This window comes from Saccharopolyspora hirsuta (assembly GCF_008630535.1).
Classification (GTDB): Bacteria; Actinomycetota; Actinomycetes; order Mycobacteriales; family Pseudonocardiaceae; genus Saccharopolyspora; species Saccharopolyspora hirsuta.
Genome location: NZ_VWPH01000002.1, coordinates 515264 through 570578, shown reverse-complemented (window position 1 = coordinate 570578; position 55315 = coordinate 515264). Strand labels below are relative to the sequence as shown.

Here is a 55315-nt window from a genome sequence, read left to right as displayed (position 1 = left end):
CCGGTTCTTGGTGTCGCGCACCCCGACGCAGTCACGTCCGAAGCCGACCTCGACGCACTGACCCTGCCCCTGGGTCCGCGTGCTGGTGCGCCAGTCGGTGATATTCGCCATCTTCTACAACTCTCCTATGCGTTGTTGCATCAGTTCGATGGAACCGTCCGGATCTACCGCATGCGCCCGTAAATGGTCCATCATCATGACGTAGTTCGACAGCTCTATCTCCCGTTCGAGGTAGAGCCCGCCCACATGGGTTTCCAGGTAGACCACGTCGGGGTCGATGTGGTTCGAGTAGCGAAGGATGACGAACGGTCCGGCCTGCGCCGGATGGGCCCCCGCGTCCAGCGGCATCACCTGCAGCGTCACGTGCGGCAGCTGCACGAGTTTCAACAGGTGCTCCAGCTGTCGGCGCAGCACGCCGGGCCCGCCGACCTTCCTGCGCAGGGCGGCTTCCCCCACCACCGCCCACAACTCCAGCGGGTTGTCCCCCACCACCCGCTGCTGGCGCTGGATGCGCAGGTCGACCCGACGGCTGATCTCCGAATCGTCCGCCCTGATGAGGGTCGCCTTCGTGATCGCATAAGCGTATTCACGAGTTTGGAGCAATCCCGGGATGGCCTCGGCCTCGTAGGTGTGGATCGAAGACGCTTCCGCCTCCAACCCCACGTAGGTCTCGTACCACTCGGGCAGGACATCGCTGTAGGAGTGCCACCAACCGCGTTTGCGGGCGTCGCGCGCGAGATTGATCAGCTGATCCCGCTCGCACCCGTCGACCCCGTAGAAGTCCAGCAGCGCCGAAACGTCGCCGACCGACGGGGAGCGCTTCGCGGTCTCGAACCGCCCGATCTTCGCCTGCGTGCAACCGAGATGTCCGGCGGCCTGCTGCTGGGTGACCTCCGCTCGCGCCCGCAGTCGCCGCAGCTCGGCAGCAAGGCGGCGGCGACGCACCGTGGGACTGACTGTCATGTTTCCCATCCTGCCCGGATGTCCACACTGCGTCACCACCCCATCACCCTTACGACATCCGGTCCGGCAGCCCGTTCCAGCGGAACTGGAGGGCCGCGATGCACATCGGATGGTGTCCGGAGATGGTTACGCTTCTCCCCCCGATCGAGTAACCATCGCCAAGATGGAGTACACCTGCACGGGTGCGGGACTCCGGAAAGAGGAACCATTCGATGGTGACCGGAACGGCGCGGGCACTTGCGTCCGCCTATGGCGAAACCCCCGCTCCTGGTTTCACATCCTGGGAATCCGCGGCGGTGGAAGTGGCGGTCCGGCACGGTTCCCGGGCCGATGCGGAAGCACCGCTGCCCGTCTTCCCGGAAGCCCCGGCGGAAGCACTGCACACCTTGGGAATTCTCGAATTTGAGAATGCTGAGGATCTGCTGTGATCGAACGCCGCCACCCCGGAGACCGCCAAACTGTCCTGAATGCGGCGCTGGCCCCTGGCCTGCGCCGGACTTCGCGAGGAGGTCACCGCAGCCCTGGAGAAGCACGAGGGACAGGCGTTCTTCCTCGAATTCCTCCCCGTTCGGGGCGGCGCGGACGCAGGATCCGTCGTGACGGCAATGAATCGCGCTGCACGGCCAGGACGCCAGGCCCGAAATTCCTGAACCTGCTGCGGAATCCGCGCTGGGAGGCCAGCGGCACCGACACCGACTTCTGGGCCTGCGCGGGTTGCCAAGTCCTCGGGCTGCACCTGGCCGAGCTGCACGCGCACGTCCGCGCGGCCACCGAACCGGCCGACGCCCACCACCACACCGAGGTCGCCCACGTGCTGGAGTCCGAACTCAGGCTCCGCATGCACCACGAGCTGGAGCGCGACGAGCTGGAGCTGCGCGCCACCGACTCGCGCAGCACCTGATCCACCGGTCCGGAATTCCCCGGCAAATCAGCGGAAAACCGACATTCCGCACGCCGGGGTCACGGGCGCGGCACGTTGCGCAGGTTGCTGCGGGCCAGCTGGATCATCTTGCCCACCCCGCCGGACAGCACCGTCCGGCTCACCGCCAGCGCGAAGCCCTTCACCTGGTCGCCGGTGATCCGCGGCGGGATGGACAGCGCGTTCGGGTCGGTCACCACGTCCACCAGCGCGGGCCCCGGGCGGCGCAGCGCATCGGCCAGCGCCTCGCGCACCTCGCCCGGCTTCTCCACCCGCGCCGAGTAGATCCCGGCCGCCGCGGCGATCGCGGCGAAGTCGACGTGCTCGTGGTCGGTGCCGAAGTCGGGCAGCCCGTCCACCAGCATCTCCAGCTTCACCATGCCCAGCGAGGAGTTGTTGAACACCACGACCTTCACCGGCAGCCGGTGGGTGCGCAGGCTCAGCAGGTCGCCGAGCAGCATGGCCAGCCCGCCGTCGCCGGACATCGAGATGACCTGCCGGTGCGGTTCGGCGATCTGCGCGCCGATGGCCTGCGGCAGCGCGTTGGCCATCGAACCGTGCACGAAGGAGCCCAGCACCCGCCGCCGCCCGTTCGGCGTGATGTAGCGGGCCGCCCACACGTTGCACATCCCGGTGTCCACTGTGAACACCGCGTCCTCGGCGGCGAGGTCGTCGAGCACGTCGGCGACGAACTCTGGGTGGATCGGCACCTGGGTCTCGACGTTGCGCGTGTAGGCGTCGACCACCCGCTCCAGCTGCCCGGCGTGCTCGCGCAGCATCCGGTCCAGGTACGAGCGGTCGTGCTTCTGCCGGACGTGCGGCAGCACGGCGCGGATGGTCTCGGCGACGTCGCCGTGCACGGCCAGGTCCAGCACCGTGCGGCGCCCCAGGTGCGCCGGTTCGATGTCCACCTGCACGGTGTTGGCCTGCGGCAGGAAGTTGTCGTACGGGAAGTCGGTGCCCAGCAGCACGACCAGGTCGGCGCGGTGCATCGCGTCGTAGCAGGCGCCGTAGCCGAGCAGCCCGCTCATGCCCACGTCGAAGGGGTTGTCGTACTGGATCCACTCCTTGCCGCGCAGCGCGTGCCCGACCGGCGCGTTGACCCGCGCGGCCAGCTCCATGACCTCCGCGTGCGCGCCGCGAGTCCCGGCGCCGCAGAAGAACATCGGCCGCTCGGCCCGGTTCAGCTTGTCCGCCAGCGCGAGCACCTGGTCCTCCGGTGGCACGACCGTGGGCGGCTCGCACTCGACGATCCCGGTGCCGGTGGCCGAGGCGGCCGGTTTCTCCGCGACGTCACCCGGCAGCACCAGCACGGCCGCGCCGCGGCGGCCGGACGCGGTCTGGATGGCGGTGCGCAGCAGCCGCGGCATCTGCTCCGGCTGCGAGAGCAGCTCGCAGAAGTGGCTGCACTCGTTGAACAGCTCCTCGGGGTGGGTCTCCTGGAAGAACCCGGTGCCGATCTGCGCGGACGGGATGTGCGAGGCCAGCGCCAGCACCGGCGCCCCGCTGCGGTGCGCGTCGAACAGGCCGTTGATCAGGTGCAGGTTGCCGGGCCCGCAGCTGCCCGCGCAGACCGCGAGCCGCCCGGTGATCTGCGCTTCGGCCCCCGCGGCGAAGGCGGCGGCCTCCTCGTGGCGCATGTGCACCCACTCGATGCCCTCGGTGCGCCGCACGGCGTCTACCACGGGGTTCAGGCTGTCCCCGACGATGCCGTAGATGCGCCGGACTCCGGCCTGCACGAGGACTTCGATGAGCTGATCGGCGACAGTGGGCATGACGAGGTCCTCCGGAGGGGTTGTCGGCACGGGCCACCCACCCGTCTACGCCCGGCGCACCGGCCCCGCAACTCGAACTCCGATCACCCGTCCGGCGGAGATCGGTAACGATCCAGCCGCTCGGCCCGATCTTCCCGGTGTTCGAATCCACTTCTCCCGGAGGGAAATCGCGGTGTCCGTCCGCCTCTACACCACCTGCGCGCTGGCACTGACCGCTTCGGCGGTCGCCGGGCTACTGGTCGGCGGGTTCATCGTGGCGAGCGATCGGCCGTCGGCGCCGCCGGTCCCGGTCTCGCAGATCGTCCCGGCCGCCGGTGCTGGGCTGTCCGGGCCGGAGTGACGTCGCCCCACCTGGCGGGACCGCGCCGGGAGCATCGGCTAGCGTCGGGTGCATGACCGAACAGAACCGACTCCAGGTCGGCGACAAGGCACCTGAGTTCTCGCTGCCGGACGCCGACGGCAACACCGTCTCGCTGAGCGACTACCGCGGCCGGTCCGTGGTGGTGTACTTCTACCCGGCGGCCAGCACCCCGGGCTGCACCAAGGAGGCCTGCGACTTCCGGGACAGCCTCGCGGTGCTCAACGACGCCGGTTTCGACGTCCTCGGCATCTCCCCGGACAAGCCGGCCAAGCTGGTCGCCTTCCGGGACGCCGAGGGCCTGACCTTCCCGCTGCTGTCCGACGAGGACAAGTCGGTCATGACGGCGTGGGGCGCCTTCGGCGAGAAGCAGAACTACGGCAAGACCGTGCAGGGCGTGATCCGGTCGACGTTCGTGGTCGACGCGGAGGGCAAGATCGCCAAGGCCCTGTACAACGTCAAGGCCACCGGCCACGTCGACCGGCTCCGCAAGGACCTGGGCGTCTGACGGCGCGGGCACCGACCCGGCCGGTGCCCCCTGTTCCGACGGTCAGTCCAGCACCATGTAGACCGCGACGCCTGCGGCGATCACCACCACCAGGTAGCGCAGCAGGTTCGCCGGAAGCTTCTGGGCGACCTTGCCGCCCGCGTACCCGCCCAGCACCGTGGTGGGCACCAGCATCAGCACCGCCATCCAGTCGACCGGTGCGATCAGCGCGTACACGACCAGGGTCACCGCGCTGCCGATCATGCCGAGCCAGCTCTTGAGCGCGTTCAACCGCCGCATCGAGTCGGTCGCGGCCAGCACCAGGATCGCGATCAGGATGACGCTGCGCGCCCCGCCGAAGTAGCCGCCGTAGATCGAGGCGAGGAAGATCCCGACGGTCAGCAGCACCGTCCGGTCCGGGGCGTTCTCCTCGGGCGTGCCGAGCCACTTGCGGATGGTGTTCTGGAAGGCCATCAGCACCGCGGACAGCCCGATCAGCGCGGGCACCACCGCGTCGAAGACCTTACCCGGCAGGACCATCAGCAGCACGCAGCCCAGCGCCGACCCGACGGTCGCGGCCGCCGAGGTCAGCCAGAGCCGCCGCGGGGCGCCCCTGAGGTCCTCGCGCTGACCGATCGCGGCGCCGACGAAGCCGGGCCCCTGGGCCACCGAGTTGGTCACGTTGGCGACCAGCGGTGGCATCCCGGTGGCCAGCAGCGCCGGGAAGACCAGCAGTGAGCCGCCGCCGGCGACCGCGTTGATCGCGCCGGAGAGGAATCCGACCACGACGAGCAGCACCGGCTCGAACCATTCGGTGAACACGACCACCGAAGTTAGCTTCTGGAACGACTCAAGTTCCCGCCGGGGCGAGCGGCATCACATCGGGACGGACCGTTGCAGCCTGTTCGGTAACACCGTTATGGTTCTATAACGCTGTTACAAAACGCTGGAGGGAGCTCCCATGAGCAACCCGTTCACGCAGGGCAACTACGCGCCGGTCCAGCAGGAGCACACCTGCGCGGACCTCCCGGTGATCGGCAGCATCCCGGACCACCTCGACGGCCGCTACCTGCGCAACGGCCCGAACCCGAGCGCCGAGATCGACCCCGACGCCTACAGCTGGTTCATGGGCGACGGCATGGTGCACGGGATCCGCCTCCGCGACGGCCGCGCGGAGTGGTACCGCAACCGCTGGGTCCGCTCACCGCACGTCAGCCGCGCGCTCGGCGAACCGCTGCGCCCCCGCAACCCGCGCGCCGGTCTGGACCTGCTCGGCGCGAACACCAACGTCATCGGCCACGCCGGTCGCACGCTGGCCCTGGTCGAGGGCGGCGCGGCGAACTACGAGCTGACCGACGAGCTCGACACCGTCGGCCCGTGCGACTTCGACGGCACCCTGCCCGGCGGCTACACCGCGCACCCCAAGCGGGACCCGGAAACCGGTGAGCTGCACGCGGTCTCGTACTTCTTCGGCCGGGGCAACACCGTGCAGTACTCGGTCATCGGCGCGGACGGCCGGGCCCGCCGCACGGTGGACGTCGAGGTCGGCGGCAGCCCGATGATGCACGACTTCTCGCTGACCGAGAAGCACGTGGTGTTCTACGACCTCCCGGTCACCTTCGACGTGCGGCAGGCCACCGCGACCGTAGCGCCGAGCTGGATGCGCCGCCCCGCCCAGCTGGTGCTGTCCGCGCTGATCGGCCGGGTCCGGATCCCGGACCCGATCAGCGCACGGATGACCCGCTTCACCCGGGCGAACCGGGGTTACCCGTACCGCTGGAACCCCCGCTACCCGGCGCGGATCGGGGTCATGCCGCGCAGCGGCGGCCCGCGCGACGTCCGCTGGTTCGACGTCGGCCCCTGCTACGTCTTCCACCCGCTCAACGCCTACGACACCGAGGACGGCGTGGTGCTGGACGTGGTGCGGCACTCGAAGATCTTCGACGCGGACCTGAGCGGCCCGTCCGAGGGAGCCCCGACGCTGGACCGCTGGACGGTGGACTTCAAGCGCGGCCAGGTCCGCGAAGAGCGCCTGGACGACCGCGAGCAGGAGTTCCCCCGCGTCGACGAGCGCCTGCTCGGCAAGAAGCACCGCTACGGCTACTCGGTCGGCGCGGACACCCTGTACAAGCACGACCTGGCCTCCGGGCGCACCGAAACCCGCAGCTTCGGCGAGGGAAACCAGGTCGGCGAGTTCGTCTTCGAACCCAACGCCGCCGATTCAGCGGAGGACGACGGAATCCTGATGGGTCTCCGCTACTCCGCGGCCGAGCAGCGCAGCGACCTCCTGCTCCTGGACGCGGAAACCCTGGAAACGGTGGCGGTGGTCCAGCTCCCCGACCGGGTTCCCAACGGTTTCCACGGCAACTGGGTCCCGACCGGCGCCTGACCGATTTCGCGCGAAACCGGCGTTCCGCACGCGTGGCGGACGCCGATTTCGCGCGAGATCGCCACCCTGCTCGCTTGCCCACCAGCGACGAGTTCCGCCAAGATCCGCTCGAAGTCTGTCTGAGGGGGTCTCATGTCCCGGCCTGCGGCCGCAGGGACGAAATGGCTCCAGGCGGAAGGTTTCACATCCATCGACCTGGAGGCGATGACGCCGAGCAACATCAAGGACTTCGTCGGGCGCTGGCACGAGGCCCTGCTGCAGGCCGACGCGAACAGCCTGCCGTTCAGCCGAGCCGAGGTCGAGGAACGCCACCGCGGTCTGCTCGCCCAGCTGGACGCCCGCGCGCACCTGCGCAGCCTGGCGCGCAGTCCGCTGATGTGCGCCATGTTGTGCGCGCTCAACCTCGACCGCAGCGGCGACCTCCCCCGCGACCGCAAGAGCCTCTACTCCGCCGCACTGGAAATGCTCTTGGACCGGCGCGACGCGGTGCGCGGAATCGCGGCGGACGGCGAATTCACGTTGGGATCCCCGGAGAAGCTCCTGATCCTGCAGGACCTGGCGTTCTGGCTGAACATCAACGGCCGCTCCGAGCTGGACCGGTCGACGGCGGTCGACCACATCGAGCGCAAGGTCTCCGCGATGACCGCAGCCGACGTCGATGCGGACGCCTGCCTCAAGAACCTCGTGGAACGCAGTGGCGTCATCCGCGAACCGGCCGAAGGCCGCATCGACTTCGTCCACCGGACCTTCCATGAGTTTCTGGCCGCCCGCGAAGCCGCCGAGGACGGCCATGCCGGACTGCACCACCAGGCCGTCCTGATCCACCAGGCCTCCTTGGTGCCATACCTCCGCGAGCTGCGGAACCTCCAGCACGCGATGGCCAATTTCGAGGACGACAATATCGATGACCTGCAGTTCTCCGCAGGAGCGCCGAACCTCTGCTCACTCCGGGTCTACACGCACCGGGTTCTGTCAGCGCGCGGGATCGCGGGACACCCGGGGATCAGAAAACTCACGCTGGTGTGCAATCAGCTGCTCCACGAGGACGAGCTCCGCGAGCTGCCGAATCTCACGAACCTCTTCCTCAACCAACGGGCCGGGTTCTCCTCGGTCGAATTCCTGGCCAAGCTGGCAGGACTGGAGTTCCTGCGCATCGGGCTCCGCCCAGATTCCGGTACCAGCGCGTTCGAGAACCTTGCGAACCTCCGCGACCTGATGCTCGACGCCGACAATGCGATCGACGTGTTGGCGAAGCTGCCGCACCCGCAGCAGATGACCCAGCTCAGCATCCTGTCGTCCGCACGGCAACCGGTCGAGTTCATCGCGGCGCAGTTCCCGAACCTTCGAGGCCTGCACCTCAGCATGACGACGTCCCTCGACGAACTGGGTCTGGACCGGCTTCCCGAACTCAACACCCTCCAGGTTCGACCTGAGACAAGCAATTTCGGCTCGCTCAGCGCGCTTGCCGCGCTCCGGCTGCTCGACCTGCCCAGGACTCGAAAAGTGGATCTGTCCAGCCTGACCAACGAGAGACTGACCGTCTTGGTCGATGCCGATGCTGTGATCGAGGGTGCTGACCGGCTGCCGACGGGGACTCATGTAAAGCGCCGCCGTCCACATGTCGATCGCGAGGCGCGGTGGAAGGCAAGCCGCCGTAGCTACTACCGGGATGCACCGGTCACTCCACCAATTCGCACAACGCAAACTGCAAGAACCTGAATGCTCGGGCTCAGAAAGTCCTGGTCGGGGTGATGGGCCGGGCGCGGGGAGGGGCGACGCCCGGCCCACCGGGGAGGTCCGGTGCCCGCGAGGTCGGGGGCAATCGGGCACCGGACCAGTTCAGGGGTCCGACCGGAGGCGGTGGCGGCCGGTGGAGGCGGCTTCGCGTTGTCGTTCGGCCTCGACCTCGTCGATCAGCTGCCAGACGTTGAGCGCCCCATCACCAGCACCGCTGTGCTGCGCCCGAGGCGGGCGGATGAGCAGCATGCTCGCGATGAGGACGTTGACGAGCACGAGCGTGGTCACCTGAAGCCAGAACATCCGTTGTCTCCCCTTGTTCGCTGAAGGTTGTGTTTGTGCAGGTCAGAACTCGTGAGCGGCGATGGTCGTAAGTACGGCCATCACCGCTCACGACCACCGGGCACTGATCCGCCGCCAGCAGTCCATGCAGGTGTCCTCGCGGATCCACTCCGACTCCGGCGCAAGCCGCTGCACCTGCCACGCCTCCACCTCGACCCCGCAGAACGACGACACCGGGTCGTGCGGCTCAGCCCGCTTCGCGACGACGTCGAACGCATGCCGCCCGACACCTACCGGCCGCCAGAACCAGTCCACTGTGGTCCATTCAGACATCGCTTCCTCCTTATCCCCTGGGGATATATTCGGCTGGGATAATCCCCAGGGGATAGATCTCTATCGAGTGAAGGAGCTGGATCAGCGGGACATCCACCCGTAAGACTGACGGGCATGGAGCCCTCACCCGTGGTCCGGAGGCGACGCCTCGCGCAAGATCTGCGCAACCTTCGCAACGACGCCGGTCTCACAACACAGCAAGTCGCTGACGCGGTAGGGCGCGCGCAGTCGCTCGTTTCGCGTTGGGAGGCCGGGAAGCGGACTCCATCTCACGGCGATGTCATCGCGCTCGCGGAGCTTTTCGGAATCGACCGGGACAGACGAGACCGGTTGACCGGCCTTGCCCGGGACGCTCGCCGCAAGGGCTGGTGGGAGACATATGTTGACGTGCTCCCGGAGTGGCACGAGCGCTATCTGGGGCTGGAAGCCGAAGCCAGCGAGGTGAACACATTCGAGCCCGATGTCATTCCAGGCCTGCTCCAGACCCCTGACTACGCGCGGGCGCTGACGAAGGCGACCCTGCTGAGGTCGACTCCCGAAGAGATCGAGCGCCGGGTTGAGCTGCGACTCCAGCGCCAGCAACGCCTTAGCGACACGGCCCCGTTGAAGCTCTGGGCGATCGCAGGAGAAGCCTCGCTCTACAAGAAGGTCGGCGGCACCGGCGTGCTCAAGCAGCAGTTGGAGCACCTGCTCAAGACGGCCGAATGGCCGAACATCACGTTCCAGGTCATGCCGCTGGAAGCCGGGGCCCAGCCAGCGACCGGCGGACAGGTGACCATCCTCCGGTACAGCGACGCCGCGGATGCCGATGTCGTCTACCTCGAAAGCCAGCACGGCGGCGTCTATGTCGAAGACCTCGAAGCCGTATCCGACTATGCGTTGATGATGGAACATCTACGTGCGCACGCAGCAGATCCTGCGACGACGCTCGAGCTGATCCACAAACGCATAGGAGCGCTATGAGTCGACTTTTCACCAACTGGCGAAAGTCCAGCTACTCGCAGGGACAGGGCACTTGTGTCGAGGTCGGGTGGCGGAAGTCCAGCTACAGCCCGCACAACGACAACTGCGTCGAAGTCGGCTGGCGTAAGAGCAGCCGGAGCGGAGGCAACGGCGGCAACTGTGTTGAGGTCGGGCTTGGCTTTGACGCTGTTGGGATTCGGGACACCAAGGATCGCGATGGCGGACAGTTAGCCGTCGCTCCTGCTCAGTGGCAGGCGTTCCTGCGCGCGGTCAAGGGCGGCGCGCTCGACGGCTGAACCAGGTCCTGCGACGAGCGAAGGGCCCCTTCGACCAGCTCTGCCGGTTGAAGGGGCCCTTCCGCAGGTAGTTCGGGTGCTCAGCCCGCGAGCTTGCGGAGCTCCGGGAGGAGCAGGCGGAGGGCTCGGCCTCGGTGGGAGTCCGCGTCCTTCTCCTCGGGCGACAGCTCCGCGCTGGTTCGGGTCTCGCCCTCGGGGACGAAGATCGGGTCGTAGCCGAAGCCGTTGGTGCCGCGCTCTTCGCGGATCACCTTGCCTCGCCACTCCCCCCGGACCACCGTTTCCGCTCCGTCCGGGTGGACCAGGGCCGCCGCCGCGACGAAGGCCGCGCCGCGGCGCTCGTCGGGGACGTCCTTGATCTGGCCCAGCAGGAGGTCCAGGTTCGCCTGGTCGTCGCCGTGCTTGCCGGACCAGCGGGCGGACAGGACGCCCGGCATGCCGTTCAGCGCGTCCACCGCGATGCCCGAGTCGTCCGCGATCGCCGGGAGGCCGGTGGCCTTCGCCGCGTCCGCCGCCTTGGCCAGCGCGTTCTCCTCGAAGGTCGCGCCGGTCTCCGGGGCTTCCGGGAACTCCGGGACGTCGGCCAGGCCGACGACCTCCACGCCGGTCACGCCCTCGGCTTCGAGGATGCGGCGCAGCTCCACCAGCTTCTTCTGGTTGCGGGTGGCCAGCAGGACGCGGCTCATGCCTTGCCCCCCGGCAGTTCGCCCGGGTACGGGGCGGCGAGCGCTTCGGCCTGGATCCGGGCGAGCTCGGCGCAGCCGTCCAGCGCGAAGTCGATCATCTTGTCCATCGTGGACCGGGTGTAGGTGGCGCCCTCGCCGGTGCCCTGCACCTCCACCAGGGTGCCGTGGTCGGTGGCCACCACGTTCATGTCCACCTCGGCGCGCGAGTCCTCCTCGTAGGGCAGGTCCAGGCGCACCCGGCCGTCCACCACGCCCACGCTGACCGCGGCGATCGAGCAGGACAGCGGCTTCGGGTCGGACAGCCGACCGGCCGCGCCCAGCCAGGTCACCGCGTCCGCCAGCGCCACGTAGGCGCCGGTGATCGCGGCGGTGCGGGTCCCGCCGTCCGCCTGGATCACGTCGCAGTCCAGCGCGATGGTGTTCTCGCCCAGCGCGGCCATGTCGATGCAGGCGCGCAGCGAGCGGCCGATCAACCGGCTGATCTCGTGGGTGCGGCCGCCGATGCGGCCCTTCACCGACTCGCGGGGGCTGCGCGTGTTGGTCGACGACGGCAGCATCGCGTACTCCGCGGTCACCCAGCCCAGCCCGGAGCCGGTCCGCCAGCGCGGGACGCCCTCCTGGACGCTCGCCGCGCACAACACCCGCGTCCGGCCGAACTCCACCAGCACCGAACCGGCTGGCCAGTCCTGGTACCCGCGCGTGATCCGCACCTCTCGGAGCTGGTCGTCGCTCCGCCCATCAGCTCGTGCCACGCCCCAACCCTAAGCCCGCCCCGAGCAGCCCCTCGTCAAGGGGCTGGCGATTTCGCGCGGAACCGCCACCAGGCACGCGTGCGGCGCGCAGGTCTCGCGCGAGATCGGCGCCTACCCCGACGACCAGACATACCGGACGTCCGGCTCCCGCTCCTCGTTGTGCCGCCCGTCGGTGTGCTCGACGGCGACGAACCCGTGCCGCTCGTAGAACCTCCGCGCCGGGCCGTTGACCTGGAAGGTCCACAGCTCCAGGCCGTCCGGCGGCGGCGTTTGGCCAGGTCCACGAGCTGATCGCCCAGTCCTCGACCGCGCTGCGGCGGGTCGAGGTAGAGCTGGGTCAGCTCCGCGCCGTCGAGCACCAGGAGTCCGACCACCGAACCCCGCTCCTCGGCCACCCAGGACTCGGAGTTCGGCACGACGACGTGCGCGAACCAGCTCCGCACCTCGTCATCGGTGTGCGCCCGGCGCACCGTCGGCAGGGCGGCGGAGAAGGACCGCAACCACACCTCGGCCATGTCGAGCGCGTCGGCACCGGTGGCGCGGCGGAGCACTGCGTCAGATGTCATAGGTGCGGTCGGCCGCGACCAGTTCGGTGGGGCCGTCGAAGACCGCCTTGGCCTCGGCGAGGATCGCGCCGCCGTCCGCCCACGGCACGACGTGGGTGAGCAGCAGGCGGCGGGCTCCCGCCGTCTTCGCCACCTCCGCCGCCTGGCGGCCCGACAGGTGCACTCCGTCCGGGGCGTCCGGGAAGTCCGCCCAGGAGGCCTCGGACAGCAGCACGTCGGCGTCCGCGGCCAGATCGGCCAGCTGCGGGCACGGGCCGGTGTCGCCGGTGTAGGCCAGCACCTTGCCCTCCGCCGCCACGCGGAAGCCCCACGACTCGCACAGGTGCGCCACCGGCATCGCCCGCACCTCGAACGGGCCGATGCGCACCGGCTCCGCCGACACCGGGATGAACTCGAACACGTCCGACAGATCCGTCTCGGCCCGCTCCGCGGCGTTCGGCGCGTAGAGCGCGGCGAAGCGCTGCGGGGCGTCCTCCGGCGCGATCACCCGGAGCCGCGCGGAGCCGTAGCCGGGCGGGTTCGGGTGGTAGCGGCGCAGCACCGCCAGCGCGCCGAAGTCCGCGCAGTGGTCCGGGTGCAGGTGGCTGAAGAACAGCGCGTCCAGCGCGAACGGATCGATGAACCGCTGCATCGCGCCGAGCGTGCCGTTGCCCAGGTCGAGCGCGATGCGCGTGCCGCCGGACTCCAGCAGGTACCCGGATGAAGGCGAATCCGGGCCGGGAATGCTCCCGGAGCAGCCGAGGATCGTCAGCTTCATGCGGTCGAGCTTGACACGACCAGCGGCCGAACGGCATCGCTCGCGACCGCTGGACCGAGGAACCGCGCGGCCAACCGGGCGAACCGGTCGGGCGCGCCGGTCGCGCGGAACTCGTGCTCGGGGGCCCCGTCCGGCGCTGCGAGCAGGTCGTTCTCGGTCAGCACCCGCACCACGTCCTTGGCCGTCTCCTCCGCGCTGGAGACGAGCGTCACCTGGTCCCCCATCGCGAGCTGGAGCACACCGGTGAGCATCGGGTAGTGCGTGCAGCCGAGCACCAGGGTGTCCACGTCGGCCTGCTGCAGCGGGTCGAGGTAGCTCTGCGCCAGCCCGAGGATCTGCCGACCGGTGGTGATGCCGCGCTCGACGAAGTCCACGAACCGCGGGCAGGCGACCGTGGTCAGCTCGATGTCCGGCGCGGCGGTGAACGCGTCGTCGTAGGCGCGCGAGCGGATGGTGGCGCTGGTGCCGATCACGCCGATGCGGCGGTTGCGGGTGGTCGCCACCGCGCGCCGCGTCGCGGGCATGATCACCTCGACCACCGGGATCGAGTAGCGCTCGCGGGCGTCGCGCAGGCAGGCCGCGGACGCGGTGTTGCAGGCCAGCACCAGCGCCTTCACGCCCTCCTCGACGAGCGAGTCGGTGATGGCCAGGGTGCGGGCGCGGATCTCCGCCAGCGGCATCGGGCCGTAGGGCGCGTTGGCGGTGTCGCCGACGTAGTGCACGGATTCGGCGGGCAGCTGGTCCATGATCGCGCGGGTCACGGTCAGCCCGCCGACGCCGGAGTCGAAGATCCCGATCGGGGCGTCAGTCACCCGGCCAGTGTGCCAGGCTCACCGCTGGTCACCTGCCGCCGCGTGCTGCGCGCCACCAGCCAAGCGGCCAGCAGACCGCCGAGCGCGCCGAACAGGTGGCCCTCCCAGGAGATGCCGGGCTGGCCCGGCAGCACGCCCCACAACATGCCGCCCCAGTAGAAGAACAGCACCACCGCGACCAGGATCTGCGCGACGCTGCGCTGGAAGAAGCCGCGCACCAGCAGGAACACCATCCAGCCGAAGATCACCCCGGACATGCCGATGTGGAACCCGGGCGCGCCGACCAGCCAGGTGCCGAGGCCGCCGACGATCCAGACCGTCGCGGTGACCGCGATGAACTGGCCCAACCCGCCTGCCAGCACCAGCCAGCCGAGCACCAGGAACGGCAGCGTGTTGGCCCACAGGTGCGACCAGTCCCCGTGCAGCAGCGGGGCCCACAGGATCCCGTCGAGGCCGCTGACGTCCCGCGGCAGGATGCCGTTCTGGTCCAGCCTCGCGGCCGGGTTGACCTGGTCGTAGAACTCGATGCCGTACAGCGCCGCGGTGGCGATGAGCATTCCCACGGCAGCGCGCAGCGGGTTCGCGGGCAGCACTCGCGGGCGGGGGCGATCAGGCAGCCGGTTCACACTTCCGAGGCTACGCGGCGCACCCCGCCGCGGTCTCGGGGTTTACCCGGAGATTCGGACATCTTCCCCGACCCCAAGATCATCAGCCGGGCCGCGCGATAGGGTCCTGAGGCGTTGCGTTCCGGACGAGGGGTGGAAGTTGCAGGTCGACTCAGCAGTACCCGCGGCGGCGCGGTCCGGACGAGCACCGACGTGGGACGTCGGCACCGACACGCTGCTGTGGGCCGATCCGCCGACGCGCAGCGCGCACCGCTTCGTCCCCGGCCGCACCGATCACGCGATGGAACTGCCGCAGCAGGTCAGCGCGGCGAAACCGCGCAGCCTCGGCGGTCTGGCGCTGCACCTGACCGAGGGCATCGCGCTGTTCGACTCCACCGGGTCGCACCGCACGTGGCTGGTCTACTGGGCCCGCGAGGGCGTCCAGGCGGGCGCGACGGCGATCGACGCCAAGGGCCGGTTGTGGGCGACGACGCTGGGCGAGGGCGGTTGGCTGGCCCGGGTCACCGGCGACGGCAAGGCGAGCATCGCGCTGAAGGACCTGCCCGCGGGCAACGGCATCGCGTGGAGCCCGGACAACACCCGGCTGTACCTGGCCGACGGCGCGACCCGGCGCATCGACGTGCTGGACTTCGACCTGGACTCCGGCGCGCTCGGCGATCGCCGAGCGCTGTGCGAGGTCGACGGCGAACCCGGCGGGCTGTGCGTGGACGCCGAGGGCAGCATCTGGGTCGCGGTCCGCGACCGCGGCGAGATCCGCAGCTACACCGCCGAAGGTGCCCTGGACCGCACGATCCCGCTCCCGGCCCAGCGCCCGACCGACTGCTGCTTCGGCGGCCCGGACCTGACGCACCTCTACATCACCTCGGCCACCGACGAAGTCCCCGAACCCACCGAAACCGACGGCTCGGTCCTCATCATCAGGAACCTGGGTACCGGCCTCCGTCCCTGCTCCTTCGCCGGCTGACGGCGGAGCACTCACCAGGCTGCCAACGGGGCTGCCGGGAACGCACCGCCGGACGACCTTGCGCATTTCCCGCGCACTTCACTGCAACCGCGACAGTCAACCGGCACCGGACGGAAGGTGTCGCATGCGCCGCAGGCGCATAACCCACCCTCGCAACTCGCACCGCCGCGGGTTCTCAGAGGCTTTCTCGCGAGGACAGCCCGTTTGCCGTGTATTGGTCATACATAAAAACGGGATCCCGCAGCGAGAAAGCCTCTGAGGTTCCGCTACCCGCACCGCCACGCAAAGCGGGTCGAACTTTTGTTTCTAGGCCCAGAGCTGGCCTTCGAGGCGTTGGGCGGCTTCGTCGAGGGTGCCGCTGTAGGCGCCGGTGGAGAGGTACTTCCAGCCCGCGTCGGCCACCACGAACGCGATGTCCGCGGACTCTCCGTCGGCCGCGGCCTTCTCCGCGATCGTCAAGGCCGCGTGCAGCACGCCGCCCGTGGAGATGCCCGCGAAGATGCCCTCGGACTCCAGCAGCTGCCGCGTGCGGCGCAGCGCGTCGTAGGAGCCGACCGAGAAGCGTCGGGTCAGCACGTCCGGGTCGTACAGCTCCGGCACGAACCCCTCGTCGAGGTTGCGCAGGCCGTACACCAGCTCGCCGTAGCGGGGTTCGGCCGCGACGATCTGCACGTCCGGCTTCTGCTGCCGGAGGTAGCGGCCGACGCCGACCAGCGTCCCGGTGGTGCCCAGGCCCGCCACGAAGTGCGTGACGGTCGGCAGGTCGCGCAGGATCTCGGGGCCGGTGGTGGTGAAGTGCGCTTCGGCGTTGGCCGGGTTGCCGTACTGGTAGAGCATCACCCAGTCCGGGTTCTGCTCGGCCAGCTCCTTGGCCACCGCCACCGCCTGGTTCGAGCCACCGGCCGCGGGCGAGGAGATGATCCGCGCGCCGTAGGCCTGCAGCAGCTGCCGACGTTCCTCGGAGGTGTTCTCCGGCATCACGCAGACCAGGCCGTAACCCTTGAGCTTGGCCGCCATGGCCAGCGAGATCCCGGTGTTGCCCGAGGTGGGCTCCAGGATCGTGCAGCCGTGGGTGAGGCGGCCCTCCTTCTCGGCGGCCTCGATCATGGCCAGCGCCGCCCGGTCCTTGATCGAACCGGTCGGGTTCCGGTCCTCCAGCTTGGCCCACAACCGGACGTCCGGCGCAGGCGACAGGTGCGGCAACCCCACCAGCGGGGTGTCACCGAGCGCGTCCAGCAACGAGTCGTAACGAGCCACGGCGCATCTCCTACTCACCGCATCGACAAGGAAAATTGTCCGCCGCCACGGCAGAACCCACCACCGTCGGGCGAGCGGCGAAGCCGCTTTCGGCGGTGGACAGCGACTGCGAAGCCCCACCGCGCCCAGCTTCGGAAGTGGTCGCATGCGCCGCAGGCGCACAGCCCACCCTCGCAGCTCGCACCGCCGCGGGTTCTCAGAGGCCTTCTCGCGAGGACAGCCCGTTCGCCGTGTATTGGTCAACGGGATCCCGCAGCGAGAAGGCCTCTGAGGTTCCGCTACCGGCACCGCCACGCAAGGCGAGCCTGGAACACCGAAGACGTCACATGCCGCCGGCGACGGCGGGGAGGATGGTGACCGAGTCGCCGTCGGAGACCTTGGCCTCGAGGCCACCGGCGAAGCGGACGTCCTCGTCGTTGACGTAGACGTTCACGAAGCGGTGCAGGCTGCCCTCCTTGACCAGGCGGGACTTCAGACCGCTGTAGTTGGTGTCGAGGTCGTTGATGACCTCGGCGATGGTGCTGCCCTCGGCCTGCACCGACTTCTCGCCACCGGTGTGGGTGCGCAGGATGGTGGGGATCGAAACCTGGACTGCCATGGGAAACCTCCTGTCCACAGAGGACTTCGTTGGAACGGGGACGCGAACACCAGCGGGTGGGACCGCGGCTGCTCAGTCGCGGTCGGGGACCTCGTCGGCGCCGGTGTGGGCGAACATGTACGACTCGACGACCTCCACCGGCTCCTCGGTGACCTCGCCGTCGAGGATCCGGTAGGAACGCAGCTCATGGGTCTTCGGGTCCCTGGTGGACACGAGCACGTAGTGCGCGTTGGGCTCCGAGGCGTAGGAGACGTCGGTGCGCGACGGGTAGGCCTCCGTCGAGGTGTGCGAGTGGTAGATGACCACCGGCTCCTCGTCGTTGGCGTCCATCTCCCGCCACACCTTCAGCTGTTCACCGGAGTCGAACCGGTAGAAGGTGGGCGAGCGCTCGGCGTTGATCATCTCGACCAAGCGCTCCGGGCGGTCCGACCCTTCCGGACCGGCAATCACACCGCACGCCTCGTCCGGGTGGTCCCGTCGGGCATGCGCGACCATCGCATCCACGAGGTCGCGTCGGATCACCAGCACAGCAACCATCCTAGTAGGTGGAGCACCGGCCTCCCACGATGTGGAATCCCTGGTCAAGCCGGTGCGGTTCTCGTCGGGCGAAACGTAGGAACACCATGATTCATTCCCGCGCCGAGGGGTAGAGCCGCGTGTAGGAAGTCACCTCGTCGACCGGTTCAGCGGCGAGCAGCCCGCGCACGATCGCCCGCCCCACCACGTCGGCGGCCGCCGCGCTCACCGCGTCCAGCCGCTCCGACCAGCCCTGCTCCCCCGGCGCGGGCAGCGCGGCCCCGGTGCCGGTGGCCAGCGCGAACATGGTGTCCCCGTCGACCAGCAGGTGGGCGGGCCGCACCGCGCGGGCCAGCGCGTCCTGGGCGGCCACCGCGAGCCGCTGGCACTCGGCCTTGGACAGCCGCAGGTCGGTGGCGACCACGCCGATGGTGGTGTTGAGCGGGCGGTCGACGGGCCCGTGCCTGCCGGGGCGGGTGCCGAACAGCGGCTTGGCCGCGTCGATCTCCGCCTGGTCAGGGCGCCGCAGGCCGGGCGCGGGGAGCCACGGCAGGCCGGTGTCCGGGTCGATGGCCGAACCGGCGGCGTTGACCGCCACCAACGCGCCGATCGTGGTGCCGTCGTCCAGCACTGTGCTGGCCGTGCCGATGCCGCCCTTGACGCAGCCCACGACCGCACCGGTCCCGGCGCCGACGTTGCCCTCCCGGGTCTCGGTGCGCGTGGCGTTCTGGCACGCGCGGTGGCCGAACTCGGCGTCCGGCCGGTTGCCCCAGTCGTTCATCGGCAGGTCGAAGATCACCGCGCTGGGCACCACCGGGACCACGTGCGCCGGGTCGGCGCCGACGGGCACGCCGTGGCCGCGCTCGCCGAGCCAGCGCATCGCGCCGTCGGCGGCGGCCAGGCCGTAGGCGCTGCCGCCGGTCAGCACGATGCCGTGCACCTGCTGCACCAGGTGGCTCGGTTCGAGCACGTCCGTCTCGCGCGTGCCCGGCCCGCCGCCGCGGACGTCGACCGCCGCGCTCGCGCCGTCCGGCACCAGCACCGCCGTCACCCCGGTCGCCCAGTGCGCGTCGAGCCGCTGCTCGTGCCCGACCAGCACGCCGTCGACGTCGACGAGCGCGTCCCGCTGACCTGCTCCCATGCCGCCTCCTCCGCTGACCTGGCGCCGCGGCCCACGTTAGACCTGGTGCAGGTGTGTTCCAGCGGGTTTCACGAGATCCCGGCCCCGCGAGTTCCATGGAAATCGCGGGGGTGATTTCCATTGAAATCGCGTCCACCGGGCCGTGCGGGCGGCCACGGCATCACGTTAACCAGATGTAAAGGAAGGGTCCGCCACCTTGTTGCCGGGGCGCGCCGTCCGCACGGTGAGTCCGTTCACGACGAGGAGGACGGATGACTACTGAGGTCGGCAGCCGCGACGGTGCGGCGCGCTCCGGCGGCGAACGCCGGGTGGTCGCCAACGTGATCCGGGGATCGATCGGCAACCTGATCGAGTGGTACGACTGGTACGCCTACACCGCGTTCAGCGTGTACTTCGCCGCCACCTTCTTCCCCGAGGGCGACCTGACCGCTCAGCTGCTCAACACCGCCGGCGTGTTCGCCATCGGCTTCCTGATGCGCCCGCTGGGCGGCTGGCTGCTCGGCCGCTACGCGGACCGGTTCGGCCGCCGCGCCGCGCTGACGCTGTCGGTGACGCTGATGGCCTGCGGTTCGCTGGTGATCGCGCTGACCCCGGACTACCAGACCATCGGGCTGGGCGCGCCGCTGCTGCTGGTGGCGGCGCGGCTGGTGCAGGGCATCTCCGTCGGCGGCGAGTACTCCACCTCCGCCACCTACCTCTCCGAGGTGGCCACCCCGGGCAAGCGCGGCTTCTACTCCAGCTTCCAGTACGTGACGCTGGTCGCCGGGCAGCTCACCGCGCTGGGCGTGCAGATCCTGCTCCTGCTGGTGCTCAGCAACGAGCAGATGGAGTCCTGGGGCTGGCGGATCCCGTTCGTGATCGGGGCCGTCGGCGCGATCGTGGTGATGGTGCTGCGGCGCGGCATGGACGAGACCGAGAGCTACCAGAAGTCCAAGTCCGGCGGCGAGACCCGCGGCACGGTCCGGGCGCTGCTGCAGCACCCCAAGGAGTGCCTGCTGGTGGTCGGCCTCACCCTGGGCGGCACCGTGGCGTTCTACACGTACACGACCTACCTGCAGAAGTACATGGTCGCCACGGCGGGCATCGACAAGCCCACCGCGGCCTGGATCAACTTCTTCGCGCTGCTGGTGTTCCTGGTCCTGCAGCCGCTGGCCGGGGCCCTGTCGGACCGCATCGGGCGGCGCTGGCTGCTGCTGACCTTCGGCGTGTGCGGCACGGTGCTGACGGTGCCGATCATGACGCTGCTGGGCAGCACGCAGAACCCCTTCGCGGCCTTCGGGCTGATGCTGGGCGGGCTGGTGATCGTCACCGGCTACACCTCGATCAACGCGATCGTGAAGGCCGAGCTGTTCCCGACCAACATCCGCGCGCTCGGCGTCGGCCTGCCGTACGCGCTGACCGTGGCGATCTTCGGCGGCTCCTCGGAGTACGTGGCGCTGTGGCTGAAGCAGGCGGGCATGGAGAACGTGTTCTTCTGGTACGTCTCGGGCTGCGTGCTGATCTCGCTGCTGGTCTACCTCCGGATGCGCGAGACGTCGAAGGACTCCCGCATCGACGCCTGATCCGGCGGCTGGCGATACTCGCGGTGAGGATTGCTGGAGGTGGCCGGTGCGCGTGCTTCTCGTCGAGGACGACGACGGTGTGGCCGACGCTCTCGTCGACGTCCTCACCGCGCACGGCCACCGGCCCACCCGGGTCACCCGCGGCGCGGACGCGCTGACCAGGCACCGCGACCACGACCTGGTGCTGCTGGACCTGGGGCTGCCCGACGCCGACGGCCTCGACGTGCTGCGCAAGCTGCGCCGGATCGGGCCGGTCCCGGTGGTGGTGCTGACCGCGCGCGGCGAGGAGCGGACGGTCGTCCGCGGGCTGCGCTCCGGCGCGGACGACTACCTGGTCAAACCGGTGCGGATGGCGGAGCTGGTGGCGCGCATCGAGGCGGTGGCCCGGCGCGGGCGCCCGCAGGCGGCGGACGCCGAGGAGGTGCTGGTCGGCGACGTGCGGGTGGACCTGCGCACCCGCCGGGTGCGGGTGGCCGACCGCGACGTGGAGCTGACGCCGAAGGAGTTCGACGTGCTGGCGGTGCTCGCCCGCGAAGCGGGCAGCGCGGTCAGCAGGCAGCGCCTGATGGACGAAGTGTGGGGCGACGCCTACCTGGCCGTCTCGCGGTCGCTGGACGTGCACATCGCGCAGCTGCGGGCGAAGCTGGGCCGCCCGGACCTGCTGGTCACCATCCGCGGCTTCGGCTACCGCTTCGGCGAGTGAGCGGGGTGAGCGGTGCGCAGGCGGTTGTTGCTGGTGTTGCTGGGGTTCTCGATCGTCGCGGTGGCCGGGTTCGCCGCGCCGCTGCTGCGGGCCACCGCCGCCGAGCGGACGCAGCAGCTCGTGCTCGCCCGCTCCGCCGACCTGGACCGGTTCGCCGGGCTCGCCGACCACGCCTTCAGCACCGGCGACCGCTCGCAGCTGGTCGACGAGGCCGTCCGGTACACCGAGCTCTACGGCGAGCCGCTGGTCGTGGTGGACGCCGCGCGGGCCCCGGTGGTGGAGACCGGCGGGTTGCGCGCGGTCGACGTGGCCGACGCGACCGACAAGGCGCTGCGCAACGAGCTCGCCGGGCCGGTGCCGTGGCTGCGGCCGTGGTCCGACGGCGACCTGGTGCGCTACCGGCCGGTCGGCGACGGCACGCGCGTGACCGGCGCGGTGGTGCTGAAGGCGTCCGTGCAGCGCGCGACGCAGGACATCGGCGAGCGCTGGGCGCTGATCGCCGCCGGGGCGCTGACCGCGCTGCTGGCGTGCGGGCTGCTCGCGCTGGTGCTGGCCAGGTGGGTGCTGCGGCCGCTGGCCGAGCTGCGCTCAGGGATGCGGGCGGTCGGCGCCGGTTCGCGCCGGTCGCGGGTCCCGGTCGACGTCGGGCCCCCGGAGCTGCGGGAGCTGGCGATGTCCTTCAACCGGATGTCCGCGGCGGTCGCCGACGCCGAGGAGCAGCAGCGGCGGCTGGTCGCGGACGCCTCGCACCAGCTGCGCAACCCGATGGCCGCGCTGCGGCTGCGGGTGGACGCGCTGGAGCGGCGGATCACCCCCGAGGGGGCCAGCACCTACCGGTCCGCGCTGGCGGAGGTGGACCGGCTGGAATCGCTGCTGGACCGGCTGCTGGCGCTGGCCACCGCCGACCGGGGACCGGAACCGACGGGCACCGCCGAGGTGGCCGAGATCGCGGTGGGCCGGGTCGAGGCGTGGCGGTCGGCAGCCGAGGCGGCGGGCGTCGCGCTGTCCGCGCCCCGGCTGGACGAGGCGGTCGCGGACATCCCGCCCGACGAGCTGACCCAGGTCCTCGACGTCCTGCTGGACAACGCGATCAAGTACGCCGGGCGCGGTGCCTCCGTCGAGGTGCGCTGCGAGGGCTGCGCGCTGATCGTCCGGGACACCGGGCCGGGCCTGTCCGACGCGGAGATCCAGCAGGCGGCGCAACGGTTCTGGCGGGCCGACCGGCATCGCGGCAGCCGCGGCTCCGGGCTCGGCCTGGCCATCGTCGACCGGCTGGTGAGCGCGCGGGGCGGCGCGATGCACCTGGAGCACGTCGAGCCGCACGGGCTGTCGGTGCGCCTGGAACTGCCGGAGGCCCGCTGATGCGCCGCCGCGACTTCCTCGCCCTGGTCGGCGCCGGGTTCCTCAGCTCCTGCACGAGCGGTCCGCCCGCCCGCACCGTCCGCATCGCCGCCGGAGAGCCCGGGGGGTTCTACACCTCGTTCGCGCGGCTGCTGGCCGACGAGGTGTCGGCGGCGTCCGGCAACCGCGTGGAGGTGCTCAGCACGCAGGGCAGCGTGGCCAACGTCGAGCTGCTCCGGGACGGCGGGACCGACCTCGGCATGGTGCTGGCCGATACCGCGGCCGAGCTCGGCCCGGCGATCCCGCTGCGGGCGCTGGGCCGGGTCTACGAGAACTACGCGCAGCTGGTGGTCCGGGCGGACAGCCCGGTGCAGGTGCTGGACGAGCTGTCCGGTCGGACGGTCTCGATCGGCGCGCCGAAGTCCGGGACCGCGCTGTTCGGCCGCCGGATGCTCGCCCCGCGCCCCGGCGTCCGGACCACCGCGCTGCCGTTGGAGGACGCGATCGCGGCGCTGGAGGCCCGGCGCATCGACGCCCTGCTGTGGTCCGGCGGGATCCCGACACCGGCGCTGCGCGCGCTGGACGACCGGATCGGCATCCGCCTGCTACCGCTGGAGGAGGTGACGTCCGGGTGCGGCCCGGTCTGCGACCAGCTGCAGGTGCCGCCGGGCGCCTACCGCCGAACGGCCGGGGTGCCCACGGTCGGCGTCGCCAACGTCCTGGCCTGCACCCCGGATCTGCCCGACGACGTGGCCGAGGCGGTGGTCCGCGTCCTGGTGCGGCGCGCGCCGTTCCTGGTCCCGCAACCGACGGTCGGCACCCAGTTCCTCGACGTCGGCAACCTCATCGGCACCGGCCCGGTCCCCCTGCACCCGGGAGCCCAGCGCGCCTACCGGGACCTGCACGGCTGAGGCCTCGTGAGCGGCGATGGCGGTTCTTACGACCATCCCCGCGCACGACACCTCGTGAGCACCAAGGGTCGTTCTTGCGACCATCGCCGCTCACGAGCGGTCAGGCCATCAGGGCGGTGACCAGGCTGTCCTGGACCCAGGTGAGCCACTGGTAGACGCCCAGGTGCTCGCGGCGCAGGTCGTCCTCGGGGAGCTCGTCGGGCATGTCCTCGTCCACGTCCAGCGCGGTGCCCAGCGCCAGGCGGACGTCGTTGAGCGCCGCCAGCCAGCCGTCGGCCTGCTCCCCGGTCAGCTTCACCCGACCGCCCTGCGGCGGGCAGGTGTCCAGCACCAGCTGCGCCGCCCCGGTCTTGGCCTCCAGCAGGGTCGGCTCGTGCAGCGAGCGCATCGCACCGGCCGCGTCCGCCTGCTCCTCGTCGGTCTCCCCGGTGATCGGGTCGCGCCGGTAGAAGTCCGGCAGCAGCCGGGCCAGGACGCGGTCCTCCGGCGCCGTCGTCGGGCCGGTGCGGATCCCGGTCAGCTCGGCGAGCTCGTCGGTCGGCGCCTCCGCGGCCCGGGCGGTGAGCATGTCCTTGATCTGCCCCACCAGGCCGCGGATGACGGCCGCTTCCTGCTGCGCCAGCTCGGCCTGCACGTGCCCGTTCTTGCGGGTCCAGCCTTCCACTCAGGAATCCTTCTGCATCGTCGCCCACAGGCCGGCGGCGTGCAGCTTCGCCACGTCGCCCTCGACCTTCTCCTTGGAGCCCGAGGACACCACCGCCTTGCCCTTGTGGTGCACGTCCAACATCAGCTTCGTCGCGTGGTCCCGGGTGTAACCGAAGATCTTCTGCAGCACGTAGGTGACGTAGGACATGAGGTTGACCGGGTCGTTCCACACCACGGTCACCCACGGCTTGTCCTCGGTGCCGAGCACATCCGGTTCGAGTTGCGCGCGCTCGATTTCAGCGGGCGAGGTCATGCCCCCATCGTTGCACGCGACCGTCACAGCGGTGTCGACCGCCATCGCTCCGGTCCCGGCGGCCGGTCCGCGCACCGATGCTACGGCCGCGGGGAACGTTTCCGCAGGTCATGTCTCGTGAGTGCGATTCGGGGCTAGAGCACCGAACAGCACTCACGAGCCCCTACCAGGCCAAACGATGCGCCGGACGGTCCGCGAGGACGTGCGGGCGAACCGCCGCAACTGATCCGCGACCACGTAATCTCTGCTCCATGAGCACCAGCACTGCGCTGCTTACGGACCACTACGAGCTGACGATGCTCGCCAGCGCGCTGCGCGACGGCACCGCGCACCGACCGTGCACCTTCGAGGTGTTCACGCGGCGGCTGCCGGACGGGCGGCGCTACGGGGTCACCGGCGGCACCGGGCGGGTGCTCGACGCGATCGAGAACTTCACCTTCGGCGAGGCGGAGCTGGCGCAGCTCGCCGAGCACCGGGTGGTCGACGAGAAGACCTTGGAGTGGCTGCGCGACTACCGGTTCCAGGGGCAGGTCGACGGCTACCCGGAGGGCGAGCTGTTCTTCCCAGGCTCCCCGCTGCTGACCGTGCGCGGCACCTTCGCCGAAGCCGTGGTGCTGGAGACGCTGGTGCTGTCGATCCTCAACCACGACAGCGCGATCGCCGCGGCCGCGGCCCGGATGGTCTCGGCCGCCAACGGCCGCCGGATCATCGAGATGGGCTCGCGCCGCACCCACGAGGAGTCCGCGGTGGCCTCCGCCCGCGCGGCCTACCTCGCCGGTTTCACCGCCACCTCGAACCTGGAGGCCGGACGCCGCTACGGCATCCCCACCGCGGGCACCGCGGCGCACGCCTTCACGCTGCTGCACGACTCCGAGCGCTCGGCCTTCGCCTCGCAGGTCGCGGCGCTGGGCACCGGCACGACGCTGCTCGTGGACACCTACGACATCACCCGCGGCATCGAGCTGGCGGTGGAGGTCGCGGGCCCGGAGCTGGGCGCGGTGCGCATCGACTCCGGTGACGTCGGGGTGCTGGCCCGGCAGGCGCGCGAGCAGCTGGACTCGCTGGGCGCCAAGAACACCCGGATCGTCGTCTCCGGCGACCTCGACGAGTACGCGATCGCCGCGCTGCGCGCCGAACCGGTAGACGGCTACGGCGTGGGGACCGCGCTGGTCACCGGTTCCGGGGCGCCGACCGCGGAGATGGTCTACAAGCTGGTGGAGGTCGAGGGGCGCCCGGTCGCCAAGCGCAGCTCGCACAAGGAGTCCCGCGGTGGCCGCAAGGCGGCGGTGCGCCGCTACAAGGAGACCGGCACCGCGGTGGAGGAGGTCGTCTTCCAGGCCACGCCGGGGGCGGCCGAACCGGTGCTCGGCCCGCACGACCGGTTCCTGCAGATCCCGCTGATGCGCGACGGCAAGCGCGTCGAGGACCTGCCCGACCTGGAGGACAGCCGCCAGCGGCTCCGCCACGCGCTGGTCACGCTGCCCTGGGAGGGTTTGAAGCTCTCCCACGGCGAACCGGCGATCCCGACCACCTTCCACACCGCCTGACGACCGACCAGAATGACGAATGGGCTTAATCGCCTTGCGTAGCGGTGCAGGTGGCGGAACCTCAGCGCCCGCCCGGACTCCGGGTGCCCAACTTCATGTATGCCAGGCCGTCCTCGCCAGGCGAACGCTGAGAACCCGCGACGCTGCAAGCTGCGAGGGTGGGCTATGCGCCTGCGGCGCATGCGACCGCTGCCGCAGCTGGGCACGGCGACCTCCGCGGCCTCGGCTCACCGCTGAAAGCGGCTGCGCCGCTTGCCGGGAAGAACTGTCGGGCCCGACACGATCCGAGGAGCCGGGATGACCAAAGCACTGATCGTCGTGGACGTGCAGAACGACTTCTGCGAGGGCGGCGCGCTCGCGGTGGCGGGCGGCGCCGAGGTGGCCGCGGCGATCTCGCAGTACCTCGCCGGGTTCGACCACGACCACGTGGTGGCCACCCGCGACTACCACATCGACCCGGGCGCGCACTTCAGCGACGAGCCGGACTTCGTGCGCTCCTGGCCGCGGCACTGCGTCGCGGGCACCCCGGGCGCGGCGTTCCACCCGGCGCTGGACGTGGGCCCGGTGGAGGCGGTGTTCTCCAAGGGCCAGTACAGCGACGGCTACTCGGGCTTCGAGGGCATCGACCCGCGCGACCGCCCGCTGCACGACTGGTTGGTCGAACGCGGCGTGCAGCGGGTCGACGTGGTGGGCATCGCCACCGACCACTGCGTCCGCGCAACGGCCCTGGACGCGGCCCGGCAGGGCCTGGACACCACGGTCCTGCTGGAGCTGACGGCCGGGGTGTCGCGCGAGACCGTCGACGCGGCCCTCACCGAGCTCGACGCCGCGGGCGTGAACCTCATCGGCGAACCGATCGTCCGCTAGCCGCGCGAATTCGGTGGCTTCCGGGCCGCCGCGCGGGAAAGCTCACGCGCATGGTTTCGACACTGCAGAACGTCGCGATCGACTGCGCGGACGCCTACGGCCTCGCCCGGTTCTGGAGCGAGGTGACCGGACGCCCGCTGCACCCGGAGTCCAGGCCGGGCGATCCGGAAACGGAAGTGCTGCTGGCGGAAGGCCCGGTGCTGCACTTCAACCAGGTTCCCGAGCCCAAGACGGGCAAGAACCGGCTCCACCTGTGCCTGCGGCCCGAGATCTCGCGCGAGCAGGAGGTGGAGCGGCTGCTGGGCATCGGCGCCACCCTCGTCGCCGACCTGCGCAACGCCGACGGCTCGGGCTGGGCGGTCCTCGCCGACCCCGAGGGCAACGAGTTCTGCGTGCTGCGCAGCGAATCCGAACGGGCCGCTGAGGGGGCATCGGGGCTCGTGGACGGGGGTGGGCGGTAGTTTCTTCGACGTGCCCACCTCTGTCCCGCGATGGTCCGACCCGGTTGCGTTCGAGCCCGATGCAGACGACGTGCTCCCACCGGAGATCGCCGACGACCTCGCGCGGGCCGACAAGAGCGCCGAACCAGCGCTTCCGATCGCCGCCAAGGCCAAGCAGGACATCCCGGACCTGCCGACGCTGCTGAACATCGCGATCGAGGCCGTCGGCGGGGTGCCGCGGGAGGGCCAGGCGCGGATGGCCGAGGCCGTCGAGCACTCCATCACCTCCGGCGAGCACCTGGCCGTGCAGGCCGGGACCGGCACCGGGAAGTCGCTGGCCTACCTGGTCCCGGCGATCCGGCACGCCGTCGCCGAGCACACCACCGTCGTCGTGTCCACCGCGACCATCGCGCTGCAGCGCCAGCTGGTCGACCGCGACCTGCCGCGCCTGTCCGCCGCGCTGGCCGACGCGCTGGGGCGGCGCCCGACGTTCGCGATCCTCAAGGGCCGCCGCAACTACCTGTGCCTGAACCGGGTGCACGGCAACGCCCCGGCGGAGCCCGACGAGGGCGCGCTGTTCGACGCCTTCGCCGCCTCCGCGCTGGAGCGGCAGGTCAAGCGCGTCCAGGAGTGGGCCACCGAGACCGAGACCGGTGACCGCGACGAGCTGGTCCCCGGCGTCCCCGACCAGGCGTGGCGGCAGCTGTCGGTCACCGCCAAGGAGTGCCTCGGCGTGCACCGCTGCCCGGTCGGCGTGGACTGCTTCGCCGAGCGCGCCCGCGCCGAGGCCGGGCGCGCGGACATCGTGGTGACCAACCACGCGCTGCTGGCCATCGACGCGCTCGACGACCGGCCGGTGCTGCCCGAGCACGACGTGGTGCTGGTCGACGAGGCGCACGACCTGGTGGACCGGGTGACGTCGGCGGCGACCGGTGAGCTCACCGCGACCGCCGTCCGGCTCGCGGCGCGGCGCTGCGGGCGGGCCATCGACGAGGAGACCGCCGACCGGCTCGAAGAGGCCGCCGAGGGCTTGGACCTCGTGCTGCAGTCGGCGACCCCGGGACGGCTGGAGGAGCTCCCGCAGGACCTCGGCGGCGCGCTGACCGCGCTGCGGGACGCGGCCTGGGCCTGCATCAACGCGCTCGGCCCGGAGCGCAAGGAGGACACCGAGGGCAGCACCGCGCGCAAGCTCGCGCACGCCATCACCGAGGAGGTGCACGACACCGCGGTCCGGCTGCTGGAGGCGTTCGAGGACGAGAAGCAGCACGAGGTGGTGTGGATCTCGGCGGACCCGAACCGCCCGCCGACCGTGCGCATCGCGCCGATCGGCGTCGGCGGCCTGCTCCGCGAGCGGCTGTTCGGGCAGCGCACCACGGTCCTGACCTCGGCGACGCTGGCGCTCGGCGGCTCGTTCGACACGCTGGCCCGCCAGTGGGGCCTGCCCGCCCAGCAGCGGTCCCAGCCGGTCGCCGGGATGGCCACCGCCAAGGAGGCCCCGGCGGACGAGGGCGGGCTGAAGTGGACCGGGCTGGACGTGGGTTCGCCGTTCGAGCACCAGCGCAGCGGCATCCTCTACATCGCCCGGCACCTGCCGCCGCCGGGCCGCGACGGGCTGCCGCCGCAGTACCTGGACGAGCTGACCGAGCTGGTGCAGGCGGCGGGTGGCCGCACGCTGGGCCTGTTCTCCTCGATGCGGGCCGCGAAGCAGGCCAGCGAGGAGCTGCGCCAACGCCTCTCCACCCCGGTGCTGTGCCAGGGCGACGACACCACCGCGCTGCTGGTCCGCCAGTTCGCCGAGGACCCGGCGACCTCCCTGTTCGGCACCCTGTCGCTGTGGCAGGGCGTGGACGTGCCGGGCGACTCGCTGCAGCTGGTGGTGATGGACCGCATCCCGTTCCCGCGCCCGGACGACCCGCTCGCCTCGGCCCGCCAGAAGGCGGTGTCCGAGCACGGCGGCAACGGCTTCCTCACGGTCGCCGGAACCCACGCGGCGCTCCTGCTCGCCCAGGGCGCGGGCCGCCTCCTGCGCGCGCCGAACGACCGCGGCGTGATCGCGGTCCTGGACCCCCGCCTGGCCACGGCCCGCTACGGCGGCTTCCTCCGCGCGTCCCTCCCCCCGTTCTGGACCACCCACGACCCCGAGGTCGTCCGAGGCGCCCTCCGACGCCTCACCGGCACAGCAACGACCTGACCCCCAGCGGCCCCTCCGAGCGGTCCCACCGCAGGCGATGTCGCGATTTCACTGAGGTTTTTCCAACCTCGTTCTGGGTGGCGGTGCAAGTGGCGGAACCTCAGCGCCCGCCTGGCTGTGGGTGCCCTGACTTGTGTATGTCCAATACACGGCGTCAGGGCCGTCCTCGCCAGGCGAACGCTGAGAACCCGCGGCGGTGCAAGCTGCGAGGGTGGGTTATGCGCCTGCGGCGCATGCGACCCTCGCCGACCGGTGCCGGTCGCCCTTCGCAGCTGCGGTCCACGGGCAGGATGAAAAAGGCTCACTGGAAATCAGACGTCCGATTTCCATTGAAATCGCGGAGATCCGCCCCAGGCCGGGCCGACTGTCCACACCCGTCGGCGTGTCCGCCTCCCGACACGCCGACGGATACAGTTTCAATTGAAACCTTGGCGCGCCGTGGGCGGGAGCCGCAGTTTCAATTGAAACTGCAGGGGCGGGTGACGGACGACTCTCCGCCGACCGACGGGGTTTGTGTGCGATCGACAACTCGTCGTCGGGCTTTCTGTTCCGGCCGGGTCGCCGGGTAGGTTGGGGCAGTCGCGCCGACCGGGCCGCAGCGGGGCTGCCCGGATCGCCGAGAACACCTGGTCACAGGGCCGCAGCCGGACACCGGCTCCGGGCAGGCCGCAGCCGGCCGACGGGCTCCGCCCGACGTCGGCGCCGACCGGTGGATGTTGTCGATCGACTGCTAGGGAGACGCCCGTGTCCGCACCACGCCAAGCCGCGCCCGCCGCGAACCTGGCCCGGACTGTGGTCTTCGCCGCCTTCATCGCCGTCCTCGGCATCTTCCCGGGCTTCTACCTCGGCGGTGCCGCGGTGCCGATCGTGCTGCAGAACATGGGACCGCTCCTGGCGGGCAGCATCCTCGGCGCACGCCGAGGCGGCGCATCGGTGCTGCTGTTCCTGGCGCTGGTCGCGATCGGGCTGCCCCTGCTGTCGGGCGGGCGCGGCGGCATCGCCCCCTTCGTCGGGCCGAGCGGCGGCTTCGTGCTCGGCTGGGTTCTGTCGGCGGTGGTCGTCGGCCTGATCGTGCAGCTGGCCCCGAAGCCGGGCCTGCTGGTCCTGCTCGCGGCCAACGTCGCCGGTGTCGCCGTGGACTACCTGATCGGCATCCCGTACTGGGGCCTGATGATCGGCGACCTCGGCGCGGCCGCGGCGCAGTCGCTGGTGTTCGTCCCCGGTGACGCGGTGAAGCTCGTCGCCGTCTCGCTGGTCGCCGTCGCGGTGCACCGCGCCGTCCCGGCGGCGCTGACCGGCGCTCCGCGCCGCGCCCCCGCCGAGAGCTGACCGTGCTCCCCGTCCTCGGCCGCTCCCCCGCTTCGCGGGTCGCGCACGGCGGCACGACGCTCGGTCCTGCGGACCTGCTCGCCCGGGCTCGCAGCGCTGCGCGCCTGCTGCCCCCGGGCTCGCGCGTCGCGCTCGACGGCGGGGACGCGCTGACGCGCTTGACCCACTTCCTCGGCGCGGACCTCGCGGGCTGCGCCACGCTCCTCCTGGAGCCGGCCTGGACCGAGCGCGAGCGCTCCGCCGTCCTCGCCGACGCGGCACCGCACGTGCTGCTGGACCTGGACGCGCCGCCTCGGCCCGCCGCAACGCCGATTTCGCGCGAAATCGCCCCGCAAGGCGACGCCACGCAGTTCTACCTCCCCACCACGTCCGGCAGCAGCGGCCGACCGAAGGTGATGGTGCGGTCCCGGCGCTCCTGGCTGCGGAGCTTCGACGCGCTGGGCCTGGAGCTCGAACCGCGCGACCGGGTCCTGATCCCGGGGCCGCTGAGCTCGTCGCTGTTCCTCTTCGGCGCGCTCCACGCCCTGCACGCGGGCGCCGACGTGCACCTGCTCGACCGGTGGTCCGCGCAGGAAGCGGCTACCGCCGCCCGGCACAGCACCGTCGTCCACCTGGTCCCCGCGATGCTGGCCGCCCTCCTGTCCACTTTGGAGCGCGATCCGGTGCTGCGGGCCGAGTGCGGGCTGCGGGTCGTGGTCTGCGGTGGTGCGCGGGTGGATCAGCAGATCGAGGAGCGGCTGGGCAAGGTGCTGCCGGGCTGCGAGCTGGTCGAGTACTACGGGTCCGCCGAGCACTCGCTGATCGCGGTGCGGCGCGGCGACCGGCTGCGCCCCGTCGTCGAGGTCGAGGTGCGCGGCACCGAGCTCCGGGTCCGCTCCGAGCTCAGCTTCGACGGATACCTGGAGAACGGCGTCGTCGTGCCGCCGAGCACGGATCAGGGCTGGTCCGAGGTGGGCGACCGGGCGATCCTGCACGACGACGGTTCGCTGGAGGTCCTCGGCCGCGCCAGCGCGGTGATCAACACCGGGGCGCGGCTGGTCGGAGCGGAAGAGGTCGAGTCGGTGCTGCGCGGCGCGGACGGGGTGCTCGACGTCCTGGTCGCCGCCACCCCGCACCCCCGCTTCGGCGAGCTGGTCACGGCGGTGGTGGAGGTCGATCCGGCCCGTCCCCCGTCGCGCCGCGACCTGCGGGCCCGGGCGCGGCACTCCCTGGAGCCCGCCAAGCGCCCCCGGCGCTGGTTGGCGGTGCGCGAACTGCCGAGGACCGCATCCGGAAAACCGGCCCGCGCGCTGGTCGCGGACCAGCTGCGCGACGGATCGCTCCAGGCGGAGGCGCTGTGAACCGGACTCCCGTGGTGATCGCGGCGCGGCGGACGCCGATCGGCGAAGCGGGCGGAGTCCTCCGCCACCTGCCGGTCGACCGCCTCGCCGCCCCGGTGCTGCGCGCCGCGCTGGCCGACGCCGGTGTGGCCACTGTGGACGATGTGCTGCTCGGCAACGTGCTCGGGCCGGGCGGGAACCCGGCGCGGGTGGCGGCGCTGCAGGCAGGGCTCGGAGAGCGCACTCCGGGCATGACCATCGACCGGCAGTGCGCGAGCGGGCTCAGCGCGATCACCACCGCAGCCGCGCTGATCAGCTCCGGTGCGGGCGACTGGTTCCTGGCCGGAGGTGTCGAGAGCCCGTCCACCGCGCCCTGGCGCGCGTGGCGCCCGCGCTCCGCGACCGAACCGCCCCGCTTCTACCAGCGGGCCCCGTTCGCCCCGGCCGACATCGGCGACCCGGACATGGGACCGGCGGCCGACCTGGTCGCGGCCGAGGCCGGGATCTCCCGGGAACGCCAGGACGCCTTCGCCGCCCGCAGCCACGCGCGCGCCGTCGCCGCGCAGCAGGAGGGGCGCTTCGACGACGAGTTGGTGCCGGTCAGCGGGGTCACCGCCGACGAGCGGCCGCGCGAGCGCTTCACCGCCGAGCGGCTCGCCCGGTTCCGGCCCGCGTTCACCCCGGACGGCACCGCGACCGCGGCGAACTCCTGCGGCATCAACGACGGCGCGGCGGCCGTGCTGATCACCACCGAGGAGCAGCGGCGGCGGCTCGGCGTGCCCGGCCTGCGGCTGGTGGGCTCGCGGACCTCCGGGGTCGACCCGAACCGGCTGGGCCTGGGCGCGGTGCCCGCGATGCGGGACCTGCTGGCGCAGCACACCGCGGAAGTGGTCGAGTTCAACGAGGCGTTCGCCGGGCAGACCCTGGCCTGCCTGGACGCCGCGGGGATCGACGAGCAGCTGGTCAGCCCGGACGGCGGCGCCATCGCGCTCGGCCACCCGTGGGGCGCTTCGGGCGCGGTGCTGGTGGTGCGGCTGTTCAGCCGGATGGTGCGCGCCGACGGACCGCGCACCGGCCTGGCCGCGCTCTCCTCCGGCGGCGGCCTGGGGGTGGCGACGATGTGGGAGCGAGTGGGTTGATCGAGTTCGAGGGCGTCGGGCACAGCTACGACGAGCGCACCGTGCTGGACGGCGTGGACCTGCGGCTGGACGAGCAGCGCGTCGCGTTCGTGGGCGCGAACGGCTCCGGCAAGTCGACGCTGGCCCGGATGATCAACGGCCTGGTGCACCCGACGCGGGGCCGGGTGCTGGTCGACGGCGTCGACCCGGTGCGCAACGGCCGCGCGGTGCGGCGCCGCGTCGGCTTCGTCTTCACCCACCCGGACAGCCAGATCGTGATGCCCACGGCGGGCGAGGACGTCGCGTTCTCCCTGCGCAAGCAGGGCCTGTCCAAGGCGGAGCGGCAGCGCCGCGCGGCCGAGGTGCTGGCCCAGCACGGCCTGGAGGGCTACGCCGAGCACCCGGCGCACCAGCTCTCCGGCGGCCAGAAGCAGCTGCTGGCGCTGTGCTCGATGCTGGTGCTGGACCCGGACGTGCTGGTCTGCGACGAGCCGACGACGCTGCTCGACCTGCGCAACAAGCGCCACTTCGCCGAGGTCCTGGCCGGGCTCCGCCAGCAGGTCGTGCTGGTCACCCACGACCTGGACCTGCTGGACGACTTCGACCGGGTGGTGGTGCTGGAAGCCGGGAAGGTGGTCGCCGACGACGAACCCGGCCCGGCCGTCCGCTACTACCGGGAGCTGGTCGGATGAACCCGCTCGGCCTGTACGAACCGGGCACCAGCCCGGTCCACCGCGCGCCAGCGGGCTGGAAGTTCCTGGCGCTGCTGGCGTTCGCGGTGGCGATCTTCGTCCTGAGCTCCCCGCTGGCGCTGACCGGCTGCGCGCTGGCGGTGGCCCTGACCTACGCGATCGCCCGGATCCCGGCCCGCCGCTGCTGGCAGATCTCCCGCCTGCTGATCCCGCTGCTGCTGGTGGTGTTCCTGCTCCAGTGGTGGATGCTCGGCCTCGACAGCGCGGCGGTGGTCTGCCTGCGCCTGCTGACCGCCCTCGCCGCGGCGAACCTGTTAACCCTGACCACCCGGGTGGACGACCTGGTCACGGCGGTGGAACGCGGCCTCAGCCCAACCCGCCGCCTCGGCATCCGCCCGGACCGGATCGGCCTCCTGGTCGGCCTGACCCTGCAAGCGGTGGCGGCCCTGTCCACGATCGCAACCCAGGTCCGAGAAGCCCAACGAGCCCGAAACGCGGACCGCTCCCTCCCGGCCTTCGCGGTCCCCTTCCTCGTCCGAACCCTCCGCCACGCAGACGACCTCGGAGAAGCCCTAGCAGCCCGAGGAGTCGGAGACGACTGACCCGAACCCGGGACTTAAGACCCTGGTGAGAACCGAGCGGTGCTGGGCATATTGATGGGTACCGGGGAAACCCGGCGACCGGCCCGAGGATGCAGTGGCCTTGACGACCATCAGGCCGCCAAAGACCTAGCAATCGTTAGATTGCGAAACATCTTCGGGCCCGGCCTATGTCCAGGCCCGTTCTCCTCGACCGCAAGCCCCACTGGCGAAGATCACTCGCACACTAGGGCTGCCCGGAAAATCGTTGCCACAAGAGACCAGGTCGGCTCAGCCGGTGCGGATTCGCCTCGTTGCGCGAAGTAGCCGTCCATATCCGGGATCCACTAGAGACTCCCCGCTTCTCCGGCATCACGATGACTACCCCCGCAGCGGGGTCAAAAATTCATCAGTCGGCATACTCCGTCAAGAAGTACCTCAGCTCGCCGCTTCCACCCAGATACATGCCGGGATCGATGTTCGCAATAACCCGTAGCAGTACTTTCGCCTGAGCTTCCGTGATCGGTACTGATCCTGGGACGTCCAGCTTGTCGATGCCCAAGGCACTTTCCAGGTCCGCTCGACCGGCTCCGCCGAGGTCGAGGTCCCACTCGAGCCCTTCGTCGCTGACTCGAAACGCTTCGACGGTCCACGTCACGGTTCCACCTCCCGCCCCGGAACAGGCCCCTTCCCCTCGATCGGCTGGCCAGTTTCGGGATCAAACGCACCTTGATGCTTACCCCGCTTGTTGTAAACTTCAACTTCGCCGTGCTGGTAATCCCATTCGTAGATGTTCCCTTTCCGGTCCTTCCAGCGCGGACGGAGTCCACCACCCCCTTGCACCGGGGTCTTCGGCGTAACCCGTTGCGTGTCCGGAAAACCAGGAAGACTTCTACCCTTTGGCGGAGGGTGGTATCCCTGGCGGCAACTCTCGTCCTTTAACCCTAGAGGATCGAGCCAGGTGTGCGGATTGAAGACGTAACCGTGAGGGTCAGGCCCTCCTTCGAGCCCTAACGGGTCGCTACTCGTGTATCTGGATGTCGCGGGGTCGTAGTGGCGGTGGAAGTTGTAGTTGAAGCCCGTTTCCGGGTCGTGGTACTGGCCTGGGAAGCGGAGTGGGGTGTACGCCGCCGTGCGGGGTTGGTCAGGGGCTACTCCCCACAGCGTCGTTCTTTGGTGCCAGGCCACTGCGCCTTGATCGTTGATCAGTTCTGTCGGGGTGCCGACGAGGTCCGTGACGATGGAGTGGAACTGGTCGTCGATCCAGCGCTGGGGTGCGTTGCGGAGGGCTGAGCGTTCGGTTTGGGTTACCGGGCGGAAGGTGCCTGGTTCGTAGTTCCAGACCGTGACCCGGGCGTCGGTGAAGTTCGGGCCGTTGGGGAGGCCGTCGGTGTGAGCTTGTTCGGCCAGGACCGTTCCGTCCCAGATGAACTCGATCTGCTCCAGGACGCGAGAACCGTCCGGGGTGAGGCGCTGTTTGGCGACTCGGCGACCCAACGGGTCGTAGCGGTAGCGCCAGCGGGCGCCGTCCGGGGTGAGGACTTCGACCAGGCGGTCGTCGGCGTCCCAGAAGTAGCGCCAGGTGTCCGGCTTGCGGGACAGGCGCTTCCGCTGGCGCAGCACCACGCGCCCCTGGGCGTCGTGCTCGTAGCGGACCTTGCCCGCTCGGCGGATCAGGGTGCCGCTGTACTCGCGGTCGCCGAGTTCCTCGCCGTCGCTGGTGGGCCAGGAGGCGTGGGCCAGGTTTCCCGCCGCGTCGTAGGCATAGCGCTCCGTCCAGCCCGGGCCGGTGACCGCGGTGACGCGGCCTACCCGGTCGAGGTCGAACGTGCGCGGGCCGGTGAGCTTGTCGTCGAGCCCGGTCAGGTACCCGTCCGCGCGGTAGGTGTACGAGCGCTGCTGGATCTGCTGGCCGGTCGCGCCGGTGATGGTCTGCGAGAGCAGCTGGTGGTTGGCGTTCCAGGCCTGGGCCAGGACGACGTCGGGCCCCAGGTCCCGCTGGATCTCGTGACCTGCGCGGTCGTAGCCGAAGCGCAGGGTCCGGCCAGCGGTGTGCAGCGCGGTCGGCCGACCGTTCGGGTCGTACTCCCAGGCGCTCTCCGCGCCGGAGGGCGTGCGGCGGCGAATCCTGCGGCCCAGCGGGTCGTACACCGAGGCCACCGTCCGGCCGTTGATGGTCTCGGCCAGCACCCGCCCGGCCGGGTCGCGGTCGAAGGTGACCTGGGTGTCGCCGTCCATCGCCTCGACCAGGCGGCCCAGCGGGTCGTAGGTGAAGGTCGAGGTGACCGCGCCGTTGCGGCGTTCGATCACGTTGCCCAGCACGTCGCGGGAGAACGAGGTGGTCTCCCCCGCACCGTTGGTGCGCTCGACCAGCTGACCGGCCGCGTCGTGCCGGTAGGTGACCGCGCGGCCGTTGAAGTCGATCTCCCGGGCCAGGTTGCCCACGACGTCGTAGTCGTAGCGCCACACCAGGCCCTGCTCGTTGGTGACGCTGACCAGCCGGAGCTCGGTGTCGTAGTCGAACTCCAGGCGCGTCCCGTCGGGCCGGATCTCCACCGACGGCAGGTCGAAGTGCGTGACCTCGGTTCGGGTCTCCTGCCCCAGGGCGTCGACGAACGTCCGGAGGTTGCCCTCCCCGTCGTACAACCACCGCTCGGTCGCACCGTCCGGCAACGTCCGCCACGCGGGCTTGCCGTCCACGGTCCAGCCGAAGCGCGTGGTCCCGCCCAGCGGGTCCACCACCTCCGCGACGCGGCCGAACCCGTCCCGCGCGTAGCGGGTGGTGTTGCCCAGCGGATCGGTCAGGGCGACCGGCAAGCCCGCCGCATCGGTCTCGACCCGGCGCACGTTGCCCAGCGCATCCGTGAAACTGGCCAGGTGTCCGCGCTCGTCGTAGGCGTAGCTGGTGACCGCGCCGAGCGGGTCCACCGCCCTGACGACGTTCCCCCGCTCGTCGTACTCGCGCCGCGACACCGAACCGTCCGGGGCGATGAGCGTGGTGGGCAGCCGGAGATCGTTGTGCTCGAAACGCGCCTGGCTGCCGTCCGGGCGCGAGATCGCGACCAAGTTCCCGGGCTCGTCGTACTCGTAGCGGACCGTGCGACCGAGCTGATCCGTCCGGGAGAGCAACCGGTCCGACTCATCCCACTCGAAGCGGATCTCGCCGCCCTGCGCGTCCACCTCGCGAACCGTCTGACCGGCCTCGTTGAGGTGGTACGTGGTGCGGGCGCCTTGGGAGTCGGTCCAGCAGGTGATCCGGTTCTCGTCGTCGTACTCCAGCGCGCCGCTGAAGAAACCGCCCGAGCCCTCCACCTCCACGACCCGGCCGCGGCCGTCGTAGGTGTAGCGGTACCACTTGTCGTTGCGGTCGGTCCAGCTCGTGATCCGCCCCGACTCGTCGTAGGTGAACTTCAGCGGCAGGCCCGAGGCGTTGATCACCTCGACGAGCCGCTGGTCCTCGTAGCCGTAGCGCATCAGCAGCACGTCGTCGCCGTCGTCGGCCCCGCGGAGGTGCAACGCGGTCACCAGACCTCCGTCGGACTCCACCCGGATGCGGTAACCACCCGAGTGCCGCACCTCGACGGGCGTTCGGTCGGCGTCGCGCTCGACGTCGATGCGGTGGCCGTTGCGATCCGTGATCGCGGTCAGCGGCAGGATCTCGCCCGCGGGACCGAAGTGCAGCGTCAGGCCCTGTGCTGCATCGGTGATCGTGTAAGTGCCGTCCTCGAAGCGCGTCAAGCTCCGTCGCGGCCCGGTCGCTGCGGCGGTGGAGGAACCCAGCGCCGGTTGGGGGAAGAGGGACAGCGTGCCGTCGTCGGCGACGAAGCACACGTCGGTCTCGTCCACCTCCAACCGCTGGTCCAGGGTCGAAGTCCACGTCGGACCGAAGTGCTGTCCGGCCCGGAAGGTCGAGAGGTGCAGTCGCTTCAGCACCAGGGGGAGCACGCCCGCGAGCTCGACATCGGTCTGCGCGAGCACCATGCTGCCGGTGGCGATGTCGATCGGGTCGCCGGTCGTGTTCCGCTCGGGAACCGGAACCCGGTGTTCCGGGGCATCGGGGACCTTCTTGATCGTCTTGAGGACCTTGCCGACCCCACCGGTGACGATTCCGCCCAAGATCTCGCCGGTGATCCTGCCCAGCCCCACTTCACCGTGCCCGTTGGCGAAATCGTCCCAGGAAACCATCGCCTTGAACGTTTCGACGGGATGGGTAACGGCGTAGGCCATCGCCTCCACCGTCCCCAGCGGGTCGGCGAACGCGTCGTAGAACGCGGTGAACGTGCCGGAGAACCCCTCCCAGAGCGCCCCGTAGAAGTTCGCGTCGATCTGCGCCTGGGAGTCCTGGGGAGCTACCGCCGCTTCTTCGCGCAACGCGAAAGCCGCGCGATCGCCCGCCCAGACCAGCTCCTGCCGAGCCAGCCGCAGCATGTCCTGGGCGGCCTGCCGCCGTTCCCCGCCAGGATCGACGAACGGAGCAACCTCGCCACCTTGCGCCTCGGCGACGGCTCGCTCGTAGTCCAGCTTCGCCTGCTCGGTGGCGGCTTCGCCTTCAGCCCACAACCGAGCGGCCTCGGCGGCCTCGTCCTGGGCCCACCTCAGCACGCGCGCGTACTCCTCGAGCGCGGCCGCACCAGCTTCCAGCGAATCCCCGCCGTCGAACCAGCGGGGAACGTCCGTCTGGTGCTGTTCGTGCCAGAGGTCGGCCGCCCTGCCGGTCCACCCACCGGCATCGATGCGTTGCAGAGCTTCGCCGGTCTCGGACGCCTTGACCGCTCGCTCCCGGATGAACCGCGCGTTCGCCTCGATCAGATCCGGGTCTCCCGGGACCAGCAGCGCCGGATCGGTGACCTGCCCCAGCTCGAAGCTCATGGCCCCATCCCCGGCATGGGCATCGGCTCCACCACATCGATCCCGGGGTCGGTCGACAGCGCGTCAGCACCGGCCTGATCGGCTTCCCGGTACGCCTTGGCTGCCTCGCCGAGCGAATAGCCCATCCGGGTCGCGCGGTCGCACAACGCGTCCAGGCCGACCGACCAGCGGTCGCAGAACTCCGTCAGAGCCGCTGGCAGATCGGCGTGCCCGTACGCCTGGCTGTCGCCCGGCAGCTCGCTCAGCTCGGAGTTGTCCTGGCCTTCGACGAGTTCGGCCATGTTCCGCGACGCCTTCTCCAGCAGTTCGATCTCGACGTGAAAACCGTTGCCGTCCAAGCTCCCCACTCACTTCCGACGTCGAGCAGCCGCCTGGCGCGCTGGCGCGGTGCGCTTCCACTCCCGCTCGAGCGCGAAGAAGTCGTCGACCCGCGGCAGCAGCGGCAACCGGTGCTCGTCCTCGGGATCCACCATCACGCCCACACCGGGCGGCACCAGCTCCAGGAAGACCGCGCCGGGCATCGACATGTAGTCGCACTCCCCGGCATGCGAGGCGAGCCGCTCCTGGGTCGAGAACGCCACCGTCCACCGGCCCCGGCGCTCGAGGTCGCTCACGAACACCCCGGGCTTCTCCGGGCGCTGGGCGAAGACGACCGCCTTGGCGAACGCCGCGTAGAACGCCTTGATCGGGCGCTTGCCCGCGCGCACGTCCTGCGCGAGCGCCGCCAGTGCTGCTTCCCCCTCCGACACGGGCGGGACCCTACCCAGGGACGTGACGAACTGTCAGGGAGTTGGCACCAGCGGTCTGGTGCGCAGTGATCGACGCCACCCGGGGGTCAGCGCCACTGGGCGAGGACCGTCACCGTTCCCGGGTCGACTTCGGTGAAGCCCGCGTCTCGGACCATGCCCACCCTCGCTTCGCGCCAGGCCTTCTCCGGGTTGTCGCGGGGGTGCAGGCGGGTCCAGGTGTCCGCGTCCGCTCGGCGGACCGAGCAGCGGAATCCGGTTGCCGCCCAGTGCTCCAGGTCGGCGTTCATGCCTTCGCCGCGGAGGAGGGCCGCCAGGATCATCGTCGCGTGGCCGACCTGGGCCGCCGACTTGCCCGCGCTCATCGGGACGTCCGGGTTCAGCCACAGCACCGGGGCGTTCGGCAGCGGCGGGCCCGGTTCGTCGGCGTCCAGCTCGCTGCCCGAGATCTGCAGTCGGCTGAGCTCCTTGGGCATGTCCGCGACGCGCATCGGCAGGAAGGCGCGCACCTCGGCGTTGCCGACCTGGACGGTGCGGCCGGGCAGGGCCTGCACCGCCTCCCAGTGCGCGCCGCGCGCCCGCCGCGCCACCTTGCGGATCCGGCCCGCGATCCAGGTGCTCATGGCCTCGTGCCACTCGCCGCCCGGCTTGCAGCGCTCGTCCAGGCACACCGCCAGCGCCGCCGACGCCGCCGCCTCCAGCAGCGCGGTGCGGTCCGGCGGCTCGCGCCGCTCGATCCTCAGCACCATCGGCATCAGCACCACGTTCTCCGGGTCCTCGTCCGAGGTGTCCGCGGTGGCCGCGCCGGGCAGGGCCAGCCAGGAGGCGTAGCGGGCGATCAGCGGGTCGAGCACGTCGAAGGCGGTGTCCGGCACATCCCGGTCAGCCGTTTCCGGACCGCCGTTATTCCCAGGTCGCATCACACGTCCAGCGGCACTCGCCGCAGCACCCCGTCCTCGGCGTCGGCGGCCTCGATCTCGGCGCGGGTGACGCCCAGCACGAACAGCACCGTGTCCAGGAACGGGTGGGACAGGGCGGTGTCGGCGACCTCGCGCAGCGCGGGCTTGGCGTTGAACGCCACACCCAGCCCGGCCGCCGAGAGCATGTCGATGTCGTTGGCGCCGTCGCCGACCGCCACGCACTGCGCGGCCGGGACCCCGAAGGACTCGGCGAACCGGCGCAGCGCCTTGGCCTTGCCCGGCCGGTCCACGATCTCGCCGATCACCCGGCCGGTCAGCTTCCCGTCCACGACCTCCAGCTCGTTCGCGGCGCTGAAGTCCAGGCCGAGCTCGTCCACCAGCTGGTCGATGATCTGGGTGAACCCGCCGGAGACCACCCCGGTGTGGAAGCCCAGCCGCCGCAGGGTGCGGATCGTGGTGCGCGCGCCAGCGGTCAGCTCCAGCTCCCCGGCGACCTCGTCCAGCACCGACGCCGGCAGGCCCTCCAACACCGCGACCCGCTGCCGCAGCGACTCGGCGAAGTCCAGCTCGCCGCGCATGGCCCGCTCGGTGACCTCGCGGACCTGCTCCTCGCACCCGGCCCGGGCGGCCAGCATCTCGATGACCTCGCCCTGGATGAGCGTCGAGTCCACGTCGAAGACCACCAGCCGCTTCGCCCGCCGCGACAGCCCGGTGCGCTCCACCGCCAGGTCCACACCGGCGCGGGCGGCGATGTCGGCCATCGCCCGGGTCAGCTCCGTGTCGTCATCCGCGTCCGGGGCGCTGACCTGCAGCTCCAGCCCGGTCACCGGGTAGTCGGCGACCCGCCGGATGGAGTCGATGTTGACCCCGATCTCGGCCAGGCCGCGGGACACCTCGCTGAAGTTGCGCGCGGTCACCGGCTGCCCGAGCACCACCACCACGTGGCTGGAGGCGAGCTTGCTCGCGTCGCCGTCCTCGGCGCCGATCGCCACGTCGACGGTCATGCCGACGGTGGCCATCGCCTGCTCCACGGCCTCCTGCAGCTGCTCCGGATCGTGCTCGGTGGACACCAGCACGCCGAGCACCAGACGACCCCGGATCACCACCTGCTCGACGTCGACGATGTCCACGCCGTGCCGGGTCAGCGCGGCGAACAGCACGGAGGTGACGCCCGGCTTGTCCTTCCCGGTCACGGTGATCAGCACGGTGGTCGCGTTATCGGCGCTCACGGCAGCGGTTTCCTCTCCTCTTCTGAAGCGGCGAAGCCGCTTGACCCGCCTTCGGAACTCGCGCCGCCACGCAGGACGAGCTCGTCGGGCAGATCCTCAAAGGCCCCGGCATGCGAAGAGCCCCGGCGAGCACAGCCCGCCGGGGCTCTTCGTCGAGCTAACCCCACCCTGGCACAGTTGCGCGGTGCGGGGCTAGCGCCCACATCACTTCTCGGTGGTGTCCTCGCCGGACTCCGTCTTCTCCTTCAGCGCCGTCGCGGTGCCGCCGCCCTCGTGCTTGTGGGCGATGGTCTTGCCGGTCAGGCTCAGGTGCGCCTCCAGGCGCATCCGCTCGGAGATGTGCGGGTAGTGCAGCTCGAACGCGGGCCGCTCGGAGCGGATCCGGGGCAGCTCGGTGAAGTTGTGCCGCGGCGGCGGGCAGGAGGTCGCCCACTCCAGGGAGTTGCCGTAGCCCCACGGGTCGTCGACCTCGACGACCTCGCCGTAGCGGTAGCTCTTGAACACGTTGTAGAGGAACGGCAGCATCGAGGCGCCCAGGATGAACGCGCCGATCGTCGAGATCGTGTTCAGGATGGTGAAGTTGTCGGTGGCCAGGTAGTCGGCGTACCGGCGCGGCATGCCCTCGTTGCCCAGCCAGTGCTGGACCAGGAAGGTGCCGTGGAAGCCGATGAAGGTCAGCCAGAAGTGCAGCTTGGCCAGCCGCTCGTCCATCATCCGGCCGGTCATCTTCGGGAACCAGAAGTAGATCCCGGCGAAGGTCGCGAACACGATCGTGCCGTAGAGCACGTAGTGGAAGTGCGCCACCACGAAGTAGGTGTCCGAGACGTGGAAGTCGACCGGCGGCATCGCCAGCAGGACACCGGTCAGACCGCCGAAGAGGAAGGTGACCAGGAAGCCCACGCTGAACAGCATCGGCGACTCGAAGGTCAGCTGGCCCTTCCACATGGTGCCGATCCAGTTGAAGAACTTCACACCGGTCGGGACCGCGATCAGGAACGTGGTGAAGGCGAAGAACGGCAGCAGCACCGCGCCGGTGGCGTACATGTGGTGCGCCCACACCACGACCGACAGGGCCGCGATGCCCAGCGTCGCGTACACCAGGCCGGAGTAGCCGAAGATCGGCTTGCGGCTGAACACCGGGAAGATCTCCGAGACGATGCCGAAGAACGGCAGCGCCACGATGTAGACCTCGGGGTGGCCGAAGAACCAGAACAGGTGCTGCCAGAGGATCACGCCGCCGTTGGCCGGGTCGAACACGTGCGCACCCAGGTGCCGGTCGGCCATCAGGCCGAACAGCGCGGCGGTCAGGATCGGGAACGCCATCAGGATCAGCACGCTGGTGACCAGGATGTTCCAGGTGAAGATCGGCATCCGGAACATCGTCATGCCCGGCGCCCGCAGGCAGACCACCGTGGTGATCATGTTCACCGCGCCGAGGATGGTGCCCAGACCGGAGACGGCCAGACCGGCGATCCAGAAGTCCGCACCGTGGCCCGGCGAGTGCAGGGCGTCCGACAGCGGGGTGTAGGCGAACCAGCCGAAGTCGGCGGCGCCGCCCGGCAGCAGGAAGCCGCTGACGACCATCAGACCGCCGAACGAGTACAGCCAGTACCCCAGGGCGTTCAGCCGCGGGAACGCGACGTCCGGGGAACCGATCTGCAGCGGCAGGATGTAGTTGGCGAAGCCGAACAGGATCGGCGTCGCGTACAGCAGCAGCATCACCGTGCCGTGCATGGTGAACAGCTGGTTGTACTGCTCCTGCGACAGGAACTGCATCCCCGGGACGGCGAGCTCACCGCGGATCAGCATCGCCATCAGGCCGCCGACCAGGAAGAACGCCATCGACGTGGTCAGGTAGAGGATGCCGATTTGCTTGTGGTCCGTGGTGCGGAACATCCGCGCCATGAACGAACCCTTGACCGTTTTGCGCACCGGATAGGGGCGCGTGGCGATCGGCTGTGGCGCGACGGCCGTCACGGTGCCTCCTGCACTCCCTTGAAGCCTTCGTCGGACCCGGTTGGATCCGCCCCGACCCGGGTGGGTCGGACGACAGCATGCGACACCCCGCAGGGCGACTGCAGGACGAGCCAGTCGCGATGCCTGCCGACTGCGGATACTAGTCCCGACGCCCGGCCGTAGTTCGCCCGGGCCGTAGCCACCCTATTCATTGCCCCGTGCTCGGTCACCCCGAGTGAGATCGACCCGACAGGCCGCGATCACCGAGCACCCGGTGGCGATGCCGCCCGCACGCGCCCGGGAGGCCCTGTCTGCGAAGCCGGAAGCGGCACCAGCCGCTTGCATCCACCTGCGCAGAGCGACCACCGGCGGGTTCTGAGCGGTCTCCTGACGAGACGGCCGTGTGCTGGACATACATCGGGAGGCACACCCGCAGTTCGGGGAAGCGCTCAGGTTCCGCCGAGCGACCACGTACGCAGACCAGCCACCAGCAGGTTCTGCAGGGGCAGTTAGCCTACTGGTCAACAGGTCCGGCAGCCCACCTGCGAGCAGTTCGACGGGCCGCCCTGGGACGACGTCCACCAGATCCTGGAGGGGAAGCACGTGCGGAGGAGCACGATCATCGGCGCTGTGCTGATCGGCGGTCTCGCGCTCGCGGGCTGCACGCCTGCCGAGGCACCGAGCGACCAGCCCCCGGCCCCCGGCACGCCGCCGCCGGCGACCGCGCAGCAGCACGCCGGGCAGCACGGCGCGGGTGAGCACAGCGAGACGGATCGCGAGTTCGCCCAGCAGCTGCTCGCCAACCGCCAGCAGGTGCTGGAGCTGGCCGAGCTGGCCCAGACCAACGCGCAGAGCGCCGACGTCAAGGCGCTCGCCGGGGAGCTGCAGCAGTCGGCTCAGCTGCAGGTCGGGCAGCTCAACGCCTTCCTGACCTCGGCCGCGGGCCAGCAGTCGGGCAGCGCCCCGGAGGACGCCGCCGACGAGGCCGACGGCACCGGCCAGCAGGCCTCGCAGCAGCTGGACCAGCTGAAGCAGGCCACCGGCGCGCAGTTCGACCAGCAGTGGAAGCAGGCCGTGCAGTCGCTGGAGCAGAGCGCCGCGCAGCTGGCCCGCTCCGAGCAGGAGGAGGGCCAGGCCCAGGCCATGCGCAAGCTGGCCGAGGACTTCCTCGCCTCCCAGCAGGACGTGCTCACCAAGCTCAACGCCCTCTGATCCGGGGCGCCGAACGGGGCCGCAGGCGATCCGCCCGCGGCCCCGTTCTCGTCTTCCGCTCAGGCGAGACGGACGCGGAACACCCGGCGGGCCAGCGCTTCCAGCGCGGCCACCAGCAGGGCCAGCACGAGGTGGGCGGGCCAGAGCAGCAGGTGGGTGGCGGCCGGGGCTCCGACGTCGATGAGCTGCTCGTCGAATCCGGCCAGCAGGGCGCCGACCGCCAGCAGGAGCGCCGGGAGCAGCAGCCCGGACCGGAGCAGCAGGAAGCCCGCCACCCCGAACGCGAGCACGTTCCCCACCAGCGCCCAGGCCAGCAGGCCACCGGACAACGTGGTTCCGAGCGCGGTGCACGCGGTGGCGATCACGGCCAACGCCGCCGCCCGCCCGAGCGCCTTCCGACGGCTCGGCCGTTCCCGACCGCGCAGCGCGAAGACACCGACCAGCACGAGCAGCCGCGGCCACCCCGCCACCAGCGCGCCGATCCACTGCGGACCGGTGCCGACCAGCACCCCGCCGACCACGGCTCGCTCGCCGGACCCCATCACCTCGCCGAGCACCACCAGCGCCGTGACAGCGCCCAGCGGCCACCAAGTCGCGTTCCGAACGGCGAGGAACGCGGGCACCGCCAACCCGATCACCACCGGGTCGACCGGATATCCGAAGGCCACGCCGAGCAGCGCGATCAGCGCCGCGTAGCCCGCACCGAAGGCGATGCCGCTGATCACAATTCCTCCCGGAACAGCTCGACGACCCGGCGGACGGTGTCCGCGGTGGCTGCCGCGTTGGCCTGCGGCGTCCCGCCGCCCGCGGCCCAGAAGACCCCCGGGACCAGCGCGACCGCGGCGGTGTAGGAGGTCGGGAGGTTCGGCACGTCGAGGATGAGGTGCCCCGCTCCCGGCTGGACCACGTGCTCGGCCCGGTCGCCGAGCCGATGCGCGGCGACGTCCAGCAGCCGCCGCGACGGCCACATCTCGTCCCGCTCACCGGACACCAGCAGGAACGCGGCACCGCTGCGCTCGACCGGGATCGCGGCGCGGTCGAGCTCCTCCGGCGTGGCGGTCGTGCCCTGGGTGTCCACGAACCGCCCCGGCCGACCGCGCGCGACCGAGGTCAGGAAGTCGACCGGGGAGCCGGGCGAGCCCAGCACCAGCGGCGGGAGTTCCGCACCGCCGTGCGTCCAGGACGAGCCCACCCGCGCAGCACCGGGGAACACCGCTCCGGACCCCACGACCGACGCCACCGCGCCCACGCCCGGCGAGAACGCGCCGAGCAGCAGCGCGAACTCGCCGCCCCGGGACAGCCCGACCACGCCGACCCGGCCGCCGGAGACCTCCGGCCGCGCCCGCAACCAGTCCACCGCGCGGGTCCCGTACTCGACCGGGATCCGGTCCAGCGCGGGCGGCAGGCCGGGCAGCCCGAAGTAGGCCAGGCCCAGCACGGCGAACCCCTTCCCGGCCAGGAACCGGCCCAGCTCGGGGTTCGGCCGCCCGCCCTCGGACCCGCCCAGCAGGATCACGCCCGGGTGCGGCCCGGGACCGGGCGGCAGGTGGAGGTCACCGACCACCCCGTCCTCGGCGATCGGTGTCGACCGCACGCCCGGCGCGTGCAGCGCCACCGCCACCGGAGCCCGCGCCACCGTGCGCCCGTCGATGTCGACGCCGATGGTCAGCCGGACCTCCGGTCCGGTCAGCGCCGCCCGCGATTCGCGCACCGGCTCCCCGGACGGCAGTCGCATCGACCACAGCAGACCGGTGGGGTCCGCACCGGTGTAGGAGCCGCGGACCGGGGCTTGCCGCGCGATGTCGACGCGCCCGTCGCGATCCGCCGCGAACGTCGCCCACGAGGTCCACAGCCGACCGCGGTCGTCGGTCGTCCGCGCCCACACCGAGGCCTCCTCCCCCGGCGCCAACCCGCTGACGACCGCCTCCAGCGGCTCGTCGATCGCACCGCCGCCGACGGCCAGCGAAGGTGCGGCCCGGGCGGGGCCCGAGCACCCCGCGACCAGCAGCACCGCGGCCAGCAGACCGATTCCACGTCGCACCGAAGCCTCCGCTCCAAGATCGTTCGAGGCCAACGGTGCGGTCTCCCGCGACTGGAAGGTCAAGCCCTCTTCCGCGCAGCTCCGGGGGAACCTACTATGAGTAGGCTACTGTCGAGTAGATAACGTCGACCGAGGGAGTGCTCATGCCGAACGTGTCCGGCAAGGTCGTCCTGATCACCGGTGCCGCGCGGGGGATCGGCGCGCAGACCGCCCGGGAGCTGGCCCGCCGCGGCGCCCGGCTCGCCCTGGTCGGCCTGGAGCCCGACGAGCTCGCGGCGGTCGCCGCGGAACTCGGCGAGGGGCACTTCTGGGCCGAGGCCGACGTGACCGACGGCGACTCGATCAAGGCCGCGGTGGACGCCGCCGCCGAGCAGCTCGGGCGCATCGACGTGGTCATCGCCAACGCCGGGATCGCCCCCATCGGCACGGTGCGCAAGAGCGACCCGCGGGCGTTCACCAAGACCATCGACGTCAACATCAACGGCGTCTTCCACACCGCCCGCGCCGCCCTGCCGCACCTGATCGAGCGCCGCGGCTACCTGTTGGTCGTCTCCTCGCTGTCGGCGTTCACGCCGATCGGCGGCATGGCCGCCTACACCGCGAGCAAGTCCGGCGCGGAGGCGCTCGCCTGCGCGCTGCGCACCGAGGTGATGCACCTGGGCGTGGCCGTGGGCAGCGCGCACCCGTCGTGGATCGACACCGACATGGTGCGCGACGTGGCGCACGACCTGACCGCCTTCGAAGCGATGCGCAAGCGCCTCCCCTGGCCGATGCGCTCCACCACGAGCGTGCAGGACTGCGCCAAGGCCTTCGCCGACGGCGTCGAGCGCCGCGCCCGCCGGGTGTACGTCCCGCGCGCCATCGCGCTGATGCACTGGCTGCGCAACGTCCCGTCCTCGCGGCTCGTCGAGTTCCTCATGCGGCCGACGGTGCGCCGCCTGATCCCGAAGATGGAGCAGGAGGTCACCGCGCTCGGCCGGTCGCTCAGCGAACGCAACCAGAAGCTCCAGGGCTGAACGTCGGGACCGGTGGCCGGGGTGTCTGACGCGGCTGGCTTCCCCGGCCACCGGAGCTCACCGGGGGCGCTGCTCGCTGAGCACCCCGCGCTCCTGCTCGATCTTGGCGATCAGCGTCCACACCGTCTGACCGGCGCGGCCGTGGGCGCTGTGCTGCGGGCGGCTGCCGAGCCAGTGCGGCAGCCGCACCAGGATTCCGCCGACAGCCGCGCCGATCGTGTTGCACACGACGTCGTCGGTGGCGGCGACCCGCCCGGGGATGGCCAGGAACTGGGTCAGCTCGATCGACACCGACAGCAGCAGCCCGCCGAACGCGATCTTGACCACGCTGTCGAACCACGGCAGGCGCTGCGGCACCAGCACCGCCAGCGGCAGCAGCAGGAGCACGTTCCCGACCAGCTGGACCCACGGCGCCAGATCGCCCGGCCCGGCGGTCAGCGCCATCGCCACGTCCTTGCCGAGGCTGGGCCGGACGGGCTCCGCGGCGGGCGGCTGCGGCAGGAACACCAGGTACCCGACGCAGAGCAGCGAGTACGCCAGCGCCGCGTCGAGCAGCGGCTCGCGCGGGTCGGAACCGCGGCGCGCCACCGCCGATGCCGTCCCCACCGCCACCGAGAGCGGGAGCAGAACGGTCACCACGGGCATGAATCCGTCGAATGCCACGAGAGCCTGCTGCACGTGCGCCGCACTTCCTCTGGCCGCCATCGCCAGGAACACCCGGCCGCCGAACAATCCGCAGTGGACAGCCCGGAACCGGAAACCGTTGGGAATTAGCATCTCCAGCGGTCGGCGTTGACCGACTTGTGCATGAACGTCAGGGCTCGGCGGCGGCCGGACGTCGTCCCGGGGGCCACGACGCACGGCCACCGACGGGGGCTCGCCGAACAAAACCGCAGGTGAGACGCTGCCGCGCCGCCCCAGCCGGGGTCCGCTGCACGCCCACCTCCCAACTCGCCCCGCGCCACTTCCGAATAGTTCCGAAATCGACCCGGTCGCACCCGAAGATAACGACCCGAGAACGGCGCACCAGCACCCTGACCAAAACCCGCCAGCCTTTTCAAAACTGTCCACTGCGGACCGGAGAACCGATTCAAGAACTCCCCACCAGTTGTTTTCACGCGTCGGACAAGAGCGCGAGATCCGCCGTTCACACAATTCCCACCGAGTCCGCCGAGGGCGAATCGTGAATTCTGCGCAGCAGCCGGTGAACATCGGATGAGGACTTCGCGACGACGTGATCCGGGCAGCACCCCGGTCCGAGCCGGACCGCTCCGCGCGGGGTGCGGCATATGCTGCCCGGGTGAGTTCCAACCCGCTCCTCGACAGCCTGCGCAACGCCGTCGCCGCAGCTCCCGGGGACCTCGCGCTGCGCCTGCACCTGGCGGAACTGCTGCTGTCCGAAGGATCCCGCGACGAAGCCGTCTCGCACATCGCTGCGGCGCTGCAGCAGGAACCCGGCAACACCGCGGCCTCCCGCCTGATGGCGCAGGCGCTCGCCCCGGCGGACCAGCCACCGGAGCCCGCGCCCGAGCCGAAGAAGGGATACGACTGGTCGGCGGGCGAAGCGGAGCTGGCGGACACGGTGCCGCCCCGGTTCGTCGAGTCCGAATCGGAGGACGACGAGCCCGAGTCGGTGCCCGCCGATTCCCCGGCGGACGGCGCCGTCTTCGAGGTCGAGTCCTCCGACGTCCGGCTGGACGACGTCGGCGGCATGACCGAGGTGAAGAAGCGGCTCAACGCGGCGTTCCTCGCGCCGATGCGCAACGCGAAGCTGCGCAAGCTGTTCGGCAAGAGCCTGCGCGGCGGCCTGCTGCTCTACGGCCCGCCCGGCTGCGGCAAGACCTTCCTGGCCAAGGCGGTCGCCGGGGAGCTGGGCGCCCGGTTCATCTCGGTGACGCTGCAGGAAGTCCTGGACATGTGGATGGGCAACTCCGAGAAGAACATGCACGCCCTGTTCCAGACCGCCCGCCAGAACGCGCCGTGCGTGCTGTTCTTCGACGAGATCGACGCGATCGGCCAGCGCCGGTCCCAGCTGCGCAGCTCGGGCCTGCGCGGCACGGTGAACCAGCTGCTGACCGAACTGGACGGTGTGAAGTCCGACAACGAAGGCGTCTTCGTGCTGGCCGCGACGAACCACCCGTGGGACATCGACCAGGCGCTGCTGCGGCCGGGCCGGTTCGACCGCGCGGTGGCGGTGCTGCCCCCGGACGACGACGCCCGCAAGGCCATCCTGGAGTACCACCTCCGGGACCGCCCGGTCGCCGGGATCAAGCTGTCCGACCTGGTCAAGCGCACCGACGGCTTCTCCGGAGCGGACCTCGCGCACATCTGCGAGGCGGCCAGCGAGCGCGCCCTGATGGACTCCATCGAGGCGGGCGAGCCCCGCATGATCGAGATGCCGGACCTGCTCGGCGCCCTCGGCGAGGTGACGCCGTCGACGACGTCGTGGTTCACCACGGCCCGCAACGTGGTCCTGTACTCCAACCAGGACGGGACCTACAACGACCTGATCGCCTACCTGAAGAAGAAGCGGATGCTGTGAAGGAGGAGGACGTCAAGGTCGAGCAGGTCCGAAACCTGCTGGAAGCCAAGCGGTTCGACCTCGCCAAGCAGCAGCTCGCCCCGCTCCTCGCGTCCTGGCCGGACTACTACTACCTCTGGCAGCTGCAGGCGCTGGCGCACCTCGGCGCCGAGGAGTACGCCGAAGCGCAGCGGGCGGTGTCGCAGGCGCTCGCCCTCAACCCGCAGGACGAGGACCTGCACCTGCTCATGTGCAAGGTGCTGGTCGCGTGGGACCGGATCGGCGAGGGCATCACGTGGGCCCAGCGCGCGCTGGAGCTGAACCCGAATTCGGCGGAAGCGCACCTGCAGATCGCCAACGGCCTGTCGATCGTGGGGAAGCACCTCGACCAGGCCCTCTGGCACGCCCAGCGCGCCCGCGACCTCGAACCGGACGCGGCGCTCACGCACTGCGTGCTCGGCACGGTCCTGGTGTCGACGGGCGGCAGGCAGGCGGCCCGCCAAGCCCGCGAACCGCTGGAAACCGCTCTGCGCCTGGACCCGCAGCTCCCGGTGGCGTGGAACGTCATGGGCCTGGCCGCGCTCCGGTCCGGCCGCATCAAGGAGGCGCTGCGCGCGTTCATCACGACGCTGCAGCTCAACCCGCAGTCCGGCGACGCGGCCCACAACCTCCCGCTGGCGGTGTGGGCCCTGGTCTCCCGCGGCCGCTGGTGGATCTTCGCCCTGCTGATCCCGACGGCGGTCCTGTCCGCCTCGGCCTTCACGACCACCGGCATCGCCTCGCTCGCCCTCCACGTCGTCGGCGGGGCCCTGATCGCCGCGGGCGCCTGGTGGGCGCTGGTCCTGCGCATCCGCAACGTCTTCCCGGAGTCCATGCGCCTGGCGGCGACCGACGTCCTGCGCCGGGACCGCCTGGTCCGCCCCACCTTGACCGGCCTGGCGATCGGAGCGGTGGTCCAGGTCCTGATGGTGGTGAGCCCGGTCGGCCCGGCAGGCCTGGGCGCGGCGTTCTGGGCAACCCTCCTCGGCAACTTCATCGGCCACCGGGTCTCGATCGCCAGGCTCAACAAGGCCACGAAGGCCCTGAACGCCGAAAGAGAAGCCCAGTGGCTCTCGGTGGTGACACCCCGCGCCTGACCGCTCGTGAGTGCAAAGCGGTGCCAGAACACCGTTACCCACTCACGACCCCGGAGCCCTGCCCGGCGCCCGAAGCTCGTGCAAGCCACTACCGCCCAGTCGCAGCGATCCGATCCTTCACCGCCTGCGGCAGGTGACAGCCTGTCGTACCACTCATAACAGTGTTCTTCGCCGTGCCAAGTTTGAAGGTGGCACCGTACTGGTCAAAACCCACCACTTGATGATCCGAAGGGCGGCTGACGATGGTGTGGACAGGACCAAAACCGTATTCACGCGAGATGTTCTCAGCGATCTCCTGAGCACGCGGCCATTGCACATCAGGCAAATTTCCGCTCGCCGTCCAAACTCCGAGGGTCTGACTTTCCCCATCCGAACCGTATGCGCGAAAATCGCTGCAACCTGCACGGCTCAGTTTCCTGTCGTACGACCACTGAATCCATGAAAACTCGGCAGCCAGCGCATCCCGAATCCGCCCCAGCATCTCCAAGTACCGCGGGCCAGCCTCCTCGATGCTGGGTCGACGCATCAACTCGGCACGCTCCGCCGCCTCGTCCCCCTCAAACTTCGAAGTCACCGGAGTCCCTCCACATCCAGCCACAGAGAACGCCACGAGCAAGACCAGCACCACACGCATTAAACGCCGCACCCCGACCAGCAAGAGCTCACCCCTTCGCATCTACAGTCCGCTCGCGAACTCCGCCGACTACGGTACTCACGTTGTATTGACTGGTGGTTCCAGCATCGAGGTACCCAGTACCGCCATCAACGCCGTGCCCGACTGAACGGGCAAGATGCTGACCATCCGGCGAAATTGCATCGTGCGTTGAAAGATCATCAACGCCAGGCATGTTCGACGGGTCCGATCCGAACCGGCCGAAGTCGGCGACAGGGTCCCAATCTGACTCTAGGTTGTACAAGTGGCCGTCTGGAACATTGATCGTTGAGTGGTGTGGCGTGCCCATCCCCGGAGAGCCCATAACAACAGCGTCGTCCACGCCTGTGCCTTCCTGCTGCAGGGCGAACCCCGTGGTCGTCGAGCCGTAGGAATGCCCCAACGCAACAAGATGCGGGTCGACTGCCCTTGATTCGTTGATCCCACGGTAGAAGTTGGCCAGATCTTCAGCACCGCGCTTGGCCGGATTGTCAGTCAAAACCGAGTCAGTCGGCTCCAGAGTCTCGGCGAGCTGGGGGGCTTCGTACCCTAGCCATGTCACAGTGGCAACCTCGCCGCGATCCCCGTACTGACCAGCTTGCAGGCTCGCATCCTGCTGCAACCGATCCATCGCTGAGTCGTAGTCCCCGAGGCTGCCGTTCACCGTGCTGTTCAGGCCGGGCGTGAAGACCGCTACGTGGCTGGCTGTGTCCACGTTGCCGACTGCTAGCGCTGCTTTCATGCGTTCGCCGGAGCTGTCCATGAGCAGGAGTTGGCGGTTTTCGCCGCGGTCCAGGACTCCTCGGATCGCGTCCAGGGATTTCAGCTTTTCGTCGACTCGCTGGAGTTCTTGCTGGTCCAGGCCCTTCTGGAACCTGCCTCCGGGGCCGGGGTAGGGCTTGTCCAGCTTGGAGCGGAGTTGGGCTGCTTGGGCTTGGAGCATTGCTCGCTCGTCGTCGAGGCGGTTGACGTTGGCCGTGTGCCGGACTGCGGCCGGGATGCCGTCCATGTTGCCCAGCCACGCTGGCGGCGCCTCAGCCATTGCCGCGCGGGTTTCCGCTGGTAGGGAGTTCCACCAGCGCGCGTTGTCGGCTGGCGTCCCGGGCGGCGGCGGTTCCACCGTCTCGGCCAGGCCCCGCGCGTCCCCGAGGGCCGCTGCATCTGCGAGCGATCCGGGCTTGGTCTCCATCAGGTTCAGGTCCGCATCTCGCAGGACCTTCGTCAGCTCGGCGTCCGCGTCTTCGGCTTGGGCCAGCAGACGCTTGACTCGATCCACGAGATCCGGCCGGACATTGCGGATCCGGTGGTAGTCCTCGTCGTCGAGTCGGCTGCCGGGACCGCCGACCACCACGTGCTCCAGATCTTCGATCCGACCGTTGTCGAGGATGCGGAACCGGTAGGCGCTCGCCAGGCCATCGGCCTCGGTCAGCTGACGCTGAACCGCTTCGAACTCGCCCACCGTCCCGATCAGCGCGCGGCGCACCGCCGCCACTTCAACGACGAGCTTCCGCAGTTCTTCCCCGAGTTCCTGATGCCGCTTCTCCGCTGCTTGCGCCGCCTCGCCCTGCCAGCCCGCCGGTTTTCCGGACGCGGTGAGCTCGTCATCCAGCCGCACCAGGCGGTCTTCCTCGCGCTTCAAGTCGTCGATCGCCTCGTCGAGCAGGGCCGGGTTCCACCTGCGGATGTCCGCGATGGTCGTCATCAAGCACCTCCCGCGGTCTTCAGGTCCGACACCGCCCCCTGATCCGTTCCCTCATAGGTGTCGGCGCTCCGGCGCAGGGCTTCAGCGTGGGTGGTGCCCGAGCGGCACCAACGCTTCACGCTGTCCGTCCAGCTGCGACCAGCGCTCGACGCCGCTGGGGCCGCCGTCGTGCCGGGCAGCGCCTGGCTGATCTTGTCCCCCACCGAACCGAGCTTCGATTCCCCTGCCTGTTCAACCGCCGAAACTGTTGCGTCCGACGCCTTTCGCAGTTCTTCGACAAGAACCTGGTAGCTCATCGATCCTCCCCGAACGGGGACACTACCGAGGCTCACTTCCGCCTCATCCGGATTTCCGGACGCCGTCCCACTTATGGAGGAATGAGAGAAGCATCAGCCCGTGAAATTGCTCACCATCACGACTTCGGTTGACGCCCCAAGAGGGCAACGAGCCTTTCGAGAGGTGGGGCGTTGTCGGGGATCGGTTGGGATGGGGCGAACGGGCTTTTCTCCGGGGGAATGTCGGGGAGTTTCTTGCGGGTGAAGGAGAGTTGGCGTTCGACCGTTTCGTCGGGGAAGCGGGGGG

At 70.5% G+C, this 55315-nt stretch carries 59 protein-coding genes (2 of these 59 cut by a window edge); 26 read left to right on the top strand and 33 right to left on the bottom strand.

The annotated features are described in order from the left end of the window. Both F1721_RS05770 and F1721_RS05765 read right to left on the bottom strand, forming a co-directional pair. Window positions 1–111 carry the 5' portion of a DUF397 domain-containing protein gene (locus F1721_RS05770; RefSeq protein ID WP_150065465.1) on the bottom strand. The gene continues 84 nt to the left of window position 1, outside the view, so only the first 111 of its 195 coding nucleotides appear in the window; the start codon lies at window positions 109–111; its stop codon lies beyond the left edge, outside the window. 3 nt (window positions 112–114) lie between these two features. Further along, window positions 115–963 (bottom strand): helix-turn-helix domain-containing protein, encoded by an 849-nt coding sequence (locus tag F1721_RS05765; protein WP_246154286.1) that lies wholly within the window; start codon window positions 961–963, stop codon window positions 115–117. Between the two features lie 212 nt (window positions 964–1175). Between F1721_RS05765 and F1721_RS05760 the strand changes: the two genes are divergently transcribed. Beyond that, window positions 1176–1391 carry a hypothetical protein gene (locus F1721_RS05760; protein WP_150065463.1) on the top strand — a complete coding sequence of 72 codons (216 nt, stop codon included), beginning with the start codon at window positions 1176–1178 and terminating at the stop codon, window positions 1389–1391. Then, window positions 1388–1864 carry a hypothetical protein gene (locus F1721_RS05755; protein ID WP_150065462.1) on the top strand — a complete coding sequence of 159 codons (477 nt, stop codon included), beginning with the start codon at window positions 1388–1390 and terminating at the stop codon, window positions 1862–1864. Before F1721_RS05760 ends, F1721_RS05755 begins: the two co-directional genes overlap by 4 nt. A 59-nt stretch (window positions 1865–1923) precedes the next feature. Here F1721_RS05755 and F1721_RS05750 read toward each other — a convergent pair whose 3' ends face one another. Then, the gene (locus tag F1721_RS05750; protein WP_150065461.1) at window positions 1924–3657 is read right to left on the bottom strand and encodes a pyruvate dehydrogenase; all 1734 of its coding nucleotides are present in this window, start codon (window positions 3655–3657) and stop codon (window positions 1924–1926) included. A gap of 172 nt (window positions 3658–3829) precedes the next feature. Between F1721_RS05750 and F1721_RS34320 the strand changes: the two genes are divergently transcribed. Together F1721_RS34320 and bcp are read left to right on the top strand one after the other, a co-directional pair. Continuing rightward, on the top strand, window positions 3830–3997 hold the full coding sequence (locus F1721_RS34320) for a hypothetical protein (RefSeq protein ID WP_170301364.1): 168 nt from the start codon (window positions 3830–3832) through the stop codon (window positions 3995–3997). A 52-nt stretch (window positions 3998–4049) separates the two neighbouring features. After that, the gene (gene bcp / locus F1721_RS05745; RefSeq protein WP_150065460.1) at window positions 4050–4523 is read left to right on the top strand and encodes a thioredoxin-dependent thiol peroxidase; all 474 of its coding nucleotides are present in this window, start codon (window positions 4050–4052) and stop codon (window positions 4521–4523) included. Between the two features lie 42 nt (window positions 4524–4565). On the opposite strand, the gene F1721_RS05740 is transcribed toward bcp, so the two are convergent. Next, entirely contained in the window at window positions 4566–5324 is a 759-nt protein-coding gene (locus F1721_RS05740; protein ID WP_150065459.1) for a sulfite exporter TauE/SafE family protein, read from the bottom strand. Between the two features lie 139 nt (window positions 5325–5463). On the opposite strand from F1721_RS05740, the gene F1721_RS05735 reads away from it, so the two are divergent. Then, complete coding sequence (locus F1721_RS05735; protein WP_150065458.1) at window positions 5464–6891, top strand: carotenoid oxygenase family protein; 1428 nt, start codon at window positions 5464–5466, stop codon at window positions 6889–6891. Window positions 6892–7023: 132 nt separating this feature from the next. Then, window positions 7024–8610 carry an NACHT domain-containing protein gene (locus F1721_RS05730; protein ID WP_150065457.1) on the top strand — a complete coding sequence of 529 codons (1587 nt, stop codon included), beginning with the start codon at window positions 7024–7026 and terminating at the stop codon, window positions 8608–8610. A gap of 120 nt (window positions 8611–8730) precedes the next feature. On the opposite strand, the gene F1721_RS05725 is transcribed toward F1721_RS05730, so the two are convergent. Continuing rightward, the gene (locus F1721_RS05725) at window positions 8731–8931 is read right to left on the bottom strand and encodes a hypothetical protein (protein WP_150065456.1); all 201 of its coding nucleotides are present in this window, start codon (window positions 8929–8931) and stop codon (window positions 8731–8733) included. Window positions 8932–9018: 87 nt separating this feature from the next. Then, the gene (locus tag F1721_RS05720) at window positions 9019–9243 is read right to left on the bottom strand and encodes an HC3 family zinc finger protein (RefSeq protein WP_150065455.1); all 225 of its coding nucleotides are present in this window, start codon (window positions 9241–9243) and stop codon (window positions 9019–9021) included. Between the two features lie 114 nt (window positions 9244–9357). On the opposite strand from F1721_RS05720, the gene F1721_RS05715 reads away from it, so the two are divergent. Then, window positions 9358–10206, top strand: a complete 849-nt coding sequence (locus F1721_RS05715) for a helix-turn-helix domain-containing protein (RefSeq protein WP_150065454.1) — start codon at window positions 9358–9360, stop codon at window positions 10204–10206. Then, complete coding sequence (locus tag F1721_RS05710; protein WP_150065453.1) at window positions 10203–10502, top strand: DUF397 domain-containing protein; 300 nt, start codon at window positions 10203–10205, stop codon at window positions 10500–10502. The genes F1721_RS05715 and F1721_RS05710 overlap by 4 nt, the downstream gene beginning before the upstream one ends. 80 nt (window positions 10503–10582) lie before the next feature. Here F1721_RS05710 and rdgB read toward each other — a convergent pair whose 3' ends face one another. From rdgB to F1721_RS05680, 6 genes are read right to left on the bottom strand one after another with little or no spacing between them, the layout of a single operon-like run. Then, complete coding sequence (gene rdgB, locus F1721_RS05705; protein ID WP_150065452.1) at window positions 10583–11188, bottom strand: RdgB/HAM1 family non-canonical purine NTP pyrophosphatase; 606 nt, start codon at window positions 11186–11188, stop codon at window positions 10583–10585. Continuing rightward, window positions 11185–11940 (bottom strand): ribonuclease PH, encoded by a 756-nt coding sequence (gene rph, locus F1721_RS05700; protein WP_150065451.1) that lies wholly within the window; start codon window positions 11938–11940, stop codon window positions 11185–11187. The genes rdgB and rph overlap by 4 nt, the downstream gene beginning before the upstream one ends. Before the next feature lie 35 nt (window positions 11941–11975). Beyond that, a complete protein-coding gene (locus F1721_RS05695) occupies window positions 11976–12455 on the bottom strand; it encodes a GNAT family N-acetyltransferase (RefSeq protein WP_246154327.1) in 480 nt (159 codons plus the stop codon). A 40-nt stretch (window positions 12456–12495) separates the two neighbouring features. Beyond that, on the bottom strand, window positions 12496–13263 hold the full coding sequence (locus tag F1721_RS05690; RefSeq protein WP_150065450.1) for an MBL fold metallo-hydrolase: 768 nt from the start codon (window positions 13261–13263) through the stop codon (window positions 12496–12498). Next, a complete protein-coding gene (gene murI / locus F1721_RS05685; RefSeq protein ID WP_150065449.1) occupies window positions 13260–14075 on the bottom strand; it encodes a glutamate racemase in 816 nt (271 codons plus the stop codon). The genes F1721_RS05690 and murI overlap by 4 nt, the downstream gene beginning before the upstream one ends. Beyond that, on the bottom strand, window positions 14072–14632 hold the full coding sequence (locus F1721_RS05680) for a rhomboid family intramembrane serine protease (protein WP_150065581.1): 561 nt from the start codon (window positions 14630–14632) through the stop codon (window positions 14072–14074). Before F1721_RS05680 ends, murI begins: the two co-directional genes overlap by 4 nt. 208 nt (window positions 14633–14840) lie before the next feature. Here F1721_RS05680 and F1721_RS05675 point away from each other — a divergent pair, with 208 nt between their 5' ends. After that, on the top strand, window positions 14841–15665 hold the full coding sequence (locus F1721_RS05675) for an SMP-30/gluconolactonase/LRE family protein (protein WP_150065448.1): 825 nt from the start codon (window positions 14841–14843) through the stop codon (window positions 15663–15665). A gap of 306 nt (window positions 15666–15971) precedes the next feature. On the opposite strand, the gene F1721_RS05670 is transcribed toward F1721_RS05675, so the two are convergent. From F1721_RS05670 to F1721_RS05655, 4 genes are all read right to left on the bottom strand, one after another. After that, the gene (locus F1721_RS05670; protein WP_150065447.1) at window positions 15972–16922 is read right to left on the bottom strand and encodes a PLP-dependent cysteine synthase family protein; all 951 of its coding nucleotides are present in this window, start codon (window positions 16920–16922) and stop codon (window positions 15972–15974) included. A gap of 322 nt (window positions 16923–17244) precedes the next feature. Continuing rightward, a complete protein-coding gene (locus tag F1721_RS05665; RefSeq protein WP_150065446.1) occupies window positions 17245–17520 on the bottom strand; it encodes a MoaD/ThiS family protein in 276 nt (91 codons plus the stop codon). A gap of 72 nt (window positions 17521–17592) precedes the next feature. Beyond that, entirely contained in the window at window positions 17593–18048 is a 456-nt protein-coding gene (locus F1721_RS05660; RefSeq protein WP_150065445.1) for a M67 family metallopeptidase, read from the bottom strand. Window positions 18049–18148: 100 nt separating this feature from the next. After that, complete coding sequence (locus F1721_RS05655) at window positions 18149–19177, bottom strand: P1 family peptidase (protein ID WP_150065444.1); 1029 nt, start codon at window positions 19175–19177, stop codon at window positions 18149–18151. A gap of 251 nt (window positions 19178–19428) precedes the next feature. On the opposite strand from F1721_RS05655, the gene F1721_RS05650 reads away from it, so the two are divergent. From F1721_RS05650 to F1721_RS05635, 4 genes are read left to right on the top strand one after another with little or no spacing between them, the layout of a single operon-like run. Then, window positions 19429–20739, top strand: coding sequence for an MFS transporter (locus F1721_RS05650; protein ID WP_150065443.1), 1311 nt, complete (start codon window positions 19429–19431; stop codon window positions 20737–20739). 46 nt (window positions 20740–20785) lie between these two features. Continuing rightward, window positions 20786–21442, top strand: coding sequence for a response regulator transcription factor (locus tag F1721_RS05645; protein ID WP_150065442.1), 657 nt, complete (start codon window positions 20786–20788; stop codon window positions 21440–21442). Between the two features lie 12 nt (window positions 21443–21454). Next, window positions 21455–22804 carry a sensor histidine kinase gene (locus F1721_RS05640; protein ID WP_150065441.1) on the top strand — a complete coding sequence of 450 codons (1350 nt, stop codon included), beginning with the start codon at window positions 21455–21457 and terminating at the stop codon, window positions 22802–22804. Then, window positions 22804–23694 (top strand): TAXI family TRAP transporter solute-binding subunit, encoded by an 891-nt coding sequence (locus F1721_RS05635; protein WP_150065440.1) that lies wholly within the window; start codon window positions 22804–22806, stop codon window positions 23692–23694. The genes F1721_RS05640 and F1721_RS05635 overlap by 1 nt, the downstream gene beginning before the upstream one ends. Window positions 23695–23794: 100 nt before the next feature. Here F1721_RS05635 and F1721_RS05630 read toward each other — a convergent pair whose 3' ends face one another. Both F1721_RS05630 and clpS read right to left on the bottom strand, forming a co-directional pair. Further along, window positions 23795–24358, bottom strand: coding sequence for a DUF2017 domain-containing protein (locus F1721_RS05630; RefSeq protein WP_150065439.1), 564 nt, complete (start codon window positions 24356–24358; stop codon window positions 23795–23797). Then, window positions 24359–24652 carry an ATP-dependent Clp protease adapter ClpS gene (gene clpS, locus F1721_RS05625; RefSeq protein ID WP_150065438.1) on the bottom strand — a complete coding sequence of 98 codons (294 nt, stop codon included), beginning with the start codon at window positions 24650–24652 and terminating at the stop codon, window positions 24359–24361. Between the two features lie 251 nt (window positions 24653–24903). On the opposite strand from clpS, the gene F1721_RS05620 reads away from it, so the two are divergent. The 9 genes from F1721_RS05620 to F1721_RS05580 all read left to right on the top strand — a co-directional run bounded on the left by F1721_RS05620 (window position 24904) and on the right by F1721_RS05580 (window position 34757). Further along, window positions 24904–26199 (top strand): nicotinate phosphoribosyltransferase, encoded by a 1296-nt coding sequence (locus F1721_RS05620; protein WP_150065437.1) that lies wholly within the window; start codon window positions 24904–24906, stop codon window positions 26197–26199. Between the two features lie 297 nt (window positions 26200–26496). Then, window positions 26497–27066: an isochorismatase family protein gene (locus tag F1721_RS05615; RefSeq protein WP_150065436.1), complete on the top strand. Its 570-nt coding sequence runs from the start codon at window positions 26497–26499 to the stop codon at window positions 27064–27066. A 50-nt stretch (window positions 27067–27116) separates the two neighbouring features. Next, complete coding sequence (locus tag F1721_RS05610) at window positions 27117–27527, top strand: VOC family protein (protein ID WP_150065435.1); 411 nt, start codon at window positions 27117–27119, stop codon at window positions 27525–27527. Between the two features lie 10 nt (window positions 27528–27537). Then, on the top strand, window positions 27538–29697 hold the full coding sequence (locus F1721_RS05605) for an ATP-dependent DNA helicase (protein ID WP_150065434.1): 2160 nt from the start codon (window positions 27538–27540) through the stop codon (window positions 29695–29697). Between the two features lie 744 nt (window positions 29698–30441). Beyond that, a complete protein-coding gene (locus tag F1721_RS05600) occupies window positions 30442–31026 on the top strand; it encodes a biotin transporter BioY (RefSeq protein ID WP_170301361.1) in 585 nt (194 codons plus the stop codon). A gap of 2 nt (window positions 31027–31028) precedes the next feature. Next, the gene (locus F1721_RS05595; RefSeq protein WP_211840337.1) at window positions 31029–32366 is read left to right on the top strand and encodes a class I adenylate-forming enzyme family protein; all 1338 of its coding nucleotides are present in this window, start codon (window positions 31029–31031) and stop codon (window positions 32364–32366) included. Further along, window positions 32363–33484, top strand: coding sequence for a thiolase family protein (locus F1721_RS05590; protein ID WP_150065432.1), 1122 nt, complete (start codon window positions 32363–32365; stop codon window positions 33482–33484). The genes F1721_RS05595 and F1721_RS05590 overlap by 4 nt, the downstream gene beginning before the upstream one ends. Next, complete coding sequence (locus F1721_RS05585) at window positions 33481–34155, top strand: energy-coupling factor ABC transporter ATP-binding protein (protein ID WP_150065431.1); 675 nt, start codon at window positions 33481–33483, stop codon at window positions 34153–34155. Before F1721_RS05590 ends, F1721_RS05585 begins: the two co-directional genes overlap by 4 nt. Next, window positions 34152–34757 (top strand): energy-coupling factor transporter transmembrane component T family protein, encoded by a 606-nt coding sequence (locus F1721_RS05580; RefSeq protein ID WP_150065430.1) that lies wholly within the window; start codon window positions 34152–34154, stop codon window positions 34755–34757. Before F1721_RS05585 ends, F1721_RS05580 begins: the two co-directional genes overlap by 4 nt. 212 nt (window positions 34758–34969) lie before the next feature. Here the strand turns inward: F1721_RS05580 and F1721_RS35600 are convergent, their stop codons facing one another. The 8 genes from F1721_RS35600 to ctaD all read right to left on the bottom strand — a co-directional run bounded on the left by F1721_RS35600 (window position 34970) and on the right by ctaD (window position 44474). Then, window positions 34970–35068 (bottom strand): DUF7660 family protein, encoded by a 99-nt coding sequence (locus F1721_RS35600; protein ID WP_425474396.1) that lies wholly within the window; start codon window positions 35066–35068, stop codon window positions 34970–34972. A 74-nt stretch (window positions 35069–35142) separates the two neighbouring features. Then, window positions 35143–35391, bottom strand: a complete 249-nt coding sequence (locus tag F1721_RS05575; RefSeq protein WP_150065429.1) for a hypothetical protein — start codon at window positions 35389–35391, stop codon at window positions 35143–35145. Then, window positions 35388–39602, bottom strand: coding sequence for a colicin E3/pyocin S6 family cytotoxin (locus tag F1721_RS05570; protein WP_150065428.1), 4215 nt, complete (start codon window positions 39600–39602; stop codon window positions 35388–35390). The genes F1721_RS05575 and F1721_RS05570 overlap by 4 nt, the downstream gene beginning before the upstream one ends. Further along, complete coding sequence (locus F1721_RS05565; protein WP_150065427.1) at window positions 39599–39940, bottom strand: hypothetical protein; 342 nt, start codon at window positions 39938–39940, stop codon at window positions 39599–39601. The genes F1721_RS05570 and F1721_RS05565 overlap by 4 nt, the downstream gene beginning before the upstream one ends. Window positions 39941–39949: 9 nt before the next feature. Further along, window positions 39950–40351, bottom strand: coding sequence for an SseB family protein (locus F1721_RS05560; protein WP_150065426.1), 402 nt, complete (start codon window positions 40349–40351; stop codon window positions 39950–39952). 86 nt (window positions 40352–40437) lie between these two features. Continuing rightward, entirely contained in the window at window positions 40438–41268 is an 831-nt protein-coding gene (locus tag F1721_RS05555; RefSeq protein ID WP_150065425.1) for an aminoacyl-tRNA hydrolase, read from the bottom strand. Next, on the bottom strand, window positions 41268–42497 hold the full coding sequence (serB, locus tag F1721_RS05550) for a phosphoserine phosphatase SerB (RefSeq protein ID WP_150065424.1): 1230 nt from the start codon (window positions 42495–42497) through the stop codon (window positions 41268–41270). Before serB ends, F1721_RS05555 begins: the two co-directional genes overlap by 1 nt. A gap of 204 nt (window positions 42498–42701) precedes the next feature. Then, window positions 42702–44474, bottom strand: a complete 1773-nt coding sequence (gene ctaD / locus F1721_RS05545) for an aa3-type cytochrome oxidase subunit I (RefSeq protein ID WP_150065423.1) — start codon at window positions 44472–44474, stop codon at window positions 42702–42704. Window positions 44475–45056: 582 nt separating this feature from the next. Here ctaD and F1721_RS05540 point away from each other — a divergent pair. Then, the gene (locus F1721_RS05540; protein ID WP_150065422.1) at window positions 45057–45665 is read left to right on the top strand and encodes a DUF305 domain-containing protein; all 609 of its coding nucleotides are present in this window, start codon (window positions 45057–45059) and stop codon (window positions 45663–45665) included. A gap of 59 nt (window positions 45666–45724) precedes the next feature. On the opposite strand, the gene F1721_RS05535 is transcribed toward F1721_RS05540, so the two are convergent. Next, window positions 45725–46390 (bottom strand): hypothetical protein, encoded by a 666-nt coding sequence (locus F1721_RS05535; protein ID WP_150065421.1) that lies wholly within the window; start codon window positions 46388–46390, stop codon window positions 45725–45727. Further along, window positions 46387–47706 (bottom strand): acyl-CoA thioesterase/bile acid-CoA:amino acid N-acyltransferase family protein, encoded by a 1320-nt coding sequence (locus tag F1721_RS05530; protein ID WP_150065420.1) that lies wholly within the window; start codon window positions 47704–47706, stop codon window positions 46387–46389. The genes F1721_RS05535 and F1721_RS05530 overlap by 4 nt, the downstream gene beginning before the upstream one ends. A gap of 143 nt (window positions 47707–47849) precedes the next feature. Between F1721_RS05530 and F1721_RS05525 the strand changes: the two genes are divergently transcribed. Beyond that, a complete protein-coding gene (locus F1721_RS05525; protein WP_150065419.1) occupies window positions 47850–48722 on the top strand; it encodes an SDR family oxidoreductase in 873 nt (290 codons plus the stop codon). Window positions 48723–48779: 57 nt separating this feature from the next. Here the strand turns inward: F1721_RS05525 and F1721_RS05520 are convergent, their stop codons facing one another. Then, window positions 48780–49385: a VanZ family protein gene (locus tag F1721_RS05520; protein WP_246154283.1), complete on the bottom strand. Its 606-nt coding sequence runs from the start codon at window positions 49383–49385 to the stop codon at window positions 48780–48782. 637 nt (window positions 49386–50022) lie between these two features. Between F1721_RS05520 and F1721_RS05515 the strand changes: the two genes are divergently transcribed. Together F1721_RS05515 and F1721_RS05510 are read left to right on the top strand one after the other, a co-directional pair. After that, window positions 50023–51264 carry an ATP-binding protein gene (locus F1721_RS05515; protein WP_150065417.1) on the top strand — a complete coding sequence of 414 codons (1242 nt, stop codon included), beginning with the start codon at window positions 50023–50025 and terminating at the stop codon, window positions 51262–51264. Beyond that, window positions 51261–52379, top strand: coding sequence for a tetratricopeptide repeat protein (locus F1721_RS05510; RefSeq protein WP_170301360.1), 1119 nt, complete (start codon window positions 51261–51263; stop codon window positions 52377–52379). The genes F1721_RS05515 and F1721_RS05510 overlap by 4 nt, the downstream gene beginning before the upstream one ends. Window positions 52380–52467: 88 nt before the next feature. Here F1721_RS05510 and F1721_RS05505 read toward each other — a convergent pair whose 3' ends face one another. The 4 genes from F1721_RS05505 to F1721_RS05490 all read right to left on the bottom strand — a co-directional run. Continuing rightward, window positions 52468–52953 (bottom strand): LppA family lipoprotein, encoded by a 486-nt coding sequence (locus F1721_RS05505; protein ID WP_170301359.1) that lies wholly within the window; start codon window positions 52951–52953, stop codon window positions 52468–52470. Between the two features lie 88 nt (window positions 52954–53041). Continuing rightward, a complete protein-coding gene (locus F1721_RS05500) occupies window positions 53042–54733 on the bottom strand; it encodes an alpha/beta hydrolase (RefSeq protein ID WP_150065414.1) in 1692 nt (563 codons plus the stop codon). After that, the gene (locus tag F1721_RS05495; protein WP_150065413.1) at window positions 54733–55029 is read right to left on the bottom strand and encodes a hypothetical protein; all 297 of its coding nucleotides are present in this window, start codon (window positions 55027–55029) and stop codon (window positions 54733–54735) included. Before F1721_RS05495 ends, F1721_RS05500 begins: the two co-directional genes overlap by 1 nt. Window positions 55030–55145: 116 nt before the next feature. Then, window positions 55146–55315, bottom strand: the final stretch of a protein-coding gene (locus F1721_RS05490) for a TIGR03086 family metal-binding protein (protein ID WP_150065412.1). Its footprint extends 415 nt past the window's final position; only the last 170 of its 585 coding nucleotides appear in the window; its start codon lies off the right edge, out of view; it ends in the stop codon at window positions 55146–55148.

What these genes read in the sequence shown, in the direction of transcription:
- clpS (WP_150065438.1), bottom strand. Translation starts at nt 24,652, where the DNA reads ATGACCTCGCCCGCTGAAATCGAGCGCGCGCAACTCGAACCGGATGTG.
- F1721_RS05570 (WP_150065428.1), bottom strand. Translation starts at nt 39,602, where the DNA reads ATGAGCTTCGAGCTGGGGCAGGTCACCGATCCGGCGCTGCTGGTCCCG.
- F1721_RS05695 (WP_246154327.1), bottom strand. Translation starts at nt 12,455, where the DNA reads ATGGCCGAGGTGTGGTTGCGGTCCTTCTCCGCCGCCCTGCCGACGGTG.
- F1721_RS05635 (WP_150065440.1), top strand. Translation starts at nt 22,804, where the DNA reads ATGCGCCGCCGCGACTTCCTCGCCCTGGTCGGCGCCGGGTTCCTCAGC.
- F1721_RS05620 (WP_150065437.1), top strand. Translation starts at nt 24,904, where the DNA reads ATGAGCACCAGCACTGCGCTGCTTACGGACCACTACGAGCTGACGATG.
- rdgB (WP_150065452.1), bottom strand. Translation starts at nt 11,188, where the DNA reads ATGAGCCGCGTCCTGCTGGCCACCCGCAACCAGAAGAAGCTGGTGGAG.
- F1721_RS05650 (WP_150065443.1), top strand. Translation starts at nt 19,429, where the DNA reads ATGACTACTGAGGTCGGCAGCCGCGACGGTGCGGCGCGCTCCGGCGGC.
- F1721_RS05610 (WP_150065435.1), top strand. Translation starts at nt 27,117, where the DNA reads ATGGTTTCGACACTGCAGAACGTCGCGATCGACTGCGCGGACGCCTAC.
- F1721_RS05655 (WP_150065444.1), bottom strand. Translation starts at nt 19,177, where the DNA reads ATGGGAGCAGGTCAGCGGGACGCGCTCGTCGACGTCGACGGCGTGCTG.
- F1721_RS05580 (WP_150065430.1), top strand. Translation starts at nt 34,152, where the DNA reads ATGAACCCGCTCGGCCTGTACGAACCGGGCACCAGCCCGGTCCACCGC.
- F1721_RS05735 (WP_150065458.1), top strand. Translation starts at nt 5,464, where the DNA reads ATGAGCAACCCGTTCACGCAGGGCAACTACGCGCCGGTCCAGCAGGAG.
- F1721_RS05715 (WP_150065454.1), top strand. Translation starts at nt 9,358, where the DNA reads ATGGAGCCCTCACCCGTGGTCCGGAGGCGACGCCTCGCGCAAGATCTG.
- F1721_RS05495 (WP_150065413.1), bottom strand. Translation starts at nt 55,029, where the DNA reads ATGAGCTACCAGGTTCTTGTCGAAGAACTGCGAAAGGCGTCGGACGCA.
- F1721_RS05680 (WP_150065581.1), bottom strand. Translation starts at nt 14,632, where the DNA reads ATGCTCATCGCCACCGCGGCGCTGTACGGCATCGAGTTCTACGACCAG.
- F1721_RS05665 (WP_150065446.1), bottom strand. Translation starts at nt 17,520, where the DNA reads ATGGCAGTCCAGGTTTCGATCCCCACCATCCTGCGCACCCACACCGGT.
- F1721_RS05500 (WP_150065414.1), bottom strand. Translation starts at nt 54,733, where the DNA reads ATGACGACCATCGCGGACATCCGCAGGTGGAACCCGGCCCTGCTCGAC.
- bcp (WP_150065460.1), top strand. Translation starts at nt 4,050, where the DNA reads ATGACCGAACAGAACCGACTCCAGGTCGGCGACAAGGCACCTGAGTTC.
- F1721_RS35600 (WP_425474396.1), bottom strand. Translation starts at nt 35,068, where the DNA reads ATGGACGGCTACTTCGCGCAACGAGGCGAATCCGCACCGGCTGAGCCG.
- F1721_RS05615 (WP_150065436.1), top strand. Translation starts at nt 26,497, where the DNA reads ATGACCAAAGCACTGATCGTCGTGGACGTGCAGAACGACTTCTGCGAG.
- F1721_RS05765 (WP_246154286.1), bottom strand. Translation starts at nt 963, where the DNA reads ATGACAGTCAGTCCCACGGTGCGTCGCCGCCGCCTTGCTGCCGAGCTG.
- F1721_RS05725 (WP_150065456.1), bottom strand. Translation starts at nt 8,931, where the DNA reads ATGTTCTGGCTTCAGGTGACCACGCTCGTGCTCGTCAACGTCCTCATC.
- F1721_RS05710 (WP_150065453.1), top strand. Translation starts at nt 10,203, where the DNA reads ATGAGTCGACTTTTCACCAACTGGCGAAAGTCCAGCTACTCGCAGGGA.
- F1721_RS05750 (WP_150065461.1), bottom strand. Translation starts at nt 3,657, where the DNA reads ATGCCCACTGTCGCCGATCAGCTCATCGAAGTCCTCGTGCAGGCCGGA.
- F1721_RS05555 (WP_150065425.1), bottom strand. Translation starts at nt 41,268, where the DNA reads ATGCGACCTGGGAATAACGGCGGTCCGGAAACGGCTGACCGGGATGTG.
- F1721_RS05720 (WP_150065455.1), bottom strand. Translation starts at nt 9,243, where the DNA reads ATGTCTGAATGGACCACAGTGGACTGGTTCTGGCGGCCGGTAGGTGTC.
- F1721_RS05690 (WP_150065450.1), bottom strand. Translation starts at nt 13,263, where the DNA reads ATGAAGCTGACGATCCTCGGCTGCTCCGGGAGCATTCCCGGCCCGGAT.
- F1721_RS05525 (WP_150065419.1), top strand. Translation starts at nt 47,850, where the DNA reads ATGCCGAACGTGTCCGGCAAGGTCGTCCTGATCACCGGTGCCGCGCGG.
- F1721_RS05730 (WP_150065457.1), top strand. Translation starts at nt 7,024, where the DNA reads ATGTCCCGGCCTGCGGCCGCAGGGACGAAATGGCTCCAGGCGGAAGGT.
- F1721_RS05760 (WP_150065463.1), top strand. Translation starts at nt 1,176, where the DNA reads ATGGTGACCGGAACGGCGCGGGCACTTGCGTCCGCCTATGGCGAAACC.